Annotated in this window: 55 protein-coding genes and 3 tRNA genes (2 of these 58 cut by a window edge); 18 read left to right on the top strand and 40 right to left on the bottom strand. The window is 61.2% G+C overall.

What is annotated here, in order from left to right; translation table 11 throughout:
- The 3 genes from FGW20_RS03250 to FGW20_RS03240 all read right to left on the bottom strand — a co-directional run.
- Positions 1–51: the 5' end (the start) of an HIT family protein gene (locus FGW20_RS03250; RefSeq protein ID WP_301676655.1), read on the bottom strand. Its footprint begins 318 nt before the window's first position; only the first 51 of its 369 coding nucleotides appear in the window; its start codon is at positions 49–51; its stop codon lies off the left edge, out of view.
- 322 nt (positions 52–373) lie between these two features.
- Entirely contained in the window at positions 374–1,552 is a 1,179-nt protein-coding gene (locus FGW20_RS03245) for a DUF362 domain-containing protein (RefSeq protein ID WP_301676654.1), read from the bottom strand.
- Position 1,553: 1 nt separating this feature from the next.
- On the bottom strand, positions 1,554–2,330 hold the full coding sequence (locus FGW20_RS03240) for a ribonuclease III family protein (RefSeq protein ID WP_301676653.1): 777 nt from the start codon (positions 2,328–2,330) through the stop codon (positions 1,554–1,556).
- A gap of 122 nt (positions 2,331–2,452) precedes the next feature.
- Here FGW20_RS03240 and FGW20_RS03235 point away from each other — a divergent pair, with 122 nt between their 5' ends.
- The gene (locus FGW20_RS03235) at positions 2,453–3,265 is read left to right on the top strand and encodes a hypothetical protein (RefSeq protein WP_301676652.1); all 813 of its coding nucleotides are present in this window, start codon (positions 2,453–2,455) and stop codon (positions 3,263–3,265) included.
- 14 nt (positions 3,266–3,279) lie between these two features.
- Here the strand turns inward: FGW20_RS03235 and FGW20_RS03230 are convergent, their stop codons facing one another.
- Genes FGW20_RS03230 through FGW20_RS03205 form a run of 6 tightly spaced genes read right to left on the bottom strand, consistent with a single transcriptional unit; the run spans position 3,280 to position 10,091 of the window.
- On the bottom strand, positions 3,280–4,491 hold the full coding sequence (locus FGW20_RS03230; protein ID WP_301676651.1) for a molybdopterin-binding protein: 1,212 nt from the start codon (positions 4,489–4,491) through the stop codon (positions 3,280–3,282).
- A complete protein-coding gene (locus FGW20_RS03225) occupies positions 4,485–5,750 on the bottom strand; it encodes a molybdopterin molybdotransferase MoeA (RefSeq protein ID WP_367617919.1) in 1,266 nt (421 codons plus the stop codon). The genes FGW20_RS03230 and FGW20_RS03225 overlap by 7 nt, the downstream gene beginning before the upstream one ends.
- A gap of 27 nt (positions 5,751–5,777) precedes the next feature.
- Entirely contained in the window at positions 5,778–6,578 is an 801-nt protein-coding gene (locus tag FGW20_RS03220; RefSeq protein WP_301676650.1) for a formylmethanofuran dehydrogenase subunit C, read from the bottom strand.
- 13 nt (positions 6,579–6,591) lie between these two features.
- A complete protein-coding gene (locus tag FGW20_RS03215; protein WP_301676649.1) occupies positions 6,592–8,304 on the bottom strand; it encodes a formylmethanofuran dehydrogenase subunit A in 1,713 nt (570 codons plus the stop codon).
- A 3-nt stretch (positions 8,305–8,307) separates the two neighbouring features.
- Positions 8,308–9,678 (bottom strand): formylmethanofuran dehydrogenase subunit B, encoded by a 1,371-nt coding sequence (locus tag FGW20_RS03210; RefSeq protein ID WP_301676648.1) that lies wholly within the window; start codon positions 9,676–9,678, stop codon positions 8,308–8,310.
- Entirely contained in the window at positions 9,678–10,091 is a 414-nt protein-coding gene (locus FGW20_RS03205; protein ID WP_301676647.1) for a molybdopterin dinucleotide binding domain-containing protein, read from the bottom strand. The genes FGW20_RS03210 and FGW20_RS03205 overlap by 1 nt, the downstream gene beginning before the upstream one ends.
- A gap of 1,053 nt (positions 10,092–11,144) precedes the next feature.
- Between FGW20_RS03205 and mcrB the strand changes: the two genes are divergently transcribed.
- From mcrB to FGW20_RS03180, 5 genes are all read left to right on the top strand, one after another.
- Positions 11,145–12,449, top strand: a complete 1,305-nt coding sequence (gene mcrB, locus FGW20_RS03200) for a coenzyme-B sulfoethylthiotransferase subunit beta (protein ID WP_301676646.1) — start codon at positions 11,145–11,147, stop codon at positions 12,447–12,449.
- A 49-nt stretch (positions 12,450–12,498) separates the two neighbouring features.
- On the top strand, positions 12,499–12,936 hold the full coding sequence (gene mcrD, locus FGW20_RS03195; protein WP_367617918.1) for a methyl-coenzyme M reductase operon protein D: 438 nt from the start codon (positions 12,499–12,501) through the stop codon (positions 12,934–12,936).
- 91 nt (positions 12,937–13,027) lie between these two features.
- Positions 13,028–13,792, top strand: a complete 765-nt coding sequence (gene mcrG / locus FGW20_RS03190; protein ID WP_301676644.1) for a coenzyme-B sulfoethylthiotransferase subunit gamma — start codon at positions 13,028–13,030, stop codon at positions 13,790–13,792.
- A 5-nt stretch (positions 13,793–13,797) separates the two neighbouring features.
- Positions 13,798–15,504, top strand: a complete 1,707-nt coding sequence (mcrA, locus tag FGW20_RS03185; protein ID WP_301676643.1) for a coenzyme-B sulfoethylthiotransferase subunit alpha — start codon at positions 13,798–13,800, stop codon at positions 15,502–15,504.
- 344 nt (positions 15,505–15,848) lie between these two features.
- Positions 15,849–16,886, top strand: a complete 1,038-nt coding sequence (locus FGW20_RS03180; protein ID WP_301676642.1) for a DUF1786 domain-containing protein — start codon at positions 15,849–15,851, stop codon at positions 16,884–16,886.
- 272 nt (positions 16,887–17,158) lie between these two features.
- Here FGW20_RS03180 and FGW20_RS03175 read toward each other — a convergent pair whose 3' ends face one another.
- The 9 genes from FGW20_RS03175 to FGW20_RS03135 form a co-directional block, all read right to left on the bottom strand.
- Positions 17,159–18,682, bottom strand: coding sequence for a hypothetical protein (locus FGW20_RS03175; RefSeq protein WP_301676641.1), 1,524 nt, complete (start codon positions 18,680–18,682; stop codon positions 17,159–17,161).
- Positions 18,683–18,927: 245 nt separating this feature from the next.
- On the bottom strand, positions 18,928–19,377 hold the full coding sequence (locus FGW20_RS03170) for a NusA-like transcription termination signal-binding factor (protein ID WP_301676640.1): 450 nt from the start codon (positions 19,375–19,377) through the stop codon (positions 18,928–18,930).
- Positions 19,378–19,380: 3 nt separating this feature from the next.
- Positions 19,381–19,668 (bottom strand): 50S ribosomal protein L30e, encoded by a 288-nt coding sequence (locus FGW20_RS03165; protein ID WP_301676639.1) that lies wholly within the window; start codon positions 19,666–19,668, stop codon positions 19,381–19,383.
- A gap of 11 nt (positions 19,669–19,679) precedes the next feature.
- A complete protein-coding gene (gene rpoA2 / locus FGW20_RS03160) occupies positions 19,680–20,840 on the bottom strand; it encodes a DNA-directed RNA polymerase subunit A'' (RefSeq protein WP_437178569.1) in 1,161 nt (386 codons plus the stop codon).
- An 8-nt stretch (positions 20,841–20,848) separates the two neighbouring features.
- Positions 20,849–23,497: a DNA-directed RNA polymerase subunit A' gene (locus FGW20_RS03155; RefSeq protein ID WP_301676637.1), complete on the bottom strand. Its 2,649-nt coding sequence runs from the start codon at positions 23,495–23,497 to the stop codon at positions 20,849–20,851.
- Positions 23,498–23,518: 21 nt separating this feature from the next.
- Complete coding sequence (gene rpoB, locus FGW20_RS03150; RefSeq protein ID WP_301676636.1) at positions 23,519–25,333, bottom strand: DNA-directed RNA polymerase subunit B; 1,815 nt, start codon at positions 25,331–25,333, stop codon at positions 23,519–23,521.
- Complete coding sequence (locus FGW20_RS03145) at positions 25,330–26,871, bottom strand: DNA-directed RNA polymerase subunit B'' (protein WP_301676635.1); 1,542 nt, start codon at positions 26,869–26,871, stop codon at positions 25,330–25,332. Before FGW20_RS03145 ends, rpoB begins: the two co-directional genes overlap by 4 nt.
- 43 nt (positions 26,872–26,914) lie before the next feature.
- Positions 26,915–27,166, bottom strand: a complete 252-nt coding sequence (locus FGW20_RS03140) for a DNA-directed RNA polymerase subunit H (protein ID WP_301676634.1) — start codon at positions 27,164–27,166, stop codon at positions 26,915–26,917.
- A 78-nt stretch (positions 27,167–27,244) separates the two neighbouring features.
- Positions 27,245–27,318: transfer RNA gene (locus tag FGW20_RS03135), tRNA-Lys, on the bottom strand.
- 192 nt (positions 27,319–27,510) lie between these two features.
- Here FGW20_RS03135 and FGW20_RS03130 point away from each other — a divergent pair.
- Positions 27,511–27,942 carry a phosphate-starvation-inducible PsiE family protein gene (locus FGW20_RS03130; protein WP_301676633.1) on the top strand — a complete coding sequence of 144 codons (432 nt, stop codon included), beginning with the start codon at positions 27,511–27,513 and terminating at the stop codon, positions 27,940–27,942.
- A gap of 78 nt (positions 27,943–28,020) precedes the next feature.
- On the opposite strand, the gene FGW20_RS03125 is transcribed toward FGW20_RS03130, so the two are convergent.
- Positions 28,021–28,656: a response regulator gene (locus tag FGW20_RS03125; protein WP_301676768.1), complete on the bottom strand. Its 636-nt coding sequence runs from the start codon at positions 28,654–28,656 to the stop codon at positions 28,021–28,023.
- Entirely contained in the window at positions 28,656–29,060 is a 405-nt protein-coding gene (locus FGW20_RS03120; protein WP_301676632.1) for a roadblock/LC7 domain-containing protein, read from the bottom strand. Before FGW20_RS03120 ends, FGW20_RS03125 begins: the two co-directional genes overlap by 1 nt.
- Positions 29,061–29,373: 313 nt before the next feature.
- Between FGW20_RS03120 and minD the strand changes: the two genes are divergently transcribed.
- From minD to FGW20_RS03100, 4 genes are all read left to right on the top strand, one after another.
- Positions 29,374–30,159 (top strand): cell division ATPase MinD, encoded by a 786-nt coding sequence (gene minD / locus FGW20_RS03115; protein WP_301676631.1) that lies wholly within the window; start codon positions 29,374–29,376, stop codon positions 30,157–30,159.
- Positions 30,160–30,182: 23 nt separating this feature from the next.
- Positions 30,183–30,362 (top strand): hypothetical protein, encoded by a 180-nt coding sequence (locus tag FGW20_RS03110; protein WP_301676630.1) that lies wholly within the window; start codon positions 30,183–30,185, stop codon positions 30,360–30,362.
- Positions 30,363–30,425: 63 nt separating this feature from the next.
- A tRNA-Pro gene (locus tag FGW20_RS03105) sits at positions 30,426–30,499 on the top strand.
- A gap of 42 nt (positions 30,500–30,541) precedes the next feature.
- Positions 30,542–31,399 (top strand): damage-control phosphatase ARMT1 family protein, encoded by an 858-nt coding sequence (locus FGW20_RS03100; protein WP_301676629.1) that lies wholly within the window; start codon positions 30,542–30,544, stop codon positions 31,397–31,399.
- A 597-nt stretch (positions 31,400–31,996) separates the two neighbouring features.
- Here the strand turns inward: FGW20_RS03100 and FGW20_RS03095 are convergent.
- From FGW20_RS03095 to lonB, 17 genes are all read right to left on the bottom strand, one after another.
- Positions 31,997–33,211 (bottom strand): phosphoglycerate kinase, encoded by a 1,215-nt coding sequence (locus FGW20_RS03095; protein WP_437178567.1) that lies wholly within the window; start codon positions 33,209–33,211, stop codon positions 31,997–31,999.
- A gap of 22 nt (positions 33,212–33,233) precedes the next feature.
- The gene (locus FGW20_RS03090) at positions 33,234–33,860 is read right to left on the bottom strand and encodes a V-type ATP synthase subunit D (RefSeq protein ID WP_301676627.1); all 627 of its coding nucleotides are present in this window, start codon (positions 33,858–33,860) and stop codon (positions 33,234–33,236) included.
- Between the two features lie 6 nt (positions 33,861–33,866).
- Positions 33,867–35,252, bottom strand: coding sequence for an ATP synthase subunit B (locus FGW20_RS03085; RefSeq protein ID WP_301676626.1), 1,386 nt, complete (start codon positions 35,250–35,252; stop codon positions 33,867–33,869).
- Between the two features lie 2 nt (positions 35,253–35,254).
- Positions 35,255–37,009 carry an ATP synthase subunit A gene (locus FGW20_RS03080; protein ID WP_301676625.1) on the bottom strand — a complete coding sequence of 585 codons (1,755 nt, stop codon included), beginning with the start codon at positions 37,007–37,009 and terminating at the stop codon, positions 35,255–35,257.
- Positions 37,009–37,311, bottom strand: a complete 303-nt coding sequence (locus FGW20_RS03075) for a V-type ATP synthase subunit F (protein WP_301676624.1) — start codon at positions 37,309–37,311, stop codon at positions 37,009–37,011. The genes FGW20_RS03080 and FGW20_RS03075 overlap by 1 nt, the downstream gene beginning before the upstream one ends.
- 1 nt (position 37,312) lies before the next feature.
- Entirely contained in the window at positions 37,313–38,371 is a 1,059-nt protein-coding gene (locus tag FGW20_RS03070) for a V-type ATP synthase subunit C (RefSeq protein ID WP_301676623.1), read from the bottom strand.
- A gap of 12 nt (positions 38,372–38,383) precedes the next feature.
- Positions 38,384–38,962, bottom strand: a complete 579-nt coding sequence (locus FGW20_RS03065) for a V-type ATP synthase subunit E family protein (RefSeq protein WP_301676622.1) — start codon at positions 38,960–38,962, stop codon at positions 38,384–38,386.
- 11 nt (positions 38,963–38,973) lie between these two features.
- A complete protein-coding gene (locus FGW20_RS03060) occupies positions 38,974–39,222 on the bottom strand; it encodes an ATP synthase subunit C-like protein (protein ID WP_301676621.1) in 249 nt (82 codons plus the stop codon).
- Positions 39,223–39,225: 3 nt separating this feature from the next.
- Complete coding sequence (locus FGW20_RS03055) at positions 39,226–41,187, bottom strand: V-type ATP synthase subunit I (RefSeq protein WP_301676620.1); 1,962 nt, start codon at positions 41,185–41,187, stop codon at positions 39,226–39,228.
- Entirely contained in the window at positions 41,174–41,503 is a 330-nt protein-coding gene (locus FGW20_RS03050) for a V-type ATPase subunit subunit G family protein (protein WP_301676619.1), read from the bottom strand. The genes FGW20_RS03055 and FGW20_RS03050 overlap by 14 nt, the downstream gene beginning before the upstream one ends.
- Before the next feature lie 51 nt (positions 41,504–41,554).
- Positions 41,555–42,091 carry an alpha/beta hydrolase gene (locus tag FGW20_RS03045; RefSeq protein WP_301676618.1) on the bottom strand — a complete coding sequence of 179 codons (537 nt, stop codon included), beginning with the start codon at positions 42,089–42,091 and terminating at the stop codon, positions 41,555–41,557.
- Positions 42,075–42,227: a hypothetical protein gene (locus tag FGW20_RS03040; RefSeq protein ID WP_301676617.1), complete on the bottom strand. Its 153-nt coding sequence runs from the start codon at positions 42,225–42,227 to the stop codon at positions 42,075–42,077. Before FGW20_RS03040 ends, FGW20_RS03045 begins: the two co-directional genes overlap by 17 nt.
- 112 nt (positions 42,228–42,339) lie before the next feature.
- Positions 42,340–42,942: a ferric reductase-like transmembrane domain-containing protein gene (locus tag FGW20_RS03035; RefSeq protein ID WP_301676616.1), complete on the bottom strand. Its 603-nt coding sequence runs from the start codon at positions 42,940–42,942 to the stop codon at positions 42,340–42,342.
- 243 nt (positions 42,943–43,185) lie between these two features.
- The gene (locus FGW20_RS03030) at positions 43,186–43,449 is read right to left on the bottom strand and encodes a pro-sigmaK processing inhibitor BofA family protein (RefSeq protein ID WP_301676615.1); all 264 of its coding nucleotides are present in this window, start codon (positions 43,447–43,449) and stop codon (positions 43,186–43,188) included.
- Positions 43,450–44,742, bottom strand: coding sequence for a TldD/PmbA family protein (locus FGW20_RS03025; RefSeq protein ID WP_301676614.1), 1,293 nt, complete (start codon positions 44,740–44,742; stop codon positions 43,450–43,452). It abuts the gene before it with no gap.
- Positions 44,739–46,067: a TldD/PmbA family protein gene (locus tag FGW20_RS03020; protein WP_301676613.1), complete on the bottom strand. Its 1,329-nt coding sequence runs from the start codon at positions 46,065–46,067 to the stop codon at positions 44,739–44,741. Before FGW20_RS03020 ends, FGW20_RS03025 begins: the two co-directional genes overlap by 4 nt.
- Before the next feature lie 6 nt (positions 46,068–46,073).
- Positions 46,074–48,011, bottom strand: coding sequence for an ATP-dependent protease LonB (lonB, locus tag FGW20_RS03015; RefSeq protein ID WP_437178568.1), 1,938 nt, complete (start codon positions 48,009–48,011; stop codon positions 46,074–46,076).
- Between the two features lie 81 nt (positions 48,012–48,092).
- Here lonB and FGW20_RS03010 point away from each other — a divergent pair, with 81 nt between their 5' ends.
- The 5 genes from FGW20_RS03010 to thsA all read left to right on the top strand — a co-directional run bounded on the left by FGW20_RS03010 (position 48,093) and on the right by thsA (position 52,802).
- On the top strand, positions 48,093–48,950 hold the full coding sequence (locus FGW20_RS03010) for a ribose-phosphate diphosphokinase (protein ID WP_301676612.1): 858 nt from the start codon (positions 48,093–48,095) through the stop codon (positions 48,948–48,950).
- The gene (gene rtcA, locus FGW20_RS03005) at positions 48,937–49,923 is read left to right on the top strand and encodes an RNA 3'-terminal phosphate cyclase (RefSeq protein WP_301676611.1); all 987 of its coding nucleotides are present in this window, start codon (positions 48,937–48,939) and stop codon (positions 49,921–49,923) included. Before FGW20_RS03010 ends, rtcA begins: the two co-directional genes overlap by 14 nt.
- Positions 49,920–50,375: an NOB1 family endonuclease gene (locus FGW20_RS03000; RefSeq protein ID WP_301676610.1), complete on the top strand. Its 456-nt coding sequence runs from the start codon at positions 49,920–49,922 to the stop codon at positions 50,373–50,375. Before rtcA ends, FGW20_RS03000 begins: the two co-directional genes overlap by 4 nt.
- A 21-nt stretch (positions 50,376–50,396) precedes the next feature.
- Complete coding sequence (locus tag FGW20_RS02995) at positions 50,397–51,011, top strand: orotate phosphoribosyltransferase-like protein (RefSeq protein ID WP_301676609.1); 615 nt, start codon at positions 50,397–50,399, stop codon at positions 51,009–51,011.
- Positions 51,012–51,212: 201 nt separating this feature from the next.
- Positions 51,213–52,802 (top strand): thermosome subunit alpha, encoded by a 1,590-nt coding sequence (gene thsA / locus FGW20_RS02990; RefSeq protein ID WP_301676608.1) that lies wholly within the window; start codon positions 51,213–51,215, stop codon positions 52,800–52,802.
- 1 nt (position 52,803) lies between these two features.
- Here the strand turns inward: thsA and FGW20_RS02985 are convergent, their stop codons facing one another.
- Complete coding sequence (locus FGW20_RS02985; RefSeq protein WP_301676607.1) at positions 52,804–53,007, bottom strand: thiamine S protein; 204 nt, start codon at positions 53,005–53,007, stop codon at positions 52,804–52,806.
- 51 nt (positions 53,008–53,058) lie between these two features.
- Here FGW20_RS02985 and FGW20_RS02980 point away from each other — a divergent pair.
- Both FGW20_RS02980 and FGW20_RS02975 read left to right on the top strand, forming a co-directional pair.
- A tRNA-Ser gene (locus tag FGW20_RS02980) sits at positions 53,059–53,143 on the top strand.
- A 392-nt stretch (positions 53,144–53,535) separates the two neighbouring features.
- Positions 53,536–55,404: a PAS domain S-box protein gene (locus FGW20_RS02975; RefSeq protein WP_301676606.1), complete on the top strand. Its 1,869-nt coding sequence runs from the start codon at positions 53,536–53,538 to the stop codon at positions 55,402–55,404.
- An 8-nt stretch (positions 55,405–55,412) separates the two neighbouring features.
- Here FGW20_RS02975 and FGW20_RS02970 read toward each other — a convergent pair whose 3' ends face one another.
- Entirely contained in the window at positions 55,413–55,604 is a 192-nt protein-coding gene (locus FGW20_RS02970; RefSeq protein ID WP_301676605.1) for a hypothetical protein, read from the bottom strand.
- Positions 55,605–55,646: 42 nt separating this feature from the next.
- Positions 55,647–56,019: the end of an Mrp/NBP35 family ATP-binding protein gene (locus FGW20_RS02965; protein ID WP_301676604.1), read on the bottom strand. Its footprint extends 512 nt past the window's final position; the window shows 373 of its 885 coding nt (coding positions 513–885); its start codon lies beyond the right edge, outside the window — the gene reads right to left on this strand; its stop codon occupies positions 55,647–55,649.

The raw sequence follows: 56,019 nt of genomic DNA, 5'->3' as shown, positions 1-56,019 counted from the left end.
GTTTGCGGCAACGATATCCTCCGGGGCCGGGTTACAGAACGGGCATGGCATGGCCCCTGCTCTTTCTCCGATCGCTCATGAGTGTTTTGGCCAGTACTTCGCTGATCTCAGAAACCGATCTTCGCGTTCTTCGCGGGTCACACCTTCGGTGCTCCAACTCCGCTCGCACCTCCGGTGCTCAAACTCCGGCCCTTCGGCCCATCGCATTCCACAGGAGCGTCGTTCTTCGCGTGAGTTATTAGCGTAGACGACGATACGGTCTCACGCGAAGTGCGACGGATGGGACATCCGGAGCTTGAGAAGGCTGAAGGTCTTCGAAGAGCGCGAAGCCGCGAAAAGAAGCTGGTGTCCGGGGGTGTTGCCAGTTGTATTCTCACCCAAGCAGGCGGGCGAGGACCCTCCCCGGAAGACTGCGGGAGAGGGCGATGGCGTGTTCGGTGCACATCTCATGGCAGCAGTAGCACCGGATGCACCGCGAAAGATCGATCGCCGCCTTGCCTTCCGTAACGGTGATCGCGTGCACGGGGCAGATCCGCTCACATTTCCGGCAGCCGATGCACGAAGAAGCGATCACGCCGGGCCGGGGGGCGTAGGTTCGCCCGAACCGCTGGACGACGGCGAGGACAACCCGCCGCCAGACACCCGTCCTGCCCCCCGTGTAGGTCGAGGGTTTCTCGAAGTCCGGGACCGTGAACTCCGCCGGATCGTCGCCGACTGTCCTGACGGTCGCGGGATCGAGGAGCCCGCGCTCGGCCGCGCTTCTCGTGCTTCCGATCTCGAGCGGATCCATCCCGATGAGCCGCGCGAGGACGGTGTCCACGGCCGCGTAATCGCTCCCGGCAAGGATGACCCCGATCGTTCGCGGGCTGCCTGCCTGAGGGCCGTCCCCTTCCATCCCCACGACCGCGTCCACGATCTGGAGCCGGGGCTTCATGCACTCGTTGAGGTCGACGAGCATACTTCCGAAGATCCGCTCGTCCTGAAACCGGAAGTGGAAGACCGGTTTTTCGAGCCCGGGGATGAGCCCGAAGAGGTTCTTTGCGGCGCCGGTCATCCGCGTCCACATGTGGGTCTTGGCTTTCGAGACGACCACGATCGCGTCGGCCTCTACGGCCGGGGTGATGATGGAGAACTGCTTCATCACCTCGCCTTCCGGGAACGCCACGACTTGCGAGCTGATATCGTAGTTCAGGGGGGTGCCGGTCTCCTCGGCCACCGCGGCAAACCCCGAGCGTGCGTACGCCCGCCGCAGGTTCGCCTCGCTGTAGACTATCCCGGCGCCGGGGCTGTCGCCGATGACGACCCGGCACCCGTGCTCCGTAAGAAGCCGTGCGACGGCGGAGACAACCGTCGGGTGAGTGGTGACGCACCGTTCCGGATCCTGTCCCTGCAGGAGATTCGGTTTGAGGAGGACGCACTCTCCCGGCGCAACAAACCTCCCGATACCGCCGACGAGGTCGACAGCACGGCGGACGGCCGCATCGACCTTCTCCGCCACGTAGTCGTCGCACCGGGCGACCGCGACCGTCGCGTCCCGGTCAGCCGACTGCATCTCACTCCTCCCCGAGGCGTCCGAGGGCCTCTTTTGCCGCGAGCATCGCCGCGCCCTGTTTGGTCTTTGCCCTGCCCTCTCCGAACGGAACTCCCCCGACGGCCACCCGTGCGGCCCAGACCGGGCAGTTCCCGGGGCCGGTCTGCCGGAAGGTGTACTCGAGTTCGCCGAGGTTCTCCCGGGCGACGTACTCCTGGAGCCTTCCACGGTAGTTCCTGTGGGTGTCGCACTCCGCGATCTCCTCCTCAAAGATCGCGAGCACCACGTCCCGCGCCACGTCGAGGCCGCGATCGAGGTAGATAGCGCCGATAAGGGCCTCGAACGCGTCGGCGACGATCGAGTCGGTCGGCGCCAGACCCCGCCGCCTGACGGCACCGTCGATACCGAGGCCCTGCTGCCGCACAATCTCGGCGAGTTTCGTATTCCGGGTCACCTGGAGCCTCCGGTTCATCTCGCCCGGGGAGAGGTCATACTCGCCGTAAAGGTGGTCGGCTATGACAAAGTCGAGAACGTAGTTCCCCAGGAATTCGAGCCGTTCGTTGTCCTCGAACGTCGTTGTCGGGTACTCACCGCCGTTCGCATACGAACAGTGGGTCAGCGCCCGGTCATAGAGGGGGAGAGCGGTGTCGGCGACGTCGGTGATCCCGAACGGGGGATGGGCGAGGAGCGCACGCACCTCCGCTTCCCGGTCGAGTGCGGCGGGCCCCGGGCGTCGGGGAAGCCTCCTCCTGCAAAGGCCGCCGATGCGAAATTTGGTCCAGATGGTGGAGAGTTTCATGTCCGTCGGGTGCAGGACGTCCTGCCGCTCTTCTCTATAGAATGGCTTATGTCCTGCAGGATAAACCTTTGCCGAATACGAGCGCCGGGAAACCTTTTCGTTCCCGCCGAAGAGATCTTATCGTGGTCCAACCGGAAGCGGGCGAGACGAGCAGGCGGGTCTACCTGGATATCGAGTTCGGTTACGTCTACGGCACCTGCCGAGCGGTCATGATGCCGATTGAGATTGGTGCGGTTGTCCACCGCCCACAGGACGACAGCGTCCACTACCTGGGCGAACAGTTCCGCTACGACGTCGATGTCGAGATATGGAAGAAGGTGACCGACGGGTGCGGCAAGACCGTCGGCGTCGCGACGACCGTGGCGAACATGGGGCGCAACGAGTACGGGATACCCTATGATCACTCCTACCGGATCCCGGGCGACGGGGTGCCTGCGGCAAAGGCGACAGCACAAAGAGCGTTTGCTGATCTCCGCCTCTTCATGGAGTCGATCGTCTCGGCCGGGGACACCCCGGCAATCGTCGTCTTTGCTGCGAGCATGGAGAAACGAGCCTTCCGTGCCGCGGGATTCTCGCTCGACGGACGCATGCTGGTCGACCTCCAGCGCGAGATTCGGCGGCACTTCAAGATGAAACAGGTTCTCTCCCTCGATCGTCTTGCCAGGCTCATCGACTTTTCCGCCGACGGTTCCGCCGTCGCCTCGACGCACTTCAGGTACCCCGTCCCACGGGAGTGCCGCCACCTCCTTGCCGCCCACCGGGGGATGGGCGACGCCGTCCGGACGTTCCTGCTCGCCCGTGAGTTCCAGGAGAATCGCCCGCACCTCGAGGAGCGCATCTGGAGCCTCATGGCGACCTGCGGGGACGACGCCGAGGAGGAAGGCTGCCGGAAGGGTTCTGCCGGAGCAGTGGCCGACGGCACGACGGGAACCTGACCGCGGAAGTCCCGTCAGGAATCGCCCTTCACGGGAAGCATCTCTTTTTGCTCCCGGTACGCCCCGGTCAACAGGACGTCGACCTCAGCGCCGTCGTCGATGCTCCCGGTTCCTGCACGGACGTGCAGGCAGGCATCTGCACGGATCAACGCCATCTGCGGCCCGGTTCCCCGCGGCAGGGGAGTCGCGATGTACCCGTCGCCGGCCCGCGAGACGGTGAGGAGGACGAACTCGTCGTAGCCGGGGTCAGCCGTGACCGCTCCGGCGAGGTGGGCGCGGAGGCGTTCCGCCGGCCGGGGATGAAAACCCCACGCCGCGAGCAGCGGGAGGGCGAGTTCCCGTATGGCTGTTAGGGCGGCAATCGGGTAGCCCGGGAGACCGATGACCGGTTTGCCGTCGATCCGGCCTATGATCGCCGGTTCACCCGGTTTCATCGCGACGCCGTGGACGAGCACCTCGCCGAGGTCGCCGATGATGGCGGCGGTGAAGTCCCGTGTGCCTGCCGACGAGCCGGCGGAGATCAGGAGCAGGTCGTTGTCGCGGATACCCTTCTCGACGGCCTCCCGGAGTAATGCGGGGTCGTCGCGGACGATTGTGTAGCGGGTGCAGGTAGCGCCGGTTTCACCGAGCAGTGCTGCGGCAACGGCGGTGTTGCTCTCGATAGCCCCACCCGGGCCCGGGCACTCGCCGGCTCCTACCAGTTCGCTCCCCGTCGGGATGAGGCCGACCCTCACCTCCTTCACGTCCACCGCGGCGATACCGTAGGAGAGGAGCGCCCCGATATCCCAGGGGCGTATCCGGTGCCCGGCCGGGAGGATCAGGTCACCCTGCTGGATCTCGGAGCCGGCCGGATGGATGTGTTCCCCGGGGAGCACTGCCTTCCCGGTATACCACTCACCGTCTTTTCCGGTAGTGTCTTCGATCATGACGACCGCGTCATAGCCGGGAGGGATTGCGTTTCCCGTGTTCACCCGGCGCGGGTTTTTGAGCAGGACGGGGGTCGCGTCGCCCGCCCCGGCGGTCTCGCCGCTCACGACGGCAAACCCGTCTCTTGCAGCAATATCCGTTGCCGGAACAGTCAGGGACGAGTAAACGGGCTCTGCCGTCACCCGTCCGGCCGCCCCGGCAACCGGGAGGGTGACGGTCCGGTCGGGGCACGGGAAGGCCGAACGCAGCATCTCCCGGACTTCCGCGAGCGGTTTTGACGCGAGGCGCCGCCTCACCATAGCGTCACGTCCACCTCGCTTGCGGCCTCGAGCCCTTCGTATCCCTGGAGTATCCTGACGAGCCCGTCGCTCTGCACGAGGGTGTTTAAGAGGCCCGACTTGCCGAAAAGCGGCACCGCTTCATCCCCGATGAGTTTGACCCTGACGTACTCCTCGCGCCCCCGCTCCGAGGGGATGTTCTGGGTGAGGACCGCCTTCTGCTTCATCTCCCGGCGACCCGTGCAGCCGGAGAGCGATTGCAGGAGGGGCGCCGCAAGCACCGAGAGGACGACCATCGTCGAAGCCGGGTGGCCGGGGATGCCGATGACGGGTGCATGACCGATCGTACCGATGATCGTCGGTTTCCCGGGTGCCAGTGCTATCCCGTGTGCAAGCACCTCCCCGAGCGACTCGATCACGTCGGCCACGATGTCGCGGTCGTCTTTGGAACTCCCCCCGGTGATCAGGATCGCATCGCACTCTTCGAGTGCCGATTCGAGGACGGCCGTGAGATGCGCTGGGTCGTCCCTGACGATATCGTAGTTCCGGGGAATGCCGCCCCGTTCCTGCACGAACGCGCTACAGAGATAGGAGTTGACGTCGCGGACGTCGCCGGCGTCCGGGACGGCGTCCGGCGGCACCAGTTCGATGCCGGTCGGGACGATCCCGATGACCGGCCGTTTCCTCACCGCCACCCGGGACGCCCCGACCGCCGCAAGCACCCCGACGTCCCGGACGTTCAGGAGTTTTCCCGCCGCCAGAACGCCTTCGCCGCGCGAGTAGTCTTCATCGGCGCGGATGATGTTCTCTCCTGGGAAGACCTGGCGGCCCGCAAGGATCGTCTCCCCGAGATCCCGGCAGTACTCGAGCATCACGACGGCATCCGCACCCCCCGGGAGGACGGCCCCCGTCGGGATGTAGGCGCATTCGCCGCGCCGGAGCGTGATGCCGTTTCCTCCCTGCCCCATGGTAACCCTTCCTGCGCTCGTGAGCGCGACCGGGGCTGATTCGGATGCCTGAATGGTATCGGCGGAGTTCACCGCAAAACCATCTTTGACCGACCGGTCGAAACCCGGGATGTCACCGTCGGCCAGGATATCCTCGGCGAGAACGCGGCCGTACGCTTCAGTCAGCGGCACATCTTCCACCCCGATCGGCAGGGAGATCCGGTTGATGAGGTTGATAGCCTCGATCACTGATATAAGACGGAAAAACTGGTTCATCGGTTCGACCTCCTGGATGAGGAGCTGGGTGCTCTTTCCGGCGTATTGCGTACCCATCCGGGCTCTCTGCCCGGGCTGAAAAAATTAGAGTTTGGTGTAGAGGTTCGCATACACCGTCTTGCCCTTGGAGGTCGGGTGGCGTTCGCCGAGATCCCCGATGTAGTGGGCGAAGCGGGCGGTCTCACCGTCGACCTCCTGTTCGACCTCGTCGACCATCGAAAATCCCGGGAGCGGGTTCTCGATCGTCCCGTAGACGTAGATATCGCCTTTCACCATCTGCCCGCCGACGCGGCCCTTGGCGTTGCCCTTGACGATGACGGTGCCGCCTTCGCCGTGGGTGGAGATGTGGATGTCCGCATCGCCGCCGATGACGATCGTCCCGCCGTTGATGAACGTGGCGGTATCGTTGCCGGCGTTTCCGGCGACCCGGATCACTCCGCCCTGCATGCCGCGCCATTCTCCGCGGGGGGATGAGCCCAGGTGGTGCGCGGCGTTGCCGTCGACGATGAGCTCGCCGCCTTCCATTCCGATGCCGCAGAACGAGTCGACGTTTCCTTTCACGTGGATCTTGCCGCCCTTCATCCAGCCGCCGATGTACATATCGGCGTTGCCTTCGATGACGATCTCGCCTGCGGTCATCTGCTGCCCGATCCTTTTGACGCGGGTGCAGTCTCCCCGGAGGACGATCTTCGTCTCTTCGGCCGTTGCTCCGCCGTCGCCTTCAACGGTGAAGTACTTCCCGAGCGGGCTCTTCTGTTTGCCTTCCCAGACATCGAGGGCGGCTATCTCGGCGGCTTTCCTGCCTGCGAAGTTGTCCGGCGTGATGTTCTGCCCCTCGATAAAGAGTTCGGAGGGGTTGGTCAGGGTGAGGGTAACTGTCTTCATGCTTCTCATCACCTCATTGTGTCGTATCGACCTCGATCACCCGCGGGTTGTGGAGGTGCTCTTCGAAGAGCGAGTAGTTGTCGAGTTTCACGCTGTAGTGCCGGAGGAAGTGCTCGTAGATGTCTCTCTGCACCTGCGCGTTCTCCGGAACCTTCACGTCGACCCAGACCGTCCGCTTCGCGGGCTCCTCGACGACTTCGCCGTCCCGGACGGTCACGACACCGTCTTTGATGAGCCAGGCGCACCGGGAGAAGGCCTTCTCGATCATTGCGGGGTCGGAGGGCATGTCCTCCGGGTTGAGAGCATAGACGGCGATATCGGCATCCATGCCGGGGGCAAGCCCGCCGTAGGTGTTGCTGATGCCGAGCGCCTTTGCCGGGCCTGCACGGGTCATCTGTGCGATCTCGTAGAGGCCGAGTTCGCGGTCGATACTGTCGATGGAAGTCGCGTCGATCGTCCGCTCAAGCCACTTGAACGTCTTCATGGTCTCGTCACGTGCAGCCCTGCTCATCAGCCAGGTGATGACCTGCGGGTAGCGGGTGAACGGCCCGGCGTTGGGGTGGTCGGTGGTTATGAACGTCCGCATCGGGTCTTTGGCGTAGAGACCGATCTCAAGACCGACAGCCCACTGGATGGTGCAGACCTTGACCTTCGGGCTGTAGATGTAAGGCACGACGCCCGCAGCGGTCTCGAGTTCCACATCCACGTTCGCCCACTTCAGGTGGTTGAGGGAGCAGAGGTGGTGCTCGAACGGCCCGTCGGCGGTCATCGTGGTGGTTTCGTCGAGGGTCACCTGGCCCATGTCGACGGTGATGTTGTCGTGGGCGTTCACGTAGTCCATCACATCTTTTGTCCGTGATTCGAAGTTACCCCACGAGTCGCCGCCGTAGGAGTGGAACTGGAGGTGCGTGAGGTGCAGCACCTGTTCACGGCCGAAGTCGTTCTTCGGGGCGTAGCCCTCGGCGAGTTTGAGTGATTCAAGCGTGTCGACGTAGTTGCCGGGGTTCCCGAGGTTGTTGCAGTGCAGGTGCACCGAGTGGGGGAGGCCGAGGAACTCGTTCGTCTCAATGAGGCCCTTCACGATCTCCGCCGGAGTAATATCGAAGTAGGGGACCGGGTCGTGGATGTTTGCACAGTTCAATCCCCATCCCCAGGCTTCAGATCCGCCGGGGTTGACGACCTTGAGGCCGAACCCGCGTGTGGCGCGCAGAAGCCAGGCAGTATATGCTGCGTTGTTCTCGATCTCGTTGTTCTTGAGGTATTCGAGGGTGAACCAGTTGTTCCCGAAGACCGGCATCGCGGCGTTGTCGATGATCGGGGTATCCCGGATCTCTTCGTGGACGTGCGGGGAGTGGAGCGGGGGCATCGCCGCCTCGTTGACGAAGACGTAGCCCATCCGCGCGTAGTCGTAGCCGGTCTTAAACGTGGAGGGGACGGAGAAACCCATCTCCATGCGGTTGCACGTAGGAGATTTGTGGGGGCTCTTGAAGAGTTTGTCCTCCGGCCGGAAGAGCCGGCCGACGTTCACTTTCGGCCCGACCACGTGAGAGTGGATGTCGACACCGCCCGCCATCACGGTCATGCCGGTCGCGTCGATCGTCTTGGGGCTACTGAGGGCGCTGGTCTCGACGATCTTGCCGTCCTTGACGGCGATGTCCATGCGGTCGCCCTTGATCCCCTGCAGGGGGTCGAAGACGAACCCGTTCTTGATTATGAGTTCGCTCATACTTCACTCCTCCGCGCGGACGCCTTCCGGCGCTGCCTTCGCCGGTCCTTTTGCAGCCTCTTCGGCTTCCAGTTCAGAGAGCCTCTTGTGGATCCGCTCGAAGAGTTCCTCGTCGCTGATGACGCCCTCAGGTGGGTCGATGACCTTGCGGTACTGGATCGGGACGTTATCCATCCGGTAGACGATGCCCGGAACCTCGACCCCGACGATTCCCACCGGGATGTGGAGGTCGGAGATCTCGCTCGCCATGCAGATGTTCGGGTCGATGGTGATCCAGGGGTGCTTTCTCAGGTGCTTGACCGCCTCGATCGGGAAGTGGGCGCCCGCATCGGTTCCAATGTTGATGAACGCGTCCACCTCGTCCCGCATTGCGAGATCGACGGAGCTCGTCTCGCCGGGGTTCATGTGGGCGATGTCCTTCTTCGTCAGGTCGAGACAGTAGGGGAACCCGTACTGCCATGACCAGACCGCGCCCGGTCCGGTGATGTTGTAGTGGCCCCGCATCGCCATGATCGTCCACTTGGTGTAGTCGTTGAGGTCACGGGTCAGGCTGATGGCGATGTCCACGTTGTGGTTCCGGCCGTCGGAGTGGCAGAGCCCCATGCCGTAGAAGATGGTGCCGAACCGGGCCTTCTTCATGATCTCGACAACCTCGAGGATCCTCTCGCGCTTGATCCCGGCAACCTCCTCGGGGATCTCGTGGCCCCGGACGACGGCGCGGAACGCGTCGAAGAGCTCGTAGTCGTGCCCCTGCTTCACCTGCAGATGGATGTCCGCCACCTGGGCGGTGTCGGTGTGCCTCGGATCGATGACGACGATCTTGCGGCTCTTGTGGCCCTTGCCGGTGAAGAAGCCGCGGGGGAAGATCGAGTAGCGGGACATGTGCCGCGGGTGGGCGTGGGCGGGGTTTGCGCCCCAGTAGACGATGACGTCCGCCCGGTTCTTCGTCTCGCCGAGGGTGCAACTCGGGTAGCCGTTGTCGAATATGGCGAGGAACGAGGAGCCGTGGCAGATGGACGCGCAGTTGTCGAGCACGGCCCCCGCTGTCTCGGCGACCTTGGCTGCGGCGGCCATGCCCTCGCAGTTGGTCGATCCGAACCCGTAGATCAGGGGTTTCTTCGCGTTGTAGAGCACTTTTGCCGCATAGTCGACCGCTTCGTCGTAGGAGATATCCTTGTAGGTGCCGTCCGGCTGGCGGAGACGGGGCAGTTTGACTCTCTCGCTGCCGGTCGCGTGGTGGAAGATCTGGTTGCCGATGGCACAGGCGTTCTCCACCTCGAGGATCTGTTTTCCGTCGTCCGATACGGTCACGACAAGGTCGTCACAACAGACGCCGCAGTAGGGGCATCCGACGTTCTCAATTTTCTTTGGCATTACTGATCACCTCTCCACAGCCCGACAGCCCCCTGGACGAGTTCGAGCGCGCTCTTGCGTTTCTCCCCGTTGACCGGCTCGACCGTCACGGGAAAACCGCTGTACTGCGGTTCCCCGGTCGCCTGGGTCCGGGGAGGCACCACCTGGTTCGCCCAGACGCCCTGCGGGATGAATGCAAGGCCGGGGTAGAGCGACTGACGCCCCCTGACGGCCTTGACGACCACGTTTCCGCATTCACTCGTCACCCGTACCAACTGGTTCGGAACCAGGCCGAGCGCCCTGACGTCGTCGTCGTGCATCTCGATGATCGAGCAGGCCTCGAAGTATTCCGGGGTCGTTTTGCCCTTTTCCATCGCAACGCCTTCTTCGATGGAGCGCTGGGTGATCATGTTCAATGTAATCCTGTTCGCCATGGTTTTGCCTCGATGTGGTTGGAAAGGCCGATCGCCCGGGTATTCAGGAGACCGGCCGCATAGGGTATGGTAACCCCGGCAGCCCCCGTCATCGGACACGTCGTTGCATCCTGCAAGAATTTGCCGGTATTTTTCCATACCCGGTAAGCAGAGCCTCCCGGCATGGTGGGCCCTGCTCACCCGAGGAAACGAAACATCCGGGCGGAGCACCGGGCGGATCGTTTTGTCATAACTTGCAATGATTTGTATTTAACTATTCCGAATTTGTAATCACTTAAAGATTATCAAATTTACATACGATGTTCTGAAACAGGATTTTATTTACCGGACGCAGATCTCCGCAGTTTACTACGAAATTATCGCAGCACAAAGCGGCACCTGCCATGGGGGCGGGGAATCAACATCCCCATCACGGCATCCAGGGCACGCCGGAGCTGCCCATGCCCCGCCCCGGTGGATCGCACCCCCCCCACCGAACACCGGCGCTCCGTGCCGATGCCCGGATCCTGGCTTGCGAATGTACTATATAATTATACTTCTTTTACTTCCAGTTGCTGTTGTGGACATTTGAGAAAAGACAGCCTGGATACCAGGTTCTCAGGGAATCCTCCCCGTAGAAGAGTAGGATTATATATCTCTACACCCAATCTATATGATCGGGTACGGCCGGATACTTCTAAAAAAAGCAATTTTAATTATTGCTATTACTGTTGTTCATTGTAATATTTAATATGCCTCTTTTGTCGAACCCTCTCCGGGGCGATAACACCTATCGGACAGTGGAGAGAAACTCTTTTTAACAAGAGAGTTCAATCATTTAAGCCATTGAATCTCGATATTAAAATATCCGAATAGGAATATATCCGATATAAATATTACGTTTTGTAAAAAAATCCGTCTTATTTCGCAAATTTTATTAATAGCTCTCCTTCTACTCTTATAGTCCCTTTTGGGACGTGCAGTAGCGGCCTTCAGAGATCCGGAGCTGGTGTTTGCCCCGTGGTCTCTCGCATGAACGGAACGTATTGAACAAGGGTAAAAGGATGAAATACTATGGCTAAATACACGGAAACAATCGATCTCTATTCTGACGATGGGAAGCTGCTCAAGAGCGGCGTCACCCTCGACAGAATCAGCCCGCTGGTTAACCCGGCCACAAGTAAGATCATCGACCTGACCAAGAGAACGATCAACGTGAACCTCGGAGGAATCCAGGATGCGCTCAAGACCGGGAAACTTGGAAAGGGCAAGATCAAGGGAAGAGAACTCGATCTCCCCATCATGGAGAACAAAGACGCGATCGTCGCCAAGATCAAGGAGATGATCCAGGTTGAGGAAGGCGACGACACCGAGATCCTGGAGTTCAACGGAGGAAAACTCCTGCTCGTCGAGGTCCCGTCGAAGCGCCTGATCAACGCGGCAACCTACGATGCCGCGATCACGTCGGTTGCAGCCGCGACCACCTTCGCGATCGTCGACCAGTTCAACATCGACGGCTTCAACGCATCCACCGTCAAGGCGGCATGCTGGGGTGGCTACCCCCACACGCAGGATATGCAGGGTGCGCTTGTCACGTCGATCCTGAACATCCCCCAGAACAACGAAGGTCTCGGCTACGCGCTCCGGAACATCCCCGTCAACCATACCGTCATGATGACCGGCAGGAACGCCCTGCAGGGTGCAGCACTCGCGTCCACCCTCGAGACCGCCGGTATTTTCGAGATGGGATCCGGTGTCGGGCCGTTCGAGCGCGCCCAGCTTCTCGCCTACGCCTACCAGGGCCTGAACGCGAACAACATGGTCTACGACCTCGTCAAGGCAAACGGCGAGACCGGAACCGTCGGTACCGTCGTCCAGAGCCTGGTCGAGCGCGCTATCGAAGACAAGGTCATCGCTCCGGGCAAGAAGAGCGGGTACTTCCAGTTCTACGACACGAAGGACCCCATGCTCTGGAACGCCTACGCTGCCGCAGGAACCATGGCGGCCACCATCGTCAACTGTGGTGCCGGACGGTTCGCCCAGGCAGTCTCCGCGACGCTCCTCTACTTCAACGACCTGCTTGAACACGAGACCGGTCTCCCGAGCACCGACTACGGTCGTGTCATGGGTACCGCCGTCGGGTTCTCGTTCTTCAGCCACTCGATCTACGGTGGTGGCGGCCCCGGTATCTTCAACGGCAACCACGTCGTGACCCGGCACGCGAACGGTGTGGCTATCCCGTGCGTGGTCGCCGCGGCAGCGCTCGACGCTGGAACCCAGATGTTCTCGCCTGAGAGCACCTCGAAGATCTTCGCCGAAACCTACGGCCAGATCGACGTCTTCAACAAGCCGATCGACCAGATCGCAAACGGAGCCTGAGCGAGCAGAGATTCGAATGATGAACGCCGCATTTCCGCAGATCAGACTTGTGCCCATACGGATGCTCAAGCCTGAGACAGCAGAACGCCTGCTCAATATGCTTGCCGGCATTACCGGCATCCGCCGGATGATGGTCCAGGGGCCCGGCCTGCCGAAGGTTGTCCCTTACGGGCCGGCACGGGGAAGCCCGAACCCGCACTCCGACCGCAAAGCAATCCACATCGCCGATGCCGAGGTTGCACTGCGCGTTCAGGTGGGCATGGTCATCCTGGAGGTCGAGGACGCTTCCGTCATCGAGGAGATCCGATCGCTCTGCGACGATTTCTTTGTGGAGTTCCCCTACCTGCTCCAGGAAGGCAAGTTCATGAAGACCGCCCCGACGCTCGTGGACTACGCGAAGTATGGGCCGGACGCCGATACATCGCTCGTCGGTCTCACAGACCCCCGGATTGGGGAGAGCCCGGTGATTATCCGGACGGAACAGTGACGTGAGGCGTACAGAGTTCCGGAAATATGGCTGAAATTCATTCAATACAGGAAATGGATAAGATATCAATCACTTTGAGGTGAATGAAAAAATGGCATACAAGCCCCAGTACGGTCCCGGGACATCGGTTGTCGCCGAGAACCGGCGCAAACAGATGAACCCCGGCCAGAAGCTTGAGAAGGTTCGTTCCGTAACGGATGAGGACATCGTGCTGATCCTCGGCCACCGCGCTCCCGGATCGGCATACCCGACGGCTCACCCGCCGCTCGCCGAGCAGCAGGAGCCCAACTGCCCCATGCGCAAGATCGTCAAGCCCACCGAGGGTGCCAAGGCTGGCGACCGTGTCCGTTACATCCAGTTTGCGGACTCAATGTTCAACGCCCCGTCGCAGCCTTACCAGCGGACCTACACCGAGTGCTACCGCTTCCGCGGTATCGACCCCGGTACGCTCTCCGGTCGTCAGATCGTCGAGTGCCGCGAGCGTGACCTCGAGAAGTACGCGAAGGAACTCATCGAGACCGAGATGTTCGACCCCGCTCTCGTCGGCATCCGCGGTGCGACTGTGCACGGTCACTCCCTCCGTCTCGCTGAAGACGGCATGATGTTCGACATGCTCCAGAGGAACGTCCTCGGGGAGGACGGCATCGTCAAGTACGTCAAGAACCAGATCGGCGAGCCCCTCGACCGTGCGGTTGCCGTCGGCAAGCCCATGGACGAGAAGTGGCTCAAGGAGCACACGACGATCTACCACTCGCTCGTAGGAACCGCCTACCGTGACGACACCGAGTACATCGAGTACGTCCAGCGTATCCACTCGCTGCGGACGAAATACGGCTTCATGCCGAAAGAGGAGTGATTACAATGGCAAAGATTGAAAGATCCCAGAAGCTGTTCCTGAAGGCCCTCAAGGAGAAGTTCCAGGGCCAGGACGTCGAGTCTGAGACCGCCGAGTTCTACAACTTCAACGGTGTCCGTCAGTCCCCCCGTAAGATGGAGTTCATGAAGGCGAGCCGTGCTGTCGAGATGGACCGTGGCGTCTCCATGTACGACCCCGAGCGGTGCCACCTTGGCGGCATCCCGATGGGCCAGCGCCAGCTGATGACCTACGAGGTCTCCGGCACCGGCGTCTTCGTCGAGGGTGACGACCTGCACTTCGTCAACAACTCTGCGATGCAGCAGTTCTGGGACGATATCAGGAGAACCGTCATCGTCGGGATGGACCTTGCTCACCAGACCCTGCAGAAGCGTCTCGGCAAGGAAGTTACCCCCGAGACGATCAACGAGTACCTCCACATCCTGAACCACGCGATGCCCGGCGGCGCCGTCGTCCAGGAGCACATGGTCGAGACCCACCCCGGCCTCGTCGACGACTGCTACGTCAAGGTCTTCACCGGCGACCAGGAACTCGCAGACGACATCGAGCCGCAGTTCCTGCTGAACATCGAGAAGCTCTTCCCCGCCAAGCAGGCCGAAGAGCTCCAGGCCGAGGTCGGCAAGGGCATGTACCAGGCGATCCACATCCCGACCGCGGTCTCGAGGACCTGCGACGGTGGAACGACCTCCCGGTGGTCTGCGATGCAGATCGGTATGTCCTTCATCGCTGCGTACCGCATGTGCGCCGGTGAAGCGGCTGTCGCCGACCTCTCCTACGCTGCAAAGCACGCAGGCGTCGTCCAGATGGGATCCCTGCTGCCCGCCCGGCGTGCCCGTGGCCCGAACGAGCCCGGCGGTATCAAGTTCGGTCTCTTCAGCGACATCATCCAGGCGAACCGCAAGTACCCCAACGACCCCGCAAAGGCCTCCCTCGAGGTCGTCGGCGCCGGAACCATGCTCTACGACCAGATCTGGCTCGGCTCCTACATGTCCGGCGGTGTCGGGTTCACGCAGTACGCGACTGCGGCCTACACCGACAACATCCTCGACGAGTTCACCTACTACGGTATGGACTACATCAAGGACAAGTACAAGGTCGACTGGCGCAACCCGAGCGCGGACGACAAGGTCAAGCCGACCCAGGAGATCGTCAACGACCTCGCAACCGAGGTAACCCTCAACGCCATGGAGCAGTACGAGATGTTCCCGACCATGATGGAGGACCACTTCGGCGGTTCCCAGCGTGCCGGTGTCATCGCCGCTGCATCCGGTCTGACCACCTCCATCGGTACCGGCAACTCCAACGCCGGTCTGAACGGATGGTACCTCTCCATGCTCCTGCACAAGGACGGATGGTCGCGTCTCGGCTTCTTCGGCTACGACCTTCAGGACCAGTGCGGTTCCGCGAACTCTCTCTCCATGGAGTCCGACCGTGGTCTGATGGGCGAACTGCGTGGCCCGAACTACCCGAACTACGCGATGAACGTCGGTCACCAGGGCGAGTACGCCGCGATCGTCGCCGGTTCCCACTACGGACGTGGCGACGCGTTCTGCTACAGCCCGCTCGTGAAGGTCTGCTTCGCAGACCCGAGCCTGAGGTTCGACTTCGCAGAGCCCCGTCGCGAGTTCGCGAAGGGTGCGATCCGCGAGTTCATGCCCGCCGGCGAGCGTTCGCTCATCATCCCGGCCCGGTAAACAACTCCATAACCCCTTTTATTTGCACGTCCTCATAATCCGCGATCGCAAACATTCCTGCCGATCAGCTGGAGGTGGAGCGAGTGGTTCTCACTCGCCCACGTATTATGAGAGTATCTGTTTGTAGCATGACGTTCGCTATTTTCGTCGCGTTTCATCATATCCCTGGCCTTCCTGCCCCAGAACGGCCCGCCCCGGGCACCAGGAGGCGCGCGGGGGCAGGGGTGGAACCTTCGCACGAAATCATGTAAAATGTCTTCGGAGAACACCTTTTTTTGCTTCACAGCAAGACTCAATGTAGGAGCTGCCCGGCCGGAGGCTGCGGCGGCGCGTGAGGCACACCTATGTTCGATCTGACGACACCACTTCTCGCCATCGATGTCGGCAGGGGTACCCAGGACATCCTGGTCTACGAGCCCGGCCGTTCGATCGAGAACAGCATCAAACTGGTTCTACCCTCCCCGACCGTGGTGACGGCGGAGAGGATCCGGCAGGCAACCCGGGCAGAGAAACCGGTCTTCCTGGACGGGTACTTGATGGGCGGCGGCGCGAACACCGGTGCCGTGCGCGCACACCTGGCGGCAGGCTTCCCCGTCTACGCCACACCGGAAGCCGCCGCGACCCTCCACGACGATCCGGAACGGGTGCGGGCGCTTGGAGTCGAGATCCGCGCCAATCCTCCGAAAGACGCGGTGAGAGTCCGCACCACCGACTATATGGAGCCGGAAATCAGGCAGGCGCTCTCCCTCTTCGGCGTGGATTACCCGGAGAACGTGGCGATCGCGGTCCAGGATCACGGCTACTCGCCGCACCGGAGCAACCGTATCCACCGGTTCGAACTGATGCGGGAGCGGCTGGACGCCGGCGGATGGGATCTCCTCGCGCTCGTTACCGACCCGCCGCTCGCCGACATGACCAGGATGCAGGCCGTCCGGCGCCAGGCACCGGGCGCGCTCGTCACCGACACCGGCCCCGTCGCCCTCATCGGGGCGCTCTGCGACCCCGAGGTTCGGCGCATGGCAAAGACCGGGGTGACCCTCGTCAACGCCGGGAACGGGCACACCCTCTGCTTCACCCTGAAAGGGCGGGAGATCCACGGGCTCTTCGAGCACCACACCGGCGCGCTCGATCCCGCGAAACTGCAGCACTACATCCAGCAGCTCGCCGACGGTACCCTGACCTCGGAGGAGGTCTTCGACGACGGCGGTCACGGAGCGGCGGTAAGAAAACCCCTCGCCACCGATGCCGTTGTCGTCACGGGCCCGAACCGGCTCCGGCTGCTGCCCGAGGCCTACCAGGCGGCACCCTTCGGGGACATGATGCTCTCCGGATGCTTCGGGCTCGCGTATCTCTGGAAGAAGTTTAGAGAACCGACGCTCTGAAAGAGCGGAGGTTGAGAAAACGCGAAGTGTTTTCGAGCGGCGATGCGTGCCCCGCTAGGGGCAGGCGGAGGTCGAGCACCGTCAGGTGCGAAGGCGACGCTCTGAAAGAGCGGAGGTTGAGAAAACGCGAAGTGTTTTCGAGCGGCGATGCGTGCCCCGCTAGGGGCAGGCGGAGGTCGAGCACCGTCAGGTGCGAAGGCGACGCTCTGAAAGAGCGGAGGTTGATCGGGCGTCCAGACAGGAACCGGGGAAAAGGAGTACCCCGCCCCCACTCACGAAGCACTTTCCTGGTTCATCCCGAACAGGCCCTCGAAGAACTCCACGATCTGGTCGAATATCGACGGCGAGGACGCGGACTGCGCTCCACCCTCGCCCCCTCCTTCCAGGTCGTAAACAGCCGCGATCTCTTCTTTCCCAAGACCGCTCAAGGCCTCGAGGTGCCCGACCGCCGCGGCGACGATCGTATCGTGATCGACGCCGCGCGCCCACGCCCCGGCCATCGTCTCCGACGGGCGGAGCGTCGAGTTCTCGACCCCTACAAGTGCGTAGAGTTCAGGGAGTGAAGACTCCTCCGCCGCGCCCGCATCCCCCTCAGGCCGGATTGCGAGCACCGGGTCGGAGAAGGCCGCCGAAGGCACCTCCTGGTCACCGGCAAGCGCGTACGCCTGGAAGGCGAAGAGATCCGGGCTTGACGTCAGATTGGTGACCAGCCGCTCCTCGGGGAGGGTGAGGTTTGCAAGCGTCAGCCTCCCGGTGCGGGTGGTAACCAAAAACTCCCAGACACCGCGTTCTCCGTCCTCGAGCGTCCGGAACTCCCGGGTCCGGGTGACCTCGTAGACCCCGGTCTCGTCCGGAGGCGGCACCAGAACGACGTAGGCCGGGTTCTCCTCCGTGATCGTCACGTTCCGGGCCTCGACCGTCACGGTGACGGTGAACGTCTCTCCCTCGAACACCGTCCGCGGATGCCGGCCGCCGAGAACCATCGGTGTGTCGAGGAGCCAGTCGAGGTTCGCTATCTCCACCCCGCTGCGGGTGAGGGCGACGTCTCCGGGAGTCCGGTCAAGGAGCACCCCGATACCCCTGACGAAAAGGCCGTCGCGCGGTACGGCGGCCCCGGATGGTGCCTCGGTCTCGTTCTCCTCGGCAGTGTATGACGAACCGGGATTGACAAGCTGGTGGCCACTCTGCACCAGCGGGCGGTCGTGAGATTGATGTGCTTTCGCCATCGTCGCGCCCGGACGCGGGGGAGCAAACCGTTCAAGCGTCGGTTCCGGGTTCGTATCCTCCTCCGGCTCGTCGTCGTCGGTGTCATCGACGGCAACGTCGGTCTCCACCTCTTCGGGCTCAGTGGTGTTTGTTACATTCTGGAGCGGCTCTGTTGCCAGCGTCTCCGTCTCCGCATCGCTGGTCTCGTTGCCGGCTGCAACCATCTCCCCGGCAAACTGCGACAGGGCCGTTATAGGTGGGGGAGGTGTGGAGGTTGCCGGAATCGTCTCCGTCGGCTCCGATATCTCTAATGTCTCTGTCGGAGCCGGTGTCTCCGTTACCTCGCCAGACGGCGGCGTAGCCTCCCCGGTAGCCAGGGAGCCGGGTTCCCTCTCCTCGACGTCTTTATCATCCGTTTCTTCAGGCGCCGCACTCTCCACAGACGTGACCGGCACTTTATTAACGGCAGGTTTCTCGCCCGGTGCATCGACGGTGCCATTCTCATCAGAGCCGGCGAGAGCGAACATGATAAGGGAGGTTATGCCGATACAGAGCACCAGAGCCCCGATAATGAGAATATGTCCCTTCAACGACACCACCCCGGGCATCCAGGAACTCCGCGAACCCTGTTCGCCGGTTCTGCATCAGGTGACGCAGGATTCACTATCCGGGTGGGAAGTCCGTCCATGGGAGTCTCATGGAGCACACACCAGTATAAATAATTTCCGGGCAGGAGCGCGCTCGAAACCCTTTCGCAAATAACCTCCGGGAGAACGGGTTACCCGCCGCCCCGAGATACCCCCGATGTTGCCGGGTTGTTGAAAAAAAAAAGTGTTCAGGCAGAATCGTTCTGTATCAGCTGGACATCGACGATATCGTGCTGCCGCTGTGCGAGAACTTTCGCCTTGAAGATATTCTTCCCCGCTTTACCGATGGCAAGCCCCCGGTCCTCGTCCCGGACCTCGATAAGGGCAACCTGCTGATCCTCCTCGTCCGTGTCGAAGTCGATGCCGGTGACCTGGGCGGGCAGGAAGCAGTTCCGGAGGAACTGGGTCGGGTCCGCGGAGTATTCCACGACCTCGATCCTCTTGCCTATCACGTCGGCAGCCTTCTTGATGCTCGACCCGCTCTTGCCGATGGCGAGTCCCATGTCGCCGGGATTGATCACGAAAATGATCCGCTCATTGCGGTTATCGACGATGCAATCGCGGCTGCCTGCGCCGGTAAGGCTCTCGAACTGGGAGATCAGGCGCATGCACTCCTCAGTCAGCGTAACCTGTGGCATCGTCTACACTCTCGCAGCATTCAAGATATCGGATTCGCCTGGCTCGACCACGGCGAGCGCACTGACGACGTACGGCCTACCGCAGGCTTTCCCGAGCTGGACACTCGAGCCTTCGTAGACGTAGACGGGGATCTCGGTTTCTTTCACCAGATTTTTAACGGATTCCGGGCTGTTCCTGGCCACCACGACAAGTTTGGCCTTGCCTTCCTCGATGGATTCCTGGGTCTTGTTCCGGCCCAGGAACACGGTACCAGTCTTCACGGCTTTGCGTAGTGAAGCATTAAAGTCCATTATGATTTCTCCTAGATTTTCAGGTTTATGGGTTTTGCGATGAGTTTCACATCACCGGTGCCAAGCTGGATAGGCTGGCCCACGATCACGTTCTCGGTGACACCGTTTAGTTCGTCCACCTCGTTCGCGATTGCAGCATCCAGCAGATGGTTGACCGTCACTTCGAATGCAGCCCGGGAAAGGACACTCTCTTTCTCACCGGCGATACCGTGGCGGCCGATCTGCTTGACCTCGCCTTCCATGCACATCATATCCGCAACGAGCATGATATGACGGACATCGACGCCGATACCCTGTTCGTTCAGGGTACTTAAGGCCTCCTGGATGATCGCGTTCCGGCCGGCCTCGATACCGAGTACATCGGCGATCTCGCTGATGTTGTTGCTCCGGGTGCGGGAGGTATCGACTCCTTCGACTTCGAAGACATCTTTTAGGTTGGAGCCCTCAGTATAAAGGATATACTCTCCGCCCTCCTTTCTGACGACGACCCGCTCGATATCATCGATACCCTGGACGATGACGTGCCTGACGTGTTCCGCGAGCTGGAAGAGGTTCTGGTAACTCTCCCGATTCTTCGGAGTGAACGTGAGTGAAACCTTCTTCAGGTCTCCCTCGACGTCAAAGTCGCGGAAATGCCGCTTTTCGCGGATCTTCCTCGGCGCCGTCTCGAGGATCTCGTCGACCGAGATCTTGCGCCGGTCACAGACCGCCTTGTTCAGCATGACGAGAACCTGCATGTTCTCCATGTCGATGGTGATATCCCCGAACTCGTGGAGCGGCGCGGCCTCGATCTGCCAGCTCACCTCACGGGCGCGGTCGCGATTGAACGCCCAGTCGTCCAGCAGGTGGACCGCCATCGTGGGGGTGCTCGGCTCGCGCCGCGCATCCATGATCTCGATCAGGCGAGGGAGACCGAGGGTAACGTTGATCTCGGCCACACCCGCGTAGTGGAACGTACGCATCGTCATCTGGGTACCGGGCTCGCCGATCGACTGCGCCGCCACGACACCGACCGCCTCGCATGGCTCGATCCGGCTCTTCTGATACTCCGAAAAGACCATCGCGAGAATCTGCTCGAACTGCTCCACGGTGAGGTCACGGTCCACGAGAGTTTCTTTGAGGTCCTCCCGCGTCCGGTAAGGCAGATCGAGGGAATCGATCCGCTGCTCCATATCGCTGTTCATTTGACCTCCTCCTTTAAGACGCTCTCAATGATACCCTTCACGTCCACCGGGGCGCCGTAACTGCTCCTCCCGGGGTCGGTTCCGTCTTCGCCGTAGCGGAACTGGATGATTCGGCCCCCCGTCGTCCGGACGGTGCCGTCGTACGCCACCTTGAGATCCTGCAGGGCGTTGATCATCCGCCGCTGGAGGTACCCGCTCTGCGACGTTCTGACCGCAGTATCCACAAGACCCTCACGCCCACCGATAGCGTGGAAGAAGAACTCGGTGGGAGAAAGCCCGCTCTTGTAACTGTTGGTGATGAACCCGTGTGCCTCGGCACCGCGATCGTTGCGCCGGAAGTGCGGCAGCGTCCTGTCCTCGTAGCCACGCATGATCCGCTCACCACGAACCGACTGCTGTCCGAGACACCCGGCCATCTGCGTCAGGTTCAGCATCGATCCACGCGCACCGGAGACCGCCATCACCACGGCACTGTTGTCCATTCCGAGGTGTCGCCCGGCAATCTCACCAGTGCGGTCACGGGCCTTGCCGAGCACCTGCATGATCTGCATCTCGAGCGTCTCCTCGAGCGTCCGGCCCGGCATCGGTTCGAGCTGCCCCTCGTTGTAGATCTTGATCCGGCGTTCGACGTCGCTGACGGCGTTGTTGAGCACCTCGTCGATCTGGCCGTACTCGGTCTTGGTCAGGTCTTCGTCGTCGATACCGAACGAGAAGCCTTCGAGCATGATGCCACGGATCGAGAGCTTGGTCACGTCGTCGATGAACTGGGCAGCCCGCTTCATGCCGTGCTGCCTGATGATCCGGTGCAGGATCTGGCCGTCGAACGCACCGATCCCCTTCTTGTCGATGGTACCGGAGACCAGGTTCCCGTTGATGACCCGGACGAATGCATCGTTCTCGCACATCTCACGCCGGCAGGTCTCGCAGTTCTGGCACGACGAGGCCTTGAAGACCATGTTCAGGTTGTCGGGGAGAACAAGCGAGAAGACCTGCTTGTTCGTCCAGAGGGGGTTGCCGTTCTCATCCATCCGGTCCGGTTCGGGCAGGTGCTCGATATTCAGGTGCTGGGTGAGGTAGAGTGTCTCCTCCTTGCTGAAGTGGCGGACGGTATGCGTCAGGAGGAAGATACCCGAGATATGGTCGTGGATACCCCCGATGATCGGGCCGCCGGTCCTCGGTGAGAGGATGTTCGATGACACCGAGACCAGGATCTCGGCCTCGGCCCGTGCCTCCTCGGTCTGCGGGATATGCAGGTTCATCTCGTCGCCGTCGAAGTCGGCGTTGTAGGGGGGACAGACCGCCGGGTTCAGCCGGAACGTCTTTCCGTCCATCACGACGACCCGGTGGGCCATGATGCTCATCCGGTGCAGCGAGGGCTGCCGGTTGAAGAGGACGATATCTCCGCTCTTCAGCTGGCGCTCCACCGTCCAGCCCGGCTCGATCATCTCTGCGACCGTCTCCAGGTTCGCTTCAGACAGGCGCATCCTCCGGTTGTCCGGCCGAATAGCGTAGTTTGCTCCGCATGGCGACCGGGTGGTGGGGCGTTCAGGGCCGTTTAAGATGTACTGCCGCATCTCCTCGAGGTTGAACTGGGTCACCCGGATCGGGAGCGTCATCTCGTTCGCGATGGCAAGCGGGATCCCTACCTCACCGATGGAGAGGTTCGGATCGGGCGAGATCACCGTACGGGCGGAGAAGTTGACACGCTTACCCGAGAGCGAGCCGCGGAACCGTCCTTCCTTCCCCTTGAGACGCTGCGACAGGGTCTTTAAGGGCCGACCGCTCCGGTGCCGGGCGGGCGGACATCCCGCCACCTCGTTGTCGAGGTAGGTGGTGACGTGATACTGCAGGAGTTCCCAGAGATCCTCGATGATCAGCTGGGGCGCGCCGGCGTCCTGGTTCTCCTTGAACCGCTGGTTGATCCTGATGATGTCCACGAGCTTGTGAGTCAGGTCGTCCTCGGACCGCTGCCCGTTCTCGAGAATGATCGAGGGACGCATCGTGACCGGTGGAACCGGGAGAACGGTGAGGATCGTCCACTCCGGGCGCGCGACGTCCGGATTGACACCAAGAGCCCGGAGGTCGTCGTCCGGGATCTTCTCAAGGCGCGCCCGGATGTCGGCCGGGGTCAGTTTGTGTTCGACTTTGCGCCCTTCTTCCACGAAGACCTCGGAGAAGGTGGTGGGTTTCTCGAAGTTGATCTTGAGCTGCTGTTCCCCGCAGTGGGGGCAGACCCGCTCTTTCTTGATGTCTTTCTCGGAGACGATCTCGCCCGCGAGTTCGCTGTCCTCGTGGCCGATGATCTTCTCGACCTCTTCGGACGTCAGCAGCAGCCGGGAGCACGACCTGCAGGTCACCCGCAGGAGTTTCCGGATCAGCCGGGTGTAGCCGACGTGGATGACGGGCTTCGCGAGCTCGATGTGCCCGAAGTGGCCCGGACAGTCGGCCGCTTTCTGGTCGCAGGTCTTGCACCGGAGACCGGGGTCGATGACGCCCAGGCTCAGGTCCATCAGGCCCTGCGGGTAGGGAAACCCGTCGTCGTCATAGGTGTCCGCCCAGATGATCTTCCGGACGCTCATTTTGCGGATCTCCTTCGGGGAGAAGAGCCCGAACTCGATCCTTCCAACACGTTTTGGACTGGTCATAGTTTGATTGTGCCCCCTCTCTTACACCATATCGTCGAGTCTCAGGCGGGGGGCGATGCCCATGCTCTTCATCTCGTCGAGGAGGAGCTTGAATGCGTAGCTCATCTCGACAGGGTAGATATCCGTCTCGCTGCCGCAGGCAAGGCACCGCGTCACCTTCCGCTTCCGATCGACCATCGCGACCATACCGCACTTCGCGCAGACCCACTGGGTCACCTTGTCCGACTCGTCGAGGAGACGCTCTTTCAAGGCCATGGCCGCACCGTGGCCGATCATCACGTCCCGCTCCATCTCACCGAACCGGAGACCACCCTCGCGGGCACGTCCTTCGGTCGGCTGGCGGGTGAGCACCTGCACGGGGCCGCGCGACCGTGCGTGCATCTTGCTCGACACCATGTGGTAGAGTTTCTGGTAGTAGATGACGCCGACGTAGATATCGGCCGCAAATTGCCGGCCGGTGATGCCGTCGTACATGACCTCGCGGCCGTTGTGTGCAAACCCGAGTTCTTTGAGCGAACTCCGCAGAGCCGTCTCGCGTTCGCCGCGGAACGCGGTCGCGTCGATCCGATGCCCTTCAAGCGATCCGACCTTGCCGCCCAGCATCTCGAGCATGTGCCCGATGGTCATACGGCTCGGGACGGCGTGGGGGTTGATGATCAGGTCGGGCGTCATGCCCGACTCGGTGAACGGCATATCCGCCGCTGGCTGGATGAGCCCGATGACACCCTTCTGGCCGTGTCGGGATGCGAACTTGTCGCCGACCTCCGGCACCCGGAGGTCACGGGTCCTGACCTTCACCAGGCGCGAGGAGTTCTCGCCCTCGGTGATGATGACGGTGTCCACGATACCGTGCTCGTTGCTCCGCATCGTGACCGAGGTGTCGCGCCGTTTTTCGACGGCGATCAGCTCGCTCGTCGGCTCCTCGAGGAACCTCGGCGGAGAAGTCTTGCCGATCAGCACGTCTTTCTCGCGGACGACTGTCTCGGGGTTGATAACGCCGTCGATGTCCAGATTCGCGTAGAACTCGGTACCATGCGCGCCGGAGACCTCTTCGTCCGGGATCTCGATCCGGTCAACCTGGCCGCCGGGGTATCGCCGCTCTTCGCCGTCGTAGGTGCGGAAGAAGTGCGAGCGTCCGAGACCGCGGTCGATAGAGGCCTTGTTGACGATCAGCGCATCCTCGATATTGAACCCTTCATACGAGATGATGGCGACGACGAAGTTCTGGCCCGCGGGCCGTTCGTCGGAACCGATCGCATCGGATGTCTGGGTGAAAGTGAGCGGCTTCTGGCCGTAGTGGAGCATGTGCCCCCGGGTGTCGGGGCGGAGTTTCATGTTTGCCGTCCCGAACCCGAGCGCCTGCTTGACCATCCCGGCGCCCATGGTGACACGGGGACTGGCGTTGTGCTCGGGGAACGGGACGTGTGCCGCACCGATACCCAGGATGAGCGAGGGGTCAATCTCGAGATGCGTGTGCTCGGGGGTGAGGTCCGCCTCGTTGATGGCGATGAAGAGGTCTTCCTCCTCTTCGGCGTCGACAAACTCGATCGCGCCCTTCCGCACCACGTCTTCAAAGATTATTTCGCCGTTCTTGAGGCGTTCGATGTCGTCGTCGGTTACCTGTGGAACACCGCCCTTGACCACGACCAGCGGCCGGCGTGCCCTGCCGCGATCGGTATGGATGATGACGTCGTTGTTGAAGTCCTTGTAGGATACGTTGACCTCGAGGGAGATCTCGCCGTGCCTGCGCATTTCGCGCATCCGCTCGACCAGATCCTGCGGGTCGTCCACAAGCCCGATAAGGGCTCCGTCAACGAAGACACGTGACTGTCTCATGCCGTCTCTCTCCGGAGGGCGATGACGCCCATATCGTACAGAATGTTCTTCACTTCCTCTTCGTTGATTACGCCTTTGCTGATCTCGACCATCTGGGCGAAGTTCTTCACCAGCCCACAGTTCGGACCCTCGGGCGTCTCGCTCGGACAGATCCGCCCCCACTGGGTGGGGTGCAGATCACGGGCTTCGAAGTGAGGCTGCGAGCGGGAGAGCGGGGAGATTACACGCCGAAGGTGCGAGAGCACCGCCATGTGATCCACCCGGTCGAGGAGCTGCGAGACGCCGGTGCGCCCGCCCACCCAGTTGCCGGTGGCAAGCGGGTGCAGCAGCCGCTCGGTCAGGACGTCCGCGCGCACGGCGGTTCCGATCGAGAGGTCGCGGTGACGCATGCTGGCCCGCTCGAGCTGGTGCTTCACGTCGCGCGTCAAACGGTTGAGCGATATCCGGAAGAGGTCTTCCATCAGGTCGCCTGCAAGTTTCAGACGCTTGTTCGAGTAGTGGTCCTTGTCGTCGATCCGGCGCCGATCGAGCACCAGGTCGAAACAGGCCTCGGCCATACGGCCGAGGAAGTGCGCCTTTGCGAGGCGGACGCCCTCGACCGCCGTCCGGTATCCGGGATCCTCCTCTTTCAAGCCCACCGGCATCAGGTAGTTCAGGTGCGGGAGGAGGTAGTTGTCAAGGACGAACTCCGCACGTTTCCGCTGGTAGTCCCGCGTCTGGTTGGGTGCGAGTTTCTTGCCGACGTACATGACGCCGTCATCGACGGTATCGCAATCGCTCTCTTCCAGGTTCTGCATCATGAAGGTGAGGATCTCCTCATCGGTGGAGACCGCCTCCACGATGTCGTGGTCGCCCTGCAGCCCCAGTGCCCGCATCAGGTCGATGAAACGAAGGTGCCCGGCGACCGAGGGGAACGAGACCTCGAGCAGGTTTTTGCGGTTCCGCTCGACAATCACGAGCGCGCGGTAGCCCCGGAACTGCGAGAAGACCTTCGCTACGTAAATCCGCTCGTTGTAGCGCTCGGTGAACTCGGTCATGATCTTGTTCGAGGCGAGATCCTCGAGCGTCATCAGCACCCGTTCCGTGCCGTTGACGACGAAGTATCCCCCCGGATCGAGCGGATCCTCGCCATGCACGATCCGCTCGGCGTCGTTCATGTTGTAGAGGTTGCAGGCGGCCGAACCCACCATCACCGGCAACTGCCCAATGGTGGTGACGATCGGATCCTGCGCTTCTTCGCCCTGGACGAGCGTCATCTCGAGTTGCATGGGTGCCGCATAGGTGAGGTTCCTGAGGCGCGCCTCGCTCGGGAAGAGCTCGGACTGCGAACCGTCCGCCTCGCGGACGAGAGGTTTTTTCACCTCGATCTTGCCCAGTTCAACCCATACGGCCTCCTTCCCCTTCCCGCGGGTCTCGATATCGGTCTCGATGATGTGCTGCTCATCGACGACCTTCTGAAGGTTGTGCAGGAGGAAGTTGTTATAAGAGTCCAGCTGGTGGCGCGCTACGTGCTCCCGCGCAAAATATGCTCTCGACAATACACTTCTATCTAACAGATGGATCAGCTCCCGGCCTCTGAATTTATTTCTTCGGTCTCTTCACAACGAGCCTGTAAGCTTCGGCTCTGCCCGCGGTGCGACTGTCGCGAATGATCCGGATGACGTTCCCGACCTCGCCCCCGATAGCCTTCACTGCAGGATCGTCGTGGTAAATTTTCGGCAATTGTTCAAGAGTTATATGGTACGTCGCAAGAAGGTCAGCGACCTCTCCTTCGCCCATAATCTGATGGTCCGGAACCATCTCGTGTTTGAGTACGTCAAGTGAAGTCCCCATCACCTACACCTCACCGACGAAAAAGTTGCGTATCAGATACATCACCTTGTTAAAATCCATAGACATCGCCCATGGCAACGGGCCCAAGGGGATTTGAACCCCCGACCACCTGGTTAAAAGCCAGGCGCTCTACCTAACTGAGCTATAGGCCCCGCGCGTACTGCCATCCAGCATTATTACAATGCGAGAATAGTATAAATAATTTCCTTACAGGCGTATCATATTATTCGCAGTCTAACGATATAAACCTTTCAATCAGCCACCCGCTACAGACTTACCGGAATATTTAATGCCCCCCGAAGATCCTGTTTATATACGTATTCCCCCCGGATCAGGGTGCCCCCATGACCCCCACTAAAAGCCGCGCAGCTAAGATCATATCCGCCATATCGTGGGTGACGCTGGCCATATACCTGCTCATCGCCGCCTCGCTATCCCTGCTCGCGATATTCTCGTTCTACGACGTCATCCTCCAGGTAGCGGCGCTCGTCCATGTCGACGATATGACACAAGGCATGCTCGAGGTCCTGCACGCGCTCCTTCTGACCCTCATCATCGTTGAGATCCTGGAGACGGTGACGGCGTATTTCAGGACAAACAGAGTGCTCGTGACGCCGATCCTGATTGCAGGCATCACCGCAATGGTGCGGCGGGTGCTGACCTTCGGGGTCGAACACCTCGAACCCATCGATATCGGGATGACACTCGTGGCGATCCTCGTGCTGACGATCGCGATCGTCTATATCGGGAAGCAGGAACGCGCGGATAGCTATTAGGGCAAGAACCGGCAGCGCGAATCGGACAGAACGACCCCGGTTCTGGTGCAGAGCCGTCAAATCGGAGAGCGAGCGCGATCAATGTGTCTCGAAGAGATCTTCAAACTGGGTGCGGACCTGATTCAGCCGTTCTTCCTGGATCCTGATGCTCGCCGCCATGCTCTTGATGGCTCTCGTGATGTCCTCACCCATGCCCGCCCGAGCATCTTTGATGCTGTAGGTGGTCTCAAGGATCTTTAAGAGGCGGCGATTGATATCAACGCTTTTTGCCAGACGTTCGTACTCGTCAACGAGTTTTTGGTCCACGCCGGCTTCGCGCGCCCGCTCGATGGCAGCGGCGATGGAGTGCCGGCGTGCCAGCACATGCTCGATGGCCTCGTAGAGCTGGTGATGGGTGGTAGGCTTGAGGATGTAGTCCTCGATGTAGGAACCGTACTCGTTCGCCTCCTCGGGGGTGAGAGGTTTTGCGGTCAGCATGAGGACGGGGATATCCTGTGTTGCGGGATTGGTCTTGATCCGCTCGAGTGTCTCCCACCCATCCATCGGTTCCATCATGATATCCAGAAGAACCAGATCAGGATGGGCCGCATTCAGGGCCTCAAGACATTCCTCGCCACTGAAAGCGGTGACCGGCCGATAGCCACCACGTTCCAGCATGGTGACAAAAACGTCGACGATCATGGGGCTATCGTCGACAACCAGTATTGTATACATCATGCCTCCTCCTCTCTGATCCTGACTGCTACATTCAATAACTGTCCCTGTACTTTCGGGAGATCCGCCGACATATCAATTACCGCCGTGATCAGGGCGCTCTCCCCGACACTCACGATGAGGATTCTTGCGTCGGATGAGGCAACGGTGACCAGAAGCGGTCGCTCCATGTTGACGCTGCCGCAGGCCGCCTCTGCCGATGCGAGAACCGTTGCACACATTGCTGCGAAAAGCGACGAGGTGAGGTCACCTTCCGGGAAGTGTTTACCCAGTATTTTGCCTTCACTGGAAACGAGAGCACATGCAGTAACACCAACAACTGACCGGATCTCATTGATGTGCCTCCGGACACTCTCTTCAATGAAGGGATGGCGGTTCATCAGATTAACCCTGAGATATCTCACTGAGGTATCTCAGTCGCATCATATATGAATATCGAATCTGCACTGTGCGGAATCGCTTTACCAACTTGCTTTTACCATAATCAATAAGGAATCGCGGCCCCTAAGCGAAGAAACCCTGCTGCCGCAACTCAACCGGCCCCACAGCATGATGGTGAAATCCTGCGTGGAAATATGCCTGACATTTTTTCCAGTCAGGCTTCTTTGAGAAAAGGAATTTCCACCTCCCAAAACTATATTTATGCCCTTCAATCTGAAGGGGCAAATAAATAAGTTTATGTTTGAGAACTACAATCACTCCTTGAGACGATTTTGGATGATCAGGGCCTACACTATCGCCTCCGGGAAAGGCGGAACCGGGAAGACGACCGTCACCGCAAACCTGGGAACTGCGCTGGCCCAGCACGGCAGGGAGACATGCATCGTCGACACGGATGTTGGGATGGCCAATCTCGGGCTGGTATTAGGGCTCGCAGAGACCCCGATCACGCTCCATGAGGTTCTGGCAGGCGAGGCTTCCATCAGGGATGCAATGTACGAGGGGCCGTACGGTCTCAAAGTAGTACCCTCTGGTCTCTCGCTCCAGGGATTCCAGAACGCGAACCCCGAACGGCTCAAGGACGTGATGTGTGATCTCACCGACCGTTGTGATTTCCTGCTTCTCGATGCACCCGCCGGAATCGGCACGGACGGAGTCGTACCGCTCACTGTGGCAGACGAGGTTCTGCTGGTCGTGAACCCCGAGATCTCTTCGATCGTGGATGCTCTGAAGATCAAGATCCTGACGGAGACGATCGGCGGCACCACCAGGGGAGCCATCCTCAACCGGGCGATACTGAAAGAGACCGACATGAACCGGAGAAAGATCGAGAAGGCTCTCGGCGTGTCGGTCATCGATACGATTCCTGAAGACGCAAACGTGCGAAGGGCAGCAGCGGCGAAGACACCGGTCGTCGTCAGAGCACCAGGCTCCGAATCATCGAAAGCGTTCAGAAGAATTGCAGCTAAACTGGCGGGAATCCCCGTTCTAGAGGAGCCGCACAAGGTACAGGAAGGATTTGTCGAGCGGCTCGCCCGCGCACTATTCAGGAGAGAACCATGATGATTATGGATATTAACGCAATCATGATAGTCTTGCTCTCGGTAACCATCGTCTGCCTGCTGTTCATTATGTACGTGATGTACGTGCGCATCCAGCAGCTTCTCGAAGAGGTCGCAGCACTGACCGGCAGGATGGAGATCACCGGCAGCGAACTGGAACAACTGACAAGAAGCGTCGAGGAGTACAAGAGAGCCCGCGGATAGGAAACCTATCCTGCCTCCGCAAAGCGAAAGTATATGTGTAATTCGAGCATATGTAATAAGGAAGGGGCCATAGGGTAGCCTGGCCATCCTAGGAGACTGGGGGTCTTCTGACCTGCGTTCAAATCGCAGTGGCCCCATCAGACCATTTTTTCTCTGTCCCCAACAGAGTTATCCGTAGCATGAAATTGACTGCAGACTGCACGGATTGCCTGATCAGTCGCGTCGAGTTCGAGAGCCGGCTTTGCATCGACGATCCGGTGCGCGTCTCCGAGATCGTCGATGCGTGCCGGGGCCTTCTTGACCGCATCATCGCCGATCCAGTGCCCGCACCCGTCATCGCGAGCCGGGTACACCGGCTCGCCTACCGGATGATCGGCGATCACGACCCCTACCGGTTGTTGAAGATGGGCAACAACGAGGATGCGGCGGCGGTCTGCCGGAAAGTGCGCGACGATCTTTCGACATTCCACGACCTTGCGCTTGCAGCGGTCATCGGGAATACACTGGACTACGGGTCGATGGCGCATACCGTCACCGATAACTTCGTCGAATTCTTCCGCCGCGAATTTACGACAGGGCTGACCGTCGACGACACCACCGCGATCGGGGCGCTCACCTCCCGGGTGGTCTACCTCGCCGACAACTGTGGAGAGATCGTCTTTGACGCCCTTTTCGCCGACTACCTCAAGAAGAACGGGTCGAACGTTACGTTCGCTGTCCGGGGAGCCCCGATCTTAAACGACGCAACAATGGAGGATGCCGTGGCGCTCGGGCTCGACCGCCGGGTCGACCTGCTCACCCCCACCACGGACGGCATCGCCGAACTCGGACTCAACCGCAAGCTCGCCCCGCCGGCACTCGCCGATGCTCTTGATCGCGCGACACTCGTCATCGCGAAGGGAATGGCCAACTACGAGTCGCTCTCGGACGACCGCGACCTACCCCCCGTCGCCTACCTGATGTCAGTGAAGTGCGGCCCGATCGGCGCGGATATCGGTATCCCGGTTGGTTCCCGGGTCGCTCTTCTTCGTGAGTGAACCGGCGCGGGCGTCGGGTCTTCCCCGGGAGACCCCGTCCGACAGCCAGGAGGATATATACATTCCGGAAATGGTCTCCCGGGATAAGAGCAGTTATTCAGATTAACAACGATTTTTTACGGTTTTTATTAATATTTAAATCCATATATTCATTTAGTTATTTATTGGAAACTAATATATGAGGGTGAGAATAGATACTGGAGCGGGGAACTACCACACCCAATAATCACCAGTCATTCAATTCCATCAGCAATCACCACAGCCAACTACACCACCAACAACGCAAGGGTTCGGTTGGGGGCACCGGGTGCCCCTCAACCAGCGTTCAGCAACCACAAGCGAGATAACACCGGACTACAGGGTCTTCGGGTGTGGCCCCCCCACCTCATTCCATAAGGCCGACATTATTCCACTCTTCTCAGCAGTCGGATTGCAACCGGCTCAACTTACGTTATTATCCAAACGCCCCCTGTGCAGTGCAGCATCCGCGGCTTCAGATCCGACAAATAAGGAAGGTGCACAACCTCACATGACGATGCAAAGAAAGAATAGCGGAAAATCGGAGAGAAGATAGGGGAGACTTCGTCCCTTCGCACCTCAGCCGAAGATATTCCGGGACATCTCCAGCGCCTCGATGGCGGGCATCTTCTTCCCGGTCAGGAACTCGATCGCCGCCCCTCCACCGGTGGAGATGTGCGTAAACTCGCTCTCGAGGCCGAGCCGCTCGGTGGCCGCGCCGGAATGCCCGCCGCCCACCACCGAGAACTCCACAGTGGCCGCCGCCCTCATCAGTTCAAAGGTACCGACGGCGAACTGCTCCTCCTCAAAGAGCCCAGCGGGACCGTTCACCACGACCGTTCCCGAGTCCGTGATCGTCTCCGTGAGGCTCCGTATCGAGTCGCTCCCGATGTCGAGCACCTGGGCGTCCTCCGGGACGCCGTCCAGAGCGTACTCGACCCGTTCGCCGTCTTCGCGGACGGCAACCGATTGGGGCAGGGAGAGACGATCGGGGTAGGACGCCAGGAGGTCTTTCGCCTTATCGATCTCAGCCCGGTAGCCGAGATCGTCGATCAGCCGGGCCGACGGGCGCCCGATATCATGGCCCGCCGCAAGCAAAAAGACGTTTCCCACCACGCCGACGACGATCACCCGGTCAGCCGTTCCTCGCGCGAGGACGTTCTCTGCGACCGCTATCGAGTCGTCCACCTTCGTCCCCCCAAGGACAAAGGTGACGGGACGCGGGGCCCCGGTGAAGACCCGGGAGAGGTTCGCGACCTCCTTCTCCATCAGGAGACCAGCAACCGACGGGAGCACGAGCGGCAGCCCCACGATCGACGGCTGCGACCGGTGTGCTGTGCCGAACGCGTCGTTGACATACACATCGGCCATCGATGCCAGCCTCCGGACGAGGAGGGTCTTCTTCGCCTCCTCTGGTTTCAGGGTCAGGTTCTCCTCAGCGGCAAACCGAAGGTTCTCGAGCATCAGGACATCTCCACGCTTTGCGCTCCGGATTGCATCCCTGGCGCACCGCCCGAAGATGTCCTCCACATACGTCACCGGGCGGCCAAGAAGCCGCTCCAGTTTCGCCGCGTGCGCCTCAAGCGTCGTAAAATCCTTCTTGCCGGGCCTGCTCTGGTGCGTGAGGACGACAAGCCGCGCGTCCTCGAGCGCCTGCACCGTCGGCAGGTGTTCCCGGAACCGTTTGTCGTCCAGGATCTGGTTTGAGGAAGGGTCGATGGGCGAGTTGAAATCAACCCGCAACATCACCGTTCCCGTCAACTTCCCAGTATCTGCGAGCGTACCGATCTCCACCGGGTATCACCAGTCTCTCTCTTCAGGCACTCCGTGCCTTAATCTTTTTCAGGCGGAAGAGTTCCTCGCGCTCCATCTCATCGAGCCGCATCTTGATGAAGTCTCTGGCCTCGGAGAGCTCCGGGATCACCTTGAACTCGAGCGCGTTCACGCGCCGTTTGGTGCTCTCGATCTCGTCGAGCAGCCGCTTCATCGTCGTCTCGATCTCGGCGGCCTCGATGATCGCCTCAAGCAGATCCTCGAACGCCTCCGCGGTCTCGTCGATGACGGCGGACGTGCCGAGCATCCCGTAACCGCGGTCGAGCACGCCCTTCCGGACGGAAGACGCCTCAATCTCCGGGACGACGACACCCATGATGTTTTTGCTCTTGAGGGAGATGGCAGGGATGTCCGCCGTTGAGAAGGCGGCGGCTTTCACCCCTATCGCCCCTTCGAAGGTCTCCGCGAGGGCGATCATCTCCAGCGCACGTTCATACCGCTCCAGCATCGCGCCGCGGCTGTCTTTCGCCTGCTGCAGCACCTTGAAGAACTCCAGGATCAGCCCATCGCGCTTCATCTTGAGGATGTTATAGCCGCGCTCCGAGAGCTTGATCCGTCGCTTGACGTTGATCAGCTCTGATCGGGTCGGCTTGATATCTCGCAGCGCCATAGACGTTTACCCCTGTGCCTTCTTCCGGTACTTCGGGTGATACTTCTGGATCAGTTCACGGTCGATACGGACGAGCTGCTCTTCGGGCAGCGTCGAGAGGAGTTCCCAGCCAAGGTCGAGCGTCTCCTCGATCGACCGGTCTTCGTAGAGGCCCTGCCTGACGAACCGGTCCTCGAAGAGGTCGGCGAACTCAAGGAACATCCGGTCGCGCTCCGAGAGCGCGTCCTTGCCGACGATGGCCACGAGACCCCGGAGATCGTTACCCTCCGCGTATGCCGCGTAGAGCTGGTCCGAGACCTTCTTGTGGTCCTCGCGGGTATGGCCCTCACCGATACCGAGGTTCATCAGACGCGACAGCGAGGGCAGCACGTTGATCGGCGGGTAGATACCCTTCCGGTGCAGCTCACGGTTGACCACGATCTGGCCTTCGGTGATGTAACCGGTCAGGTCCGGGATCGGGTGAGTGATATCGTCGCCCGGCATCGTCAGGATCGGGATCTGGGTCACCGAACCCTTGACGCCCTTGATGATACCCGCACGCTCGTAGATGCCTGCAAGGTCGGTATACATGTAACCCGGGTAGCCACGCCGCCCGGGCACTTCTTCACGGGCCGCGCCGATCTGACGAAGCGCCTCGCAGTAGTTAGTCATATCCGTCAGGACGACCAGCACGTGATAGCCGAGGTCGAACGCCAGGTACTCGGCTGTGGTCAGCGCGAGACGCGGCGTGATCGTCCGCTCGACGGCCGGGTCGTCGGCAAGGTTCAGGAACACGACCGAACGCTCGAGAGCGCCCGTCTTCTCGAAGTCGGCCATGAACTGGTTGGCCTCTTCCCGGGTGATACCCATCGCCGCGAAGACCACAGCGAACTCTTCGGTCGAGCCGGGCACCTTCGCCTGACGTGCGATCTGGAGCGCCACATCGTTGTGGGGCAGACCCGATGCCGAGAAGATCGGGAGCTTCTGACCACGGACGAGGGTGTTCGTCCCGTCGATCGTCGAGATACCCGTCTGGATGAAATCCTCGGGCGAGGACCGGGCGTAGGGGTTGATGGCCGCACCGGTGATATCGAGCCTTTTCTCAGGCACGATCTCGGGGCCGCCGTCGATCGGCTTGCCGCCGCCGGAGAGGATACGACCGAGCATGTCCTTTCCGACCGGCATCTTGATCGTCTCGCCGGTAAACCGGATGCCCGAATCCCTGCCGATGCCTGCGGTGGTCTCGAAGACCTGGACGACCACGATCTCGTCGCTCGTATCCAGCACCTGGCCACGCTTGACCGTGCCGTCGGCGGTCACGATGTTGACGAGCTCGTTGTAGCCGACCGGCTCCGTCTTCTCGACGAAGACCAGGGGGCCGGCAATCTGTGCAACCGTTCTGTATTCTTTCATGGTCACGCCGCCCTCATCGCATCAAATTCAGCTTCCATGTCTTTCAGGATCTTCTCAAGCGCAGGCTCGTAGTCCTTGATGAACTTGATCTGCGGAAGCTCGTTCTTGCTCCTCACGCTGATGACCTGCTGCGGGGTCGCCCCACCTGCCTGAGCGGTACGCGCGAGGTCGGCGTAGTGCTTGATCGCCTTCATCATGTCGTACTGCTTGGACATCGGGCAGAACGTATCCACTGCATCGTAGGCGTTCTGCTGCAGGAAGATCTCACGGATCATCCTGGCCACCTCGATGGTGACCTGCTCTTCGTCAGGCAGCGCGTCGGAACCGACGAGCTGGACGATCTCCTGAAGCTCAGCCTCCTTCTGGAGGACACCCATTGCCCACGCCCGGAGCGGGTTCCACTCGGGCGAGACTTCCTGGTCGTACCAGTCGTTGAGCGAGTCGAGGTAGAGCGAATAGGAGTTCAGCCAGTTGATCGCCGGGAAGTGCCGGCGCTGGGAGAGCTTCGCATCCAGTGCCCAGAAGACCTTGACGATACGCAGAGTGTTCTGGGTGACCGGCTCGGAGAAGTCACCGCCGGGCGGTGAAACCGCGCCGATGACCGATACGGAACCGGCCGCTCCGTTTAAGGAGATGGTGCGGCCTGCCCGCTCGTAGAACTCCGAGAGGCGTGCTGCAAGGTATGCAGGATACCCTTCTTCACCGGGCATCTCCTCAAGACGGCTCGAGATCTCACGCATCGCCTCCGCCCACCGTGAGGTGGAGTCGGCCATCAGCGAGACGTCGTAGCCCATGTCACGGAAGTACTCGGCGATCGTGACACCCGTATACACGGACGCTTCACGAGCCGCGACAGGCATGTTGGAGGTGTTCGCGATCAGCACCGTCCGCTCCATCAGCGGCTTGCCGCTCTTAGGGTCCTCAAGTTCCGGGAACTCGGTCAGAACCTCAGTCATCTCGTTGCCGCGCTCGCCGCAGCCGATGTAGACGACGATCTCGGCGTCCGACCACTTTGCAAGCTGCTGCTGGGTGACCGTCTTGCCGCTCCCGAACGGTCCGGGGATGGCCGCCGTTCCGCCCTTCGCGATGGGGAAGAGACCGTCCAGAATCCGCTGACCGGTGATCAGCGGGACGTCCGGGTTGAGTTTCTCCTTCATCGGTCGGGGAACACGCACAGGCCAGCGCTGGAGCATCGCGATCTCGGTGCCGTCCTCAAGGACGCAGATGGTATCGTCGACCGTGAAACTGCCGGCCGCGATCTCCTTGACCTTGCCGCCCTTCGATCTGGGCGGAACCATGACCTTATGGACGATGTTCGTCTCCTGGACCGTGCCGAGGATATCTCCGGCTTTGACTTCGTCGCCCGCCTTCACCGTGGGCACAAACTCCCACTTCTTCTCGTGGGAGAGGCCGGGTGCCGAGACACCGCGCTCGATGAAGTTGCCCATCTTGTCCACGAGCACCTCGAGCGGCCGCTGGATCCCATCGTAGATACTGGTCAGCAGCCCGGGCCCGAGTTCAACAGCGAGCGAGAGACCGGTATTCTCCACCGGCTCACCGGGTCTGATGCCGTCGGTATCTTCGTAGACCTGGATGATGATGTTCTCACCCTGGATCTTGATGACCTCCCCCATCAGTTCTTCATTGCCGACCTTCACCACGTCGTACATGTGTGCGTCGAGACCGACAGCAGTGACGACCGGCCCTGAAATTCGTTTCAGGACTCCTTGAGCCCTGTTTTCCTTTGCTTTATCCATTACTTCCACAGATCAACACCCACCGATCTCTTGATTCTCTCTCTCATCGACAGGCCGCCCTCTTCTCCACCGATCGCGATCATCGTCGGCTTGACGGAGTTCTCGAGGGTGGTGCGAAGCCGCAGGGGAATCCGCTCCATGTCGCTGCCCTTCAGCACGAGGATGCCGACGTCTCTGTCCTGGAGCACCTGGTTGATGTGCTCGATCAGCCGCTCATCGGTCTCAGCCGCGTAGGTCTTTCTGACGCCCGCGAGCCTGAAACCGAGGATAAATTCACCGGTACCGACAACTGCGATCTCCATTCTACATCACCAGGTAGCCCTGTAATCGCTCACCGGGGAGGCCGGCTTCCTTACCCCGGGCGAGGGCGCGAAGATTCGCGACCTCGTACTTCTTCTCCTCCAGGTAGACCACGACGGGAAGGATCGAGAACGGATACCGCTTCGACATCCGCACCATCTGATCCAGCTGAACCCGGGTCAGCGCAACCTCGACCTCATGGAGGGCACTCTTGCCCCGGATAGCCTCGAGCGTGTTTAAGAGTGGGGCCGTCCTCACCTGCCTCTTTAAGGCGTCGATGAACTCGTCCCGGTCCTCAAGCCCTGAGAGCCGCTGCAGTTCTTCCACCGAGAACGAGCCGCCGGGGATCATCAGTCCCCGCACGTCCTCACGGACGCGCCCGGCCCGGAGGCGGAAGAGGTTCTGGATGTTCCGGGTATCGATCTCGAGCTTGATGTACTTCAGGAATATACTCCCGCCCTTGATGCCTCCCGTGGCGTCAGCGATGAGTCGTGCGTAGTAGCCCTTGTAGAGTTCATTCTCCAGGTGGGCAAACGACCCGGTCTCCATCGCACGAGGGAGTTCCTTCTCGAGGACGGGGTAGAACCGCTCGCCCTTGAGCGCCTCGACGACCCGCTCCGGTGACTCTTCGGCGAGAAGACGGTCGAGAGCGACCTTGTCCAGCCTGCCGGCCGGTATCAGGACTTCCTTGAGCTTGCCGGGCTGCACACCCTGCAGCTTACCGCGCAGGATGGTGACGACGTTCTGAATATCCCACCTGCGCAGGTAACTGGCGGTGAAATATTTCAGTTCTCCGGGCACGAGCTCCAGAATGTTCTGATACTCCTTGGCGAGGTTCCAGTTCAAGGCCTCCTCGACGAGGTTGATGCCGGAGAAGGAGGTGCCGAGTTCATCGATCTCGGACCGGTAGTTGGTCTCGCCGATGAACCGGGTGATCTCAGGCAGGCTCATATTCAGCATCCGGAGATAATCTTCGCGCGGTATCAGCAGTGATCGCCGTACGCGCATGCGGGTGCAGGCGTAGATGTAGTTGGTTGCCAATCCGCTACTTATCTCTGCCATGTATGAACCTCCTCACGCAAACAGGATATCTGACGCATCCTTCAGGCCTGACTCCCAGACTTCACCCAGGAATGTTCCGTAGCTGTAGTCGATCTGCAGCGCGCCGTCGTTGCTCTCGACGATGACGCCGCCGGGAATGTCAACCGGGTCGCCCACGGTGTAGCCCGAGAGAGTCTTTAGACGGGAGAGGATCTCTTCGACAACCGGGATGTCCCGCTTGTTTGTGTGCACGACACCCTTCTTGATCTCCTTTGCCGCTCTCTTCAACAGGTCTGTGAGCGCCTTCTCCTGGAACTCAGCAGGCAGATCACCGACAGCGGCGAGCGAGGCCGAATAGACCTGATCGAGGAGCATCTTCTGGGCATTCAGGACCTGTCGTTTGACGACGAGGTTCGCTGCGGAGACTTCCTGGTTGGTGATGTGGGTGGCCGCACGGCCCGCCTCTTCATCAGCCGAGGCCTTGAGCTCGGCGGCGCGGGCCTGTGCGTCCTTCAGGATCTCTTCGACTTCGGCCCGGGTCTCTGCCCGGGTCGCCTCGACCTCCTTTCGCCCTTTCTCCCGGATCTCGTTCACTACTGCTTCGAGTCCCATGGTTCACTCCATCAGAACAGAAGCAGCAGTGCAACCACAAGACCGAAGATGACGATGGTTTCGGGAATAACCGTGAGCAGCAGTACCAGACCAAACACGTCACGGTTCTCTGCCGTCGCTCCGACGGCTGCAGAACCGATCGCCATCTCTGCAATACCGGCGCCGATGCCGGTCAGACCGACTGCGAGACCTGCGCCGAGTGCGCTCATTCCTGCCTGCGATGCCTGTACCATTTCAAGAGTTGTGCCAACATCTACCATTCTTTATTCCTCCGTAAACTTAGATTTCATACCAAATGGATTGTACTTCTTGCCTCCACCTTTGTAGAACTTGGTGAAGAACTCAACATAGTGAAGACGAATTGAGTGCAGACCGCCACCGAGAAGGCCAAGTGCCGTGTTCAGCACGTGTCCCAACAGGAAGACGAGAATGCCGAGAACGATAAAGATCACACCAGTTAGTGTGATTGCTTCAAGCTGAGGCTCAATCATCATGCCGATCGAGATGTAGTTGACCACCATCGCGATTGCGACCGAGGATAAGCCTACTGCCGTCAAACGAGCATAAGACAACACGTGACTGATGATCGTCGGAAGTTCGACGACTTCAAGCGGGTTCTCCTGCGCGATCCCGATGATTCCCGCCACCAGCAGGACGACACCGATCACGGCCGCAACGCCGAACCCCATGGCAATGATGGGAAGACCCGTCAGGTCAGGCATCATTGGGATGGGGAAGAATGACCATATGATGAGGAGTATACCCCACATGATGCCGAGCCAGCCGGCGTGGGAGATGACCGCTTTTGTCGCGTGCTTGCCGTGGTAAAGGCTCCGTGCGTTGATTATGCCGAGAATACGCCCAAGCGTGATATGCAAAATACCAATCCAGAGTGCAACGATCATCAGTTCGACGACCTGGGGGCCGTGACCGCCCGCCGCACCTCCGATATTGAGGTGGCGGGAGAAGATCATTGCATCCCACGGGAGCGCGAACCCGAATGCTTCGCTGTAGAGTACGCCGAAGACAATACTCGAGATGCTCGCGTAACTGAGCACTTTCAGGAGTGCTCTTCCACCTTCACCCTTCAGGAACTTGCGTAAGCCAAGGCTCAGAGCGAGCAGGACTGCTCCGTAACCCACGTCTCCGAGGATCAGCCCGAAGAAGATGGGAAACACGATGGCTACCATCAGCGTCGGGTCGAGCTCGGAGTACCGGGGCCGTGCGTAGATGTCCATGAGCATCTGTGTCGGCGAGGCGAACGACGGGTTCTCGTATTCCACCGGGACTACGGTATCGTCGTCGATATCCAGCTCCTCGATGTAGATCCTGCCGCCGGTCACTCTCCCCAGCGCGTCCTGGATTCTGTCCGCCCGGTCTTCAGGCACCCATCCTTCAGTAATGAAGGTCTCCTCCGTGGTAGCAAATCGCAACGGGGCTTGCGCCCGCTCTACGTCAGCCGTGAGTAGTTCATCGCATGCTACCAGGAAATCGGTGTGCCTCTCGCGGATCCCTGCAATCTTTCCGTTGATTGCAGCAATCTCGTCCTCGATCCGCCGGGCCTCTTCAAGATGGGCCTTCATGCAGTCAGCCGGCGCCCCGGTCTCCTCCGGAACGGGGATCGCCTGGAACCCTGCATTGAGGAGAGTCCGCTCGACCTGCTCGCGGTGCTCGTTCTGCACCACGACGACGACCATATTGCCGGCCACCTTGTCGGAGAAGTACTTCTCGTTCGGGACGTCGATATCGACGTCACGGGTTATGTGTCCGGTAAAGACGGTAAACCGCGCATATCCACGGTAAAATTCCAGATCCAGGGGAACCGCAGCAAACGGTTCAAGTTCCCTCGCGCGCTGTTCATGCTCCTTCTGCCGCGTCTCCAGCCGGGAGCGTGAACCGACGAGATCTTCCGCTTCCTTCTGGATAACGGGCAGATCCGTCCGGATCATCTCCCGAACCTTCGATGCGGGGAGCTTCGTTTTGACGTCTACGTTCTCGGGGTCTATCCCGCACGCATTCTCGATTGCCCTGACCTTGGTGAGCGCCGAAGCCGCATCGCTCGCCTCCGGAAGCGGGTAACCGATCGAAAGCGCTTCAGACGAACTCTCCGGCACGAAGTCCTCGATGTGATAGACGTTGTGCCGATAGAGTTCTCTGACGATGGCGTCGATCTCACCCTTCGGGGCCGCGATGAGTAGCCGGCGCATCCGTTCAGGCCTTAACATGCAGCTGCTCCTTAAACCGTGTGACAATAAAATCTACAGCTTCTGTAAGGTTCTTATTCCCGGATGCTTTCAGCGCCTCTGCGCGCGCTTCACCCTCCCTGACAATCTCTTTGTACCTGTTCTGCGCCTGGGCTCGTGCCTCCGCAAGACGCTGATTCCTGTAATCCTCGGCATCCTTTTGTGCCTTGACGATCAGGTTTTCAGCCTCCAGCTCGGCATCAGAGAGGCTCTTCTTCCTCTCCGCCTGCGCATCACGGATCATCGCCTGATACTCTTCTTCAGTTTCCCTGATGCTTTTCAGGACATCGGTCTTCATCAAACCCTCCTTCTCACGGCGTATGAATATTTGATGAAATTGAGCATATATTTATTGTTGTTTGTCCGCTGAGGATTTTTCCACATTCAGATGCGTCACCTCCACCCCAGGAGGCAGGTTTTCAATAGCGACGCCCCCGGGAGCCCCGGCAAGCGAGACCCCGGAGAACTCCGCGGACGAGCAGAGCAGGTGCTGCTCGGGGTGGGTTCCGCGCCGAATATCGCAGGCGAGGAGGATCTTCGGGGCGACCGAGACGACCATCGATAACCGTTTCGACCCGGGATGGTCTTTCGGGAGGACGACGAGCGGTATGTGGTAGCGCCGGACCAGCTCGAGCATCATGCGTGCCTGTTCGATGGGCCCGCCTTCCGGCATGGAGACGATGACCAGGTCGTCGGGATCGACCGCCTGGCAGTACTCGTCGTCCGGGGTCTCGATACAGAGCGTAAACCGGGAGCCGGCTTTCGCGACAAGCAGAAAAGAGCGTTCTCCCCGGATGAGGAGAGTTTCACCGCCGAGGGGCACGGTCGTCGTGCCCGGCCCGGCGGGGGAAGCCCCGGAAGCGCCGCTTTCAGAGTTCTTCGACATCCTCGGACTGGCAGCTCGGGCACATCGGCCGCTTTCCGATGCCCTTAAACCTCTCGCCGCACTCTTTGCAGCGGTAATTCTTGCCCTCCACACGCTCGTTGAACTCAATGTCGACAGGTCCACCGACTGTACACATCTGGCATCACCAGAGGAGAGAGAGGAGGGCAGAGGATAAAACCCTATCGCGGCAGCCTTGAAAAACCCGGATCTGCGGCGCGGAATGTGTCCGCCTTCATGCACCGCCGTCCCTATGGGTTTGCCTTCTTTTGCATCATCCGCCAGCGCTTGAGAACGAATGCCGCGACGCTGAGGGCGAAGAGCGCGTTGAAGAGCACCCATATGATCGGGTCTTCAAAGTCCGTCCCGATCAGGTTTCCGTGGACGATGGCAAAGAGGAGCACAACGTACATCAGTCCGTGCACCCACCGCCAGTAGTTCGGGATGCTTCTTCGGAGCAGCACGCCGGCGAACGCGATGTAGAGGAGATAGAGTGCGGGCCGGCCTGCGAGCGCCCAGAACCGCTCCCATGGGGAGAAGACCGGGATGAACACGGCAGGGTTCATCGCCCCTATGGCAAGGGTCACGGGGTGCAGCGTGGGGAGGAGAAGGCCGACGGCGGCGAAGGTGTGGTGTAACGAGAGAAACGATCTCCCAAAGACCTCCAGGATCTCCCGGAGGAACGGTGTCAGGAGGGTCGCGATGCCGAGAGCAAGGAACCCCCACAGCGCGGCAAGACGTGCTATGACGTTGAACGGATCCTCGTACGGCGCGGTCAGGACCACCGCGGCAACAAGCGCAAACAGGGCCAGGGTGACGGCAGCAAAGAGCGCACCCGCCCGGGTCGGGGCCACGGTTCCAGAAGAAACACGGCAGGAGATAAGGGTTTTGGCCCGGATGTACCATCCGCCGCTCTTCGCGTGAGGTGTATCGCTAGCCTTACGGGGCTTCTACCAGCCCTGTCTTTGAGATGGTCTCACGCGAAGGCGCGAAGGACGCGAAATGGACGATCGACACCTGTGTGGACTTCGCGATTTCGCGGCTTCGCGTGAGTTGACGGAGGGCATCGAAAAGCAAGAAGCGGTCGAAAACCCTCCTCAGATCGCGATCCCCACAAGGTGGAGCAGGACAAGAACCAGGGCGCCCGGCAGCCCTCCGAGGGCGCAGATGAGAACCGTCACCAGGTTGATCTGGATGTCGGGAGCGCCGAACCACGCGAGGACGTTGAAGTAATTCAGGAGCACGAGCGTGATGAGCCCGGCGATGGCGTTGACGACGAGCGTCATGGCCTTCTTCATGAGGTAGTAGAGCGCCGCGGCTATCGCGACCGCGAGAAGGATGGCGAGGATCTCTTCCATCATTTATTTACCAATGATTTGCTGGTTATTTAACCGTATTGATGGAATCGTCAGCCGTCCGACGCGCCTTGCATCATTTCCGAGCCCTCCGATACCCGCGAGCATCTCAAAGACATTCCCGGAGAGCATCGCTGTCCGGATGGGCTCAACCGTCTCCCCGCCTTCCATCCAGAAGGGGTTCGAGATCTCCACCGAGAAGTCGCCGGAGAACGGGTTCGCGGTATGGGCGCCCACGACGTCGTGGATCCAGACCGCCCGCTCGTCGCCGGGCTCTTTTACCCGCGGGCCGTCGATGAAGAGATTGTGCACGCCGATCCCGGGGCCTTCGCCTCCGGAGCGGACGGCGCTCCCCGTGCTCCTCTCGCCGTAGCGGTAGCCGGTCTTGAGGTCATAGGCGAACCGCTGGAGCACGCCCTGTCCCACGAAGACCAGACGCCGGGTCGGGGTCCCCTCCGCATCCCAGGCGGTGCTCCCGAGGCCGGGAGCAAACGGATCGTCGTAGACGGAGAGGCGCTCGTCAAAGATCTGCTCCCCGACTTTGTCCGCAAGGAACGACCGGCCGGCCTTCACGTTCCGCCCGGAGAGGGCCGGGAGGAGAACCTGCCCGATGAGGCTTGCAGCCGCAACCGGGGAGAGGACGATGTCGTAGCGGCCGGTCTCGATATCGCGCCCCGATAGTGAGCGTGCGGCAAGCGAGGCGGCCCGCTCCCCGACCGACCGGGCATCGATATCGGCAAGGAACGGGGAGGCGTCGAACTCGTAACCCGTAGACTGCTCCCGGATTGCCTCGAGGGAGACCGCCGCCACCGTCCGATCCATGCCGTAGAAGACGCCGCTCGAGTTCGCGACCGCAAGGTACGACCGGGCAAGGTCCGCACCCCCGCCGACGACCTCCACCGGATGCTCCGCGGCACCGGCAAGGAGATCGCCGACCATCGTCGCCGCATCCTCCACCGCGACGACGAGATCTCCGTCGGCCGCGGAGGGGGTGCCCGCGAGATCGGCCGGTTTCGGGAACCCCCCCCACTGTTGCGGGGTGGCGAGCCGCCCGCTCGCGAGCGCGGCATCCAGGCACTCTTTCCACCGGTCGGGGTCGCTCGTGGCCGAGAAGCCTATCCGCCCGTCCCTGACCGTCCGAACGGCCATGTTCCACGCTTCCGACTCCTCGGCGTTCCCGAGGATCCCCTTCTTGATCTCGGTGCCGACGCTCAGTCCCCGGGCGTAGAAGACTTCGATCTCGTCCGCCCGGCGTTCTCCCTCACGGAGAATCTTCTCGATCAGGTCTTCGCCGTTCATTCGCCGCGCCCCCCGATGGTTGCGTCCGCAAGCAGGAGATGAGGCGCGCCGTCGCTGACCGGGACGCTCTGGCCACCCTTTCCGCAGTATCCCGGACTCATCTTCCGGTCGTTGCCGACCAGGACGATGTTATGCAGCGTTGAGAGGATCTCGCCCGAGAGCGAGACGTCCCGGACCATACCGGCCTTCTCACCGTTTTCGATGAGGTAGCCGTACTCCGCGTTGAACTGGAAGACGCCGCGGCCGGGGTCGACCTGCCCACCCCTTGATCCAATCAGCAGGATGCCGTCCCGGCACTCCTCGAGGATCTCGTCGTAGGCCGCGTCGCCGTTCTCGATGAAGGTGTTGCTCATCCGGACGATCGGCGGCGCCCCGTGCTCCGACCGGGCGTGGCCGGGGATACCGTTCCCGACCGCCGCGAGGGTCTCGCGGTTGTGCAGGTAGGATGCGAGGATGCCGTCGCGGACGATCTCCGTGCGCTCTACCGCGACGCCTTCGGCGTCCACAGGGATGAACCCGAACTCGTGGAGGGAGGGATCGTCGACGATGACGAGCGCCTCGCACCCGATCCGTTCACCGATCTTCCCCCCGAGAACCGATGCGCCTTCACGGACGAGATCACCCTCGCTCGCGTGGCCGACCGCCTCGTGGGTGAAGACGCCCGCAAGCTCCGGGTCAAGCACCGCACGTTTTGTTCCGCCCTTCGGGATCTTCGCATCGAGCAGGGAGACCGCGACCTCGCCCGCTTTCCGCCCGAGATCCTGCTTGTTACGGAGGTTGAACCCGGTGGCAATGTGATCGCGTTCGCTTCCCATCTGCATCACGCCGTTTTTCGAGGCGATGGCGACGACCGAGAACCCGGACCGGACGGCCTCATAGGAGTACTCGTTTTCGCTCGAATCCAGGAACCGGACCGAGTCAATCCCCTCGGTGTAGCGCGCCCGGGTGTTTCCCACCCCCGAGACGCGTGCCGCCTCCTCGATCCCGGCAAGCAGCCGGGTCTTCTCCTCGAGATCGACCTCCCGGGGGTCTTCCTTGAGAGGGAGGGGCGGGAGCACGCCGCGCGGCGCGTCGGCAAGGTCGAGGTGATCCTCCGTGACGGCTGCGAGGCGCGATGCCGCCTCGACGAGACGCTCAACCTCGCGTTTCGAATCGATATCAACGTGATCGCGGGTGAGGATGCCCCAGCCTTTCGATCCGAGCACCCGGATCACGGCTTTGTCAAAAAATGAAGTGCCCGCGGACTCGACCACCCCGTTGTCGATATCGACCAGAGTGATCTCGCCCCGGACACACCGGATATCATAGTAGCGCACTTCAGCCATAGGCTATCAGACCACGGAGCGCCCGACGTTCGGGTCGAAGATGCCGGGCGGGTTGACCGCCAGTTTCCGGAGCTTCGAGAGGAACCCTTCACGGTTCTCGGGGACGAGCGCGTTCTGGAGAACCTCCTCGATGTGGTCGACCGGCACCACCTCGATCATCGCGCGGTAACGATCCTCGATGAGGACATCTTCGAGGTTCGACCGCGGGATGATCACCTTCTTGATCCCGGCTTTTGCCGCCGCCTCGATCTTGTAGGTAACGCCGCCGATGGGGAGAACGTCGCCCCGGACCGAGAGCGAACCCGTCATCGCGACGTCCTGGCGCACCGGGATGTTCTCGATGGCGCTGATCACCGCTGTCGCCACGGTCACGGAGGCCGAATCACCCTCGACACCGCCGTAGGTGCCGATGAACTGGACGTGGACGTCCATGTTCTTGATGTCCTTGCCGGTGAACTTCTTGATGAGGGCGCTGACGTTCGTTATCGACTCTTTTGCGATATCCTTCAGCATACCGGTCGCGATGACCGTGCCGGCCGCTCCCAGGCTCGGGGTCACCTCGGCCATCACCGGGAGCACCGAACCGGAGTCGCTCCCCATCACCGCAAGCCCGTTCACCCGGCCCACCCGGGTGCCCTCGACGACGGTGATGTCGTAGTCGCGGCTCCGCCGGATGTACTCGTCGGAGATCTGGTCCTCGATCGAGCGGGAGGCCGATTTTGCGGCAAGGACGTGCTTTGCCGTGGTGAACTCTGCACCTTCCTGCCGGGCGAGGTCGCCCGCCACCCGGATGAGCCCGCCCATGTCACGGAGTTTCAGGGTCAGGTGGCCCTTCCGGTTCGAGCGGCGCCGGGCTTCGCGGAGCACCTCGAGCATGGCCGCGCGGTCGAAGTGGGGGATCTTCCCGTCGTTCTTGACCTCCTGCGCGATGAACCGGAGGAACTTCTTCCGGTTCTCCGGGGTGTCCTCCATCGTCTCGCGCATGTAGACCTCGTAGCCGTAGCCCCGGATACGCGACCGGAGCGCCGGGTGCATCCCCTGGATGGCGTCGAGGTTGCCTGCCGCGATCATCACGAAGCGGCAGGGAACCGGCTCCGTCCGAACCATCGCGCCGCTCGAGCGCTCGCTCTGTCCGGTGATCGGGAAGGTGCCCTCCTGGAGCGCGGTCAGCAGGTTCTGCTGGGAGTGGGGGGTGAGGGTGTTGATCTCGTCGATGAAGAGCACCCCCCCGTGCGCACGGTGGATGGCCCCTCCCTCGACACGGTCGTGGGAAGGCGTCTCAAGCCCGCCGCTCTGGAAGGGGTCGTGCCGGACGTCACCGAGCAGGGCGCCCGCGTGCGAACCGGTGCCGTCGATAAAGGGCGCCATGGTGTTCGTGTCGTGGGATATCAGGAGCTTTGGGACCATCGCCTCCTCGCGGGGCATCGAATACTTCAGTGCTATGAAGACGAACGCGGCGGCGACGATGCCCATCAGCCACTGGTAGGTGATGATCGCGTAGCCGATGATACCGATGATGAGGAGCATGACGAGGGTGCTCCGCATCTGGATCTTCTTCCGTGCCTCCACCTTGTGGGCGTTGACGATCTGCTTCCCGCGGCCGGCAGGGACGGTCCTGATGATGGGATTATTGTTATCCTCCGGGTTCGGGTAGACCAGAATGTCCTGCAGTTCCTCTTTCGGGAGGAGCTCGGCCATTGCCTTCGCCAGCATCGATTTGCCGGTTCCGGGGGTGCCGATCATCATCACGTGCCTGCTTTGGACGGCGGCCTTCCGGATCACCTCGACGGCGTGCTCCTGGCCGATGACCTGGTCGATGAGATTCGAGGGTACGTCGATATCCGACGATGCGCTCATCTCAAGACCGGAAAAGACTTCAGTCTCCTCCAGTTCGTCATTCGTGAGATCTATGTTGGGGATTTCTTTTGTTGGCGTCGAATCCATCGTCGAGTTTACCTCTTTGCTGCGCTGGTACTTATATAATTTATTCATCCTCGTTCAAATACTTTCTAGCAAAGGTGATCCATGAGAATAATCAGCACGGAACGGTCCCAGGTTCTCGCAGCCCGCGTTGCCGAAAAACTGGGGACCCCACTGGTCGAGACAAAATTTACCAGATTTCCCGACGGGGAACTGTATCTTAAGTGTAGAGAACTGGACGACGAGACCCTGATCGTCAGCAGCATCGTAGACAACGATATGTTCATGCAGACCCTTCTCGCGATCGATGCCGCCGATCAATCGAGAAACACGCTGGTGGTTCCGTATCTCGGCTACTCGCGGCAGGACAAGCGCTTCTCCCCGGGCGAACCGATAAGCGCCCGGGCGGTCGCACGGGCCCTCTCGGCCGGCGTCGAGCGAGTCTACGTCGTCAACATCCACGATCCGGGTGTACTGAGCCACTTCGGCGTCCCGGCGAAGAACGTCACCATCGCCCCGGCCGTCGGGGGGTACATCGGCGACCTGCGCCTGAAAAAACCCCTGGTTCTCGCCCCGGACGAGGGCGCGATCGACTTCGCTTCGGACGTCGCGGCGGTCGGCGGGTGGGACTGCGACCACCTCGAAAAGACCCGGCTCTCGGGAGAGGAGGTCAGGATCGCCCCGAAGACCATCGATGCCGCCGGACGGGACGTCGTGATCGTGGACGATATCATATCCACCGGGGGAACCCTCGCAACCGCCGCCTGCATGCTCCGGGAGCAGGGGGCCGCGTCCATCCACGCTGCCTGCGTCCACGGGGTGCTCACGAGTGGCGCTTACACCCGCCTGCGGGCGGCGGGAGTCTCTTCGGTCGTCTCCAGTGACACCTACGAGAACGCCTCAAGTTTCATATCGGCTGCAAGCGCTATCGTCACCGCGATCAGGGAAGATGCTCACCGTTGATGGATCACACCTCGAGGGGGGCGGGCAGATCCTCCGCCTGGCGGTCGCTCTATCGGCGATCTCCACCGAACCGGTCACCGTGACGAGGATCCGGCAGAACCGGAAGAACCCCGGGCTTGCCCCCCAGCACGTCGCTGCCGTCCGGGCGGTCGCCGGGACCTGCGACGCGGAATGCACGGGTCTAACGCCAGGGAGCCGGGAGATCTCGTTTACCCCCGGCCGGATCCGGCAAAGAGACCTCGCGATCGATCCCGGCACCGCCGGGAGCATACCCCTGATCGTCCAGGCATGGCTCCCGGTCGCCCTCGCCGCCGGCGGGAGCATCAAGGTCTCGGGTGGAACCGAGGTGCTGTGGAGCCCAACCATCGATTACCTGGAGCACGTCTTCGCGCCGGTGCTCCGCCGCGCTGGTGCCTTGATCGAGATCACGGTGCTCGAAAGGGGGTATTACCCCCGGGGAGGAGGGCGGGTACACGTCCGGGTGGAACCGGCCCGCCTGGACCCGATCGCGATCCCGGAGGGAGAGGAGGAAGACTGCGGAATCGTGTCCTGCTCGGCCGGCCTTCCGACGCACGTCGTGGAGCGCCAGGCGACGGCCGCGCGCGATCTCCTGAACCGGGAACTCGGGCTCCCCTGCACCGCCGACCTCGACCCCCGCGAAGGCGGGACAAGCGTCGGGAGTTCGGTCACGGCGTGGAACGGCGCAAAGGGCGCCGTCGCGCTCGGGAGGCGGGGGCTTCCCGCCGAAGAGGTGGGCCGGGCGGCGGCGCGGGCCCTCGCTGAAGAATGCCGCAGCCCCGGCACGGTCGACGTCCACCTCGCCGACCAGCTCCTCGTCTACCTCGCCCTCTACGGGGGGGAGTACAGCACTCATACCCTCTCGATGCACGCAGAGACCGCAGGCTCTCTCCTTTCAACCTTCGGGTACACGATCCGGTGCCGGAAGAACGATACCGTGAGGTTCTCTGCATGACGCTTGTCCTCGACGCCTCGTTCTTTTTTGCGGAGATTCCGGTCGAGAGCGAAGCCTGGACAACAGCGTCGGTCGTCGCGGAACTCTCCGACATCCACGCGAAGTGCCGGTTTGAGGTTCTCACGGCCGCGGGGCTCCGGGTCCGGGAACCGCGCGAGGAGGATCTGGCACGGGTGGATGCGGCCGCACTCCGGACGGGGGATAGCGGGGTGCTCTCCGGAACCGACCGGGATATCCTTGCACTCGCGCTGGAACTCTCGGCCGTCCTCGTCACCGACGATTTCGCCATCCAGAACGTCGCTCACCGTCTCGGCGTCGAGACCCGGAGCATCAGGCAACGGCCCGCCCGGCAGATCCGGTGGCGCTACCGGTGCAGCGGGTGCGGGCGCTACTGGAAGGAGCCGGGAGACTGCGCGATCTGTGGCGCACCAATCAAAAGAAAGCTTAAATAATCAACCGGAGATCTTTTCTCCATGTCCGCGCTCGAAGAGCTGATCACGAAGGCAAAAGCGCTCCAGGCAGAAGGGCACACCCCCGGCCAGATCTCCGACGAGCTGGGTCTCTCGATGGAGACGGTCACCTGGCTGCTCACCCAGCAGAAGGGCATGGAGGCCCCAAAAGACGTCCACATCGACTGGGCGGCGGTAGGGAGCCACGGCGTGCTCTTAAACGACATGGCGATGATGATGCTCAAAAGCTTCCTCTACCTGGCGGAAGGAAGCGTCGTGCGTGCCGTCGACGACCTCCCCGACACGGTCGTCGGCATCGCGCCGTCGGGCGCCCCGCTCGCCACCCTCATCGCCGCAGAGGAGGGGCTGAAACTCGCGGTCTACCTCCCGGCGAAGCACAGCCGGAGCGAAACGCCCACCGGGTCGCTCTCGGGCACCTTCTCCGCGATCACCGGACAGCGGTGCATCATCGTCGACGACGTCGTCACGACCGGGACGACGCTCTCCGAGACGATAGCGTTCCTCCGGCAGCACGGAGCCACGCCGATGGCGGTCTGGTCGCTCTTCGACAAACGGGGTGTCCGGGAGGTCGACGGGGTTCCGGTTCATTCACTCTTCGTGATATCGAGGCTCGGGTGAAGACCCGGGCAACGCTTTTTTTCCGGCACACTCCTGGAGCCTGCCTTCCAGGTGCGCCTATAGAAGTACCCGGCGTGTGCCATCACCCGGTAGGCGATCCGCCGCCGCCAAACGGCATGTGCATCCCGGGAAAGCCGGGCCCTATCGACGAGTATATATAGAACCTCTGAACAAACCTAACGAGCAAAGGAGGATTATACAATGCTTGCTGGACAGCCCATCTATATATTACGGGATAATGTTGAGCGCACTCGTGGATTCGAGGCGCAGCGCTCGAATATCATGGCTGCAAAGGCAATTGCGGCTGCCGTTCGGACGACGCTTGGCCCCAGGGGAATGGACAAGATGCTGGTCAGCTCCAGCGGTGACGTGGTGATCACGAACGATGGGGCAACCATCCTGCACGAGATGTCCGTGCAGCACCCCGGCGGCAAGCTGATCGTCGAGGTCGCGGAGACCCAGGACGACGAGGTCGGCGACGGCACCACGACCGCGACCGTGCTCGTCGGGTCGCTTATGGAGGAAGCGGAGACGCTGCTCGGCCAGGAGTTGCACCCCACCATCATCGCGAACGGCTACCAGCTCGGCATGGAGAGGGCTCTTGCGATCCTCGAAGAACTGTCCGTCGCCGTCGGTGCCGACGACCGGGAGAACCTCGTCAAACTCGCCGGAACCGCCATGACCGGAAAGTCCATTGAGGGAATCAAGGACCAGATCTCCAACATCGTGGTGGACGCGGTGCGGCAGGTCGCGACCGAGACCGGTCAGGACACCTACGTCGTGGACGAGGACGACATCAAGATCAAGAAGCAGGTCGGCGACTCAATGGAAGACGCCGAACTGATCCGGGGTATTGTCATCGACAAGAAGCGCGTCTTCGAGCAGATGCCTGATGCGGTCACGGACGCTAAAGTCGCCCTGCTCGCCCAGCCGCTCGAGATCACGAAGACCCAGGTGAAGTCGAAGATCAAGATTACCACTTCCGACCAGATGCAGGCGTTCTCCGAGCAGGAGCGCGAGTCACTCCGGAAACTTGCCGAGCAGATCGTTGCCGCCGGCGCGAACGTCGTCCTCTGCCAGAAGGGGATCGCCGATGCGGTGCAGTACTACCTGGCAAAGAATGGCATCTACGCCATAGAAGACGTGAACGAGGGCGACATGAAGTTCGCCGCGAGAGCGCTCTGCGGCAGCATCGTCAACAAGCCCGAGGAACTCACCGAGGAGACGCTCGGCCACGCCGAAGCGGCCGAGGAAATTCCCAACGCCGACCTGACGATCATCTCCGGGTGTGAAAACCCGAAGGCCGTCACGATCCTCCTGCGGGGCACCTCCCAGCTCCTGCTGGACGAACTCGAGCGCGCGGTCTACGATGCGGCCCGGGTCATCCAGGACGCCATCGAGGACGGCAAGTTCGTCGTCGGCGGCGGATCGGTCGAGACCGAGCTCCAGCTGCGCCTCCGCGACTACGCCGCAACCGTCGGAGGTCGCGCTCAGCTTGCCATCGAAGCGTTTGCGAACGCGTTTGAGACCATCCCGAGGACGCTCGCGGAGAACTCCGGGTTCGACACGATCGACAAGACCGTAGCTCTCCGAAAGGCCCACACCGACGGCGCGAAGTACGCCGGACTCAACGTCTACACCGGCGAGATCATCGACATGCTCGAAGCCGGGGTCATCGAACCCCAGCGGGTGAAGACCCAGGCGATCAAGAGCGCGACCGAGACAGCCATGCTCCTCGTCCGTGTCGACGACATGATGGTCACCCAGTCCGGGCAGCCGGGCGCACAGTAATTCACCCGCGCGAAGAGGCCAGGAATATCCCGGCTTCTTCCTCCGTTATTTCTTCGTCCTGCGGAACGCTCCGGCCGCGGCAGAATACCAGCGCCGTATCCGGATTGAGCCCGAAGGAGAGGAGGGCGGTCTCATACGTGTCGCCCGGTCGCCCGCGGTAGACCAGTGCGCCGCCGTCCGGGATGAGGGTGAATCGACAGAGCATAACTCGATACTATTATAGCCGTAGAGCCTAAATACTCTAGGCTGATTCTGTGCCGAGGTAGTCTAGTCCGGGAAGGCGGTGGCCTCGAAAGCCACTGGTGTTCGGCACCTCGGGAGTTCAAATCTCCCCCTCGGCGTCCGTTTTGAGAGTTTAATGTTCAAGCAGTTCACCTCAGTTCCCTGTACGCAACATGCCAGACTTCTTCTTGAACCGGCATCGCCGGTATCACCTGCACGACATCCTCGCTGACCCCCCTAACCGAACATGAATAGATGATGAGGCGGGAACTCCCGGGGGCGAGCTCCCCCGGCGCTTCACCCCCATGAGATTCAGATTCGTTTGCCCTATCCTCCGGGGCTCTCCAGCGCAGATCCAGAACTGCGCACCCGGAGCCCGACATACCCTGAAACGCCGGTACCACAGCCGGCCCGGGATATTTCCAAAAGACAAGGTTTATGAACTTGATTAAACCGTATTGATATACGGCACCCCACCCGGGGCTTCCGCACCGGCTGAGGGAGAACTTCCGTGTACCGTTGCTTTGACGATCTGGACGATGCTGCCGCCATTCTCGACCGGGCTAAAACCGTTGTGTGGCTGAACCGATCATTTCACGAGACGTTCGGTGTCGACAACAACGCTGCCCGTGGCATGGAGATAGGCGACCTCATCGCCCGCCACCTTGCACCGCTCTTCGAGGAGAGGGACTCCGCCGAAAGGTTAATCGACGCACTCCGGAACCGGGAGGAGGTGGCGCACGAGGCCTGCCGGATGCGAACCTCCACCGGCGAGGTGCGCCGTTTCTCGTTCTCTTGCCGGGTAATCTCCGCCGAGCCCTGCTCCGGGGAGAGGCTTGTACGGTTCCAGGATGTCACCGGACGTAAGGAGGAGAGGCCACGGATCAGGGCCGAGTCGGTCTTTACCGCCGTCGGGGAACTGGTGCCCTACGGCATCTGGATCTGCAAGCCGGACGGCGACGTGCTTTACCTTTCACCCTCGTTCCTCGAACTGGTGGGAAGGACGATCGAGGAGTGCCGGCACGCCGGATGGCTGGAGTGCATCCCGGTCGAGGATGCTGCAGCAGCGTGTTCTGACTGGAGACAGTGTATCGATACCGAGTGCCGGTGGGACCGCGAACTCAGGGTTCGAGGCGTCGATGGGGAGCACCATACCATCCTCTCCCGGGGAGCTCCCATCCGGAACGGGAGCGACCACATCGTCCTCTGGGCCGGAATCAATCTCGACATCACCGCGAGAAAACAGGCCGAGCGGCTCACCGCCGTCCGGGCGGCGCAGCAGGCAGCCATCGCGGACCTCGGCCAGTTCGCTCTCGCAGGGGTGGAGCCTCCCGAACTGATGAACGCCGTGGTCCGGGCGGTGGCGGAGCACCTGGGCGTCGAGTACGCCAAAGTGCTCCGCTATCTGCCAGAAGAGGATCTTTTCATCCTCGAAGCGGCGGTGGGGTTCGACAGTGTCCGGATCGGTACCGAGAAAGTGAACGGAGGAACGGATTCCCAGGCGGGGTACACCCTTCTCTCCCACAAGCCGGTGATCGTCGAAGACTTCGACGCCGAGACCCGGTTCCAGGGCCCGGCCCTCCTGCGAAACGAGGGGATCCTGAGCGGCATCAGCGTCATCATCCAGGGTGACGAGGCACCGTACGGGGTGCTCGGTGTCCATACCCGAACTTTGCGCAGGTTCACCCAGGACGACATCAACTTTGTCCAGGCGGCCGCAAACGTCCTGGCGCAGGGGATCAAGCGAAAAACGGCCGAAGAGGCGCTCGAGGAGAGCGAGGAAAAGTTCCGCGAGATAGCACAGCGGAGTTTCGATATGATCTACACCTGCTACCACGACCAGGGGATCACCTACATGTCCCCGGCCGTGACCCGCATCCTCGGCTATACCCCCGCCGAACTCATCGGCTGCAAGTGCCGCGACTACGTCACCCTCGTATCGCTCGCCGCGTGGGAGGAGGGGCAGAAGAAGATGGCGAGAGGCGAATCAGTCGAGGGGCTCGAAGTCGAGTTCCGCCGAAAGGACGGAACGACGGCCTTCGTCGAGCTGAGCGAATCCCCGATCATTGAGCATGGAAAGGTGGTCGGCGTCCAGGCGGTGGGAAGAGACATCACCGAACGGAAACAAAACGAGCAGCTTAACCGGCAGGTACTCGATCAGATCGGGCGGAACATCGAGCAGTTCGCCGTCCTCGGCGATCACATACGCCAGCCCCTGCAGGTGATCCTCGGCATGGCCGACCTGGCCGACGATCCGAAGACGTCGGCGGTTATCCACGATCAGGTCGAGCGGATCAACGAGTACATCAGGCAGTTAGATCGGGGATGGGTGGAGTCGCGGGAAGTTCGCGCGTTCCTTCGGCGGCACGACCAGGAGTGACGTCCAGCCTACCTGTAGCTCCGGGTGAGTGGTTGCTCCGTAACCTGGCCTATCCCGACGTCGCAGTCCTGTATCGCGCCGTGCCCGGAAAAGACGGAGCGAATTTCCTCAAGAATCCGCTCGGCCAGTATCCGTGCGTCGCGCTCCTGGTCGGTGTCCAGCTCGATGAACCCGGTCAGTTCTATATGGAACTTTTTCATGTCTCTCCTTGCCTCCGTCTCATTGGAGCATCCGCTTGCATCCTACTGCGCCTCTCCGATACTGCGGAGAACTGCCTGCATGACATCGTCCACATGCTCCCACGTGAGGTTATCCGCACTCATACCCGGACGCCGGACGATGAAGGGGCGTCCTTCGTCACCGGCTTTGCGCATGTCGGGGTCCAGAGGGATGTTGCCGAGGTACGGCACACCGAGGTCTTCTGCAGCCTTCTTCCCGCCGCCCTGTCCGAAGAGGTCGATCTCCTTGCCGCAGTGGGGGCAGACCATGCCACTCATGTTCTCGACTATCCCGAGAACCTTAATATCCATTTTCTCAACGAACTTTACGGCTTTGGTCGAGTCGAGGACGGCAACCTCCTGCGGCGTCGTCACGACAACGGCACCGGCAACGTTC

Origin of the sequence: Methanoculleus methanifontis (assembly GCF_030464365.1) — an archaeon.
GTDB classification, from domain to species: Archaea; Halobacteriota; Methanomicrobia; order Methanomicrobiales; family Methanoculleaceae; genus Methanoculleus; species Methanoculleus methanifontis.
Note: the sequence above shows the minus strand (reverse complement) of the source record. Positions and strands in the feature narration are given on the sequence as shown.

What these genes read in the sequence shown, in the direction of transcription:
- mcrG (WP_301676644.1), top strand. Translation starts at nt 13,028, where the DNA reads ATGGCATACAAGCCCCAGTACGGTCCCGGGACATCGGTTGTCGCCGAG.
- FGW20_RS03220 (WP_301676650.1), bottom strand. Translation starts at nt 6,578, where the DNA reads ATGAAGACAGTTACCCTCACCCTGACCAACCCCTCCGAACTCTTTATC.
- FGW20_RS03000 (WP_301676610.1), top strand. Translation starts at nt 49,920, where the DNA reads ATGACGCTTGTCCTCGACGCCTCGTTCTTTTTTGCGGAGATTCCGGTC.
- FGW20_RS03020 (WP_301676613.1), bottom strand. Translation starts at nt 46,067, where the DNA reads ATGGCTGAAGTGCGCTACTATGATATCCGGTGTGTCCGGGGCGAGATC.
- FGW20_RS03025 (WP_301676614.1), bottom strand. Translation starts at nt 44,742, where the DNA reads ATGAACGGCGAAGACCTGATCGAGAAGATTCTCCGTGAGGGAGAACGC.
- FGW20_RS03240 (WP_301676653.1), bottom strand. Translation starts at nt 2,330, where the DNA reads ATGAAACTCTCCACCATCTGGACCAAATTTCGCATCGGCGGCCTTTGC.
- FGW20_RS03085 (WP_301676626.1), bottom strand. Translation starts at nt 35,252, where the DNA reads ATGAAAGAATACAGAACGGTTGCACAGATTGCCGGCCCCCTGGTCTTC.
- lonB (WP_437178568.1), bottom strand. Translation starts at nt 48,011, where the DNA reads ATGGATTCGACGCCAACAAAAGAAATCCCCAACATAGATCTCACGAAT.
- FGW20_RS03040 (WP_301676617.1), bottom strand. Translation starts at nt 42,227, where the DNA reads ATGTGTACAGTCGGTGGACCTGTCGACATTGAGTTCAACGAGCGTGTG.
- rpoA2 (WP_437178569.1), bottom strand. Translation starts at nt 20,840, where the DNA reads ATGGAGCAGCGGATCGATTCCCTCGATCTGCCTTACCGGACGCGGGAG.
- FGW20_RS03090 (WP_301676627.1), bottom strand. Translation starts at nt 33,860, where the DNA reads ATGGCGCTGCGAGATATCAAGCCGACCCGATCAGAGCTGATCAACGTC.
- FGW20_RS03245 (WP_301676654.1), bottom strand. Translation starts at nt 1,552, where the DNA reads ATGCAGTCGGCTGACCGGGACGCGACGGTCGCGGTCGCCCGGTGCGAC.
- FGW20_RS03180 (WP_301676642.1), top strand. Translation starts at nt 15,849, where the DNA reads ATGTTCGATCTGACGACACCACTTCTCGCCATCGATGTCGGCAGGGGT.
- minD (WP_301676631.1), top strand. Translation starts at nt 29,374, where the DNA reads ATGATCAGGGCCTACACTATCGCCTCCGGGAAAGGCGGAACCGGGAAG.
- FGW20_RS03215 (WP_301676649.1), bottom strand. Translation starts at nt 8,304, where the DNA reads ATGAGCGAACTCATAATCAAGAACGGGTTCGTCTTCGACCCCCTGCAG.
- FGW20_RS03130 (WP_301676633.1), top strand. Translation starts at nt 27,511, where the DNA reads ATGACCCCCACTAAAAGCCGCGCAGCTAAGATCATATCCGCCATATCG.
- mcrB (WP_301676646.1), top strand. Translation starts at nt 11,145, where the DNA reads ATGGCTAAATACACGGAAACAATCGATCTCTATTCTGACGATGGGAAG.
- FGW20_RS03140 (WP_301676634.1), bottom strand. Translation starts at nt 27,166, where the DNA reads ATGGGGACTTCACTTGACGTACTCAAACACGAGATGGTTCCGGACCAT.
- FGW20_RS03045 (WP_301676618.1), bottom strand. Translation starts at nt 42,091, where the DNA reads ATGTCGAAGAACTCTGAAAGCGGCGCTTCCGGGGCTTCCCCCGCCGGG.
- FGW20_RS03030 (WP_301676615.1), bottom strand. Translation starts at nt 43,449, where the DNA reads ATGATGGAAGAGATCCTCGCCATCCTTCTCGCGGTCGCGATAGCCGCG.
- FGW20_RS03205 (WP_301676647.1), bottom strand. Translation starts at nt 10,091, where the DNA reads ATGGCGAACAGGATTACATTGAACATGATCACCCAGCGCTCCATCGAA.
- rtcA (WP_301676611.1), top strand. Translation starts at nt 48,937, where the DNA reads ATGCTCACCGTTGATGGATCACACCTCGAGGGGGGCGGGCAGATCCTC.
- FGW20_RS03170 (WP_301676640.1), bottom strand. Translation starts at nt 19,377, where the DNA reads ATGCCACAGGTTACGCTGACTGAGGAGTGCATGCGCCTGATCTCCCAG.
- FGW20_RS03225 (WP_367617919.1), bottom strand. Translation starts at nt 5,750, where the DNA reads ATGGGTACGCAATACGCCGGAAAGAGCACCCAGCTCCTCATCCAGGAG.
- FGW20_RS03100 (WP_301676629.1), top strand. Translation starts at nt 30,542, where the DNA reads ATGAAATTGACTGCAGACTGCACGGATTGCCTGATCAGTCGCGTCGAG.
- FGW20_RS03065 (WP_301676622.1), bottom strand. Translation starts at nt 38,962, where the DNA reads ATGGGACTCGAAGCAGTAGTGAACGAGATCCGGGAGAAAGGGCGAAAG.
- FGW20_RS03070 (WP_301676623.1), bottom strand. Translation starts at nt 38,371, where the DNA reads ATGGCAGAGATAAGTAGCGGATTGGCAACCAACTACATCTACGCCTGC.
- FGW20_RS03060 (WP_301676621.1), bottom strand. Translation starts at nt 39,222, where the DNA reads ATGGTAGATGTTGGCACAACTCTTGAAATGGTACAGGCATCGCAGGCA.
- FGW20_RS02970 (WP_301676605.1), bottom strand. Translation starts at nt 55,604, where the DNA reads ATGAAAAAGTTCCATATAGAACTGACCGGGTTCATCGAGCTGGACACC.
- FGW20_RS02985 (WP_301676607.1), bottom strand. Translation starts at nt 53,007, where the DNA reads ATGCTCTGTCGATTCACCCTCATCCCGGACGGCGGCGCACTGGTCTAC.
- rpoB (WP_301676636.1), bottom strand. Translation starts at nt 25,333, where the DNA reads ATGAGACAGTCACGTGTCTTCGTTGACGGAGCCCTTATCGGGCTTGTG.
- FGW20_RS03050 (WP_301676619.1), bottom strand. Translation starts at nt 41,503, where the DNA reads ATGAAGACCGATGTCCTGAAAAGCATCAGGGAAACTGAAGAAGAGTAT.
- FGW20_RS03155 (WP_301676637.1), bottom strand. Translation starts at nt 23,497, where the DNA reads ATGACCAGTCCAAAACGTGTTGGAAGGATCGAGTTCGGGCTCTTCTCC.
- FGW20_RS03165 (WP_301676639.1), bottom strand. Translation starts at nt 19,668, where the DNA reads ATGGACTTTAATGCTTCACTACGCAAAGCCGTGAAGACTGGTACCGTG.
- mcrA (WP_301676643.1), top strand. Translation starts at nt 13,798, where the DNA reads ATGGCAAAGATTGAAAGATCCCAGAAGCTGTTCCTGAAGGCCCTCAAG.
- FGW20_RS03055 (WP_301676620.1), bottom strand. Translation starts at nt 41,187, where the DNA reads ATGTTAAGGCCTGAACGGATGCGCCGGCTACTCATCGCGGCCCCGAAG.
- FGW20_RS03110 (WP_301676630.1), top strand. Translation starts at nt 30,183, where the DNA reads ATGATAGTCTTGCTCTCGGTAACCATCGTCTGCCTGCTGTTCATTATG.
- FGW20_RS03075 (WP_301676624.1), bottom strand. Translation starts at nt 37,311, where the DNA reads ATGGAGATCGCAGTTGTCGGTACCGGTGAATTTATCCTCGGTTTCAGG.
- FGW20_RS02995 (WP_301676609.1), top strand. Translation starts at nt 50,397, where the DNA reads ATGTCCGCGCTCGAAGAGCTGATCACGAAGGCAAAAGCGCTCCAGGCA.
- FGW20_RS03010 (WP_301676612.1), top strand. Translation starts at nt 48,093, where the DNA reads ATGAGAATAATCAGCACGGAACGGTCCCAGGTTCTCGCAGCCCGCGTT.
- FGW20_RS03210 (WP_301676648.1), bottom strand. Translation starts at nt 9,678, where the DNA reads ATGCCAAAGAAAATTGAGAACGTCGGATGCCCCTACTGCGGCGTCTGT.
- FGW20_RS03080 (WP_301676625.1), bottom strand. Translation starts at nt 37,009, where the DNA reads ATGGATAAAGCAAAGGAAAACAGGGCTCAAGGAGTCCTGAAACGAATT.
- thsA (WP_301676608.1), top strand. Translation starts at nt 51,213, where the DNA reads ATGCTTGCTGGACAGCCCATCTATATATTACGGGATAATGTTGAGCGC.
- FGW20_RS03230 (WP_301676651.1), bottom strand. Translation starts at nt 4,491, where the DNA reads ATGGTGAGGCGGCGCCTCGCGTCAAAACCGCTCGCGGAAGTCCGGGAG.
- FGW20_RS03125 (WP_301676768.1), bottom strand. Translation starts at nt 28,656, where the DNA reads ATGTATACAATACTGGTTGTCGACGATAGCCCCATGATCGTCGACGTT.